The 51,187-nt window shown below is 66.9% G+C and carries 44 protein-coding genes and 1 pseudogene; 18 read left to right on the top strand and 27 right to left on the bottom strand.

The genetic code is table 11. The annotated features are described in order from the left end of the window. Positions 1 to 61: 61 nt before the first annotated feature. A complete protein-coding gene (locus ACODS9_RS23165) occupies positions 62 to 1,642 on the top strand; it encodes an aldehyde dehydrogenase (NADP(+)) (RefSeq protein ID WP_489094846.1) in 1,581 nt (526 codons plus the stop codon). A gap of 77 nt (positions 1,643 to 1,719) precedes the next feature. Here the strand turns inward: ACODS9_RS23165 and ACODS9_RS23160 are convergent, their stop codons facing one another. Together ACODS9_RS23160 and ACODS9_RS23155 are read right to left on the bottom strand one after the other, a co-directional pair. After that, on the bottom strand, positions 1,720 to 2,469 hold the full coding sequence (locus ACODS9_RS23160) for a FadR/GntR family transcriptional regulator (RefSeq protein WP_023632887.1): 750 nt from the start codon (positions 2,467 to 2,469) through the stop codon (positions 1,720 to 1,722). 79 nt (positions 2,470 to 2,548) lie between these two features. Beyond that, a complete protein-coding gene (locus tag ACODS9_RS23155; protein WP_489094845.1) occupies positions 2,549 to 3,316 on the bottom strand; it encodes an AraC family transcriptional regulator in 768 nt (255 codons plus the stop codon). Positions 3,317 to 3,425: 109 nt separating this feature from the next. On the opposite strand from ACODS9_RS23155, the gene ACODS9_RS23150 reads away from it, so the two are divergent. The 3 genes from ACODS9_RS23150 to ACODS9_RS23140 all read left to right on the top strand — a co-directional run bounded on the left by ACODS9_RS23150 (position 3,426) and on the right by ACODS9_RS23140 (position 5,360). Beyond that, positions 3,426 to 4,241, top strand: coding sequence for a sulfite exporter TauE/SafE family protein (locus ACODS9_RS23150; protein ID WP_489094844.1), 816 nt, complete (start codon positions 3,426 to 3,428; stop codon positions 4,239 to 4,241). Between the two features lie 64 nt (positions 4,242 to 4,305). Further along, positions 4,306 to 4,956 (top strand): DUF998 domain-containing protein, encoded by a 651-nt coding sequence (locus tag ACODS9_RS23145; protein ID WP_489094843.1) that lies wholly within the window; start codon positions 4,306 to 4,308, stop codon positions 4,954 to 4,956. Positions 4,957 to 5,030: 74 nt separating this feature from the next. Beyond that, positions 5,031 to 5,360, top strand: coding sequence for a hypothetical protein (locus ACODS9_RS23140; RefSeq protein ID WP_401112053.1), 330 nt, complete (start codon positions 5,031 to 5,033; stop codon positions 5,358 to 5,360). A gap of 187 nt (positions 5,361 to 5,547) precedes the next feature. Here ACODS9_RS23140 and ACODS9_RS23135 read toward each other — a convergent pair whose 3' ends face one another. The 8 genes from ACODS9_RS23135 to ACODS9_RS23100 all read right to left on the bottom strand — a co-directional run bounded on the left by ACODS9_RS23135 (position 5,548) and on the right by ACODS9_RS23100 (position 14,766). Next, positions 5,548 to 6,867, bottom strand: coding sequence for a c-type cytochrome (locus ACODS9_RS23135; protein ID WP_489094842.1), 1,320 nt, complete (start codon positions 6,865 to 6,867; stop codon positions 5,548 to 5,550). Between the two features lie 11 nt (positions 6,868 to 6,878). Continuing rightward, complete coding sequence (locus ACODS9_RS23130; RefSeq protein WP_430944926.1) at positions 6,879 to 8,654, bottom strand: GMC family oxidoreductase; 1,776 nt, start codon at positions 8,652 to 8,654, stop codon at positions 6,879 to 6,881. A 12-nt stretch (positions 8,655 to 8,666) separates the two neighbouring features. After that, entirely contained in the window at positions 8,667 to 9,413 is a 747-nt protein-coding gene (locus ACODS9_RS23125; protein ID WP_489094841.1) for a gluconate 2-dehydrogenase subunit 3 family protein, read from the bottom strand. Between the two features lie 203 nt (positions 9,414 to 9,616). Continuing rightward, positions 9,617 to 10,603, bottom strand: coding sequence for a 2-hydroxyacid dehydrogenase (locus tag ACODS9_RS23120; RefSeq protein ID WP_489094840.1), 987 nt, complete (start codon positions 10,601 to 10,603; stop codon positions 9,617 to 9,619). A gap of 10 nt (positions 10,604 to 10,613) precedes the next feature. Then, a complete protein-coding gene (locus ACODS9_RS23115) occupies positions 10,614 to 11,891 on the bottom strand; it encodes an MFS transporter (protein ID WP_046855376.1) in 1,278 nt (425 codons plus the stop codon). A 57-nt stretch (positions 11,892 to 11,948) separates the two neighbouring features. Continuing rightward, positions 11,949 to 12,908 carry a sugar kinase gene (locus ACODS9_RS23110; protein WP_489094839.1) on the bottom strand — a complete coding sequence of 320 codons (960 nt, stop codon included), beginning with the start codon at positions 12,906 to 12,908 and terminating at the stop codon, positions 11,949 to 11,951. Further along, a complete protein-coding gene (locus ACODS9_RS23105) occupies positions 12,901 to 13,671 on the bottom strand; it encodes a sugar phosphate isomerase/epimerase family protein (RefSeq protein ID WP_110605639.1) in 771 nt (256 codons plus the stop codon). The genes ACODS9_RS23110 and ACODS9_RS23105 overlap by 8 nt, the downstream gene beginning before the upstream one ends. 72 nt (positions 13,672 to 13,743) lie before the next feature. After that, positions 13,744 to 14,766: a LacI family DNA-binding transcriptional regulator gene (locus ACODS9_RS23100; RefSeq protein ID WP_489094838.1), complete on the bottom strand. Its 1,023-nt coding sequence runs from the start codon at positions 14,764 to 14,766 to the stop codon at positions 13,744 to 13,746. Between the two features lie 203 nt (positions 14,767 to 14,969). Between ACODS9_RS23100 and ACODS9_RS23095 the strand changes: the two genes are divergently transcribed. Beyond that, the gene (locus ACODS9_RS23095; RefSeq protein ID WP_489094837.1) at positions 14,970 to 15,140 is read left to right on the top strand and encodes a hypothetical protein; all 171 of its coding nucleotides are present in this window, start codon (positions 14,970 to 14,972) and stop codon (positions 15,138 to 15,140) included. A 155-nt stretch (positions 15,141 to 15,295) separates the two neighbouring features. Further along, on the top strand, positions 15,296 to 17,188 hold the full coding sequence (gene mrdA, locus ACODS9_RS23090; RefSeq protein WP_489094836.1) for a penicillin-binding protein 2: 1,893 nt from the start codon (positions 15,296 to 15,298) through the stop codon (positions 17,186 to 17,188). 174 nt (positions 17,189 to 17,362) lie between these two features. On the opposite strand, the gene ACODS9_RS23085 is transcribed toward mrdA, so the two are convergent. Further along, on the bottom strand, positions 17,363 to 17,989 hold the full coding sequence (locus ACODS9_RS23085) for a glutathione S-transferase family protein (protein WP_401112077.1): 627 nt from the start codon (positions 17,987 to 17,989) through the stop codon (positions 17,363 to 17,365). A 153-nt stretch (positions 17,990 to 18,142) separates the two neighbouring features. Here ACODS9_RS23085 and ACODS9_RS23080 point away from each other — a divergent pair, with 153 nt between their 5' ends. Further along, on the top strand, positions 18,143 to 18,460 hold the full coding sequence (locus tag ACODS9_RS23080) for a DUF2388 domain-containing protein (protein WP_111533246.1): 318 nt from the start codon (positions 18,143 to 18,145) through the stop codon (positions 18,458 to 18,460). A 38-nt stretch (positions 18,461 to 18,498) separates the two neighbouring features. Here the strand turns inward: ACODS9_RS23080 and ACODS9_RS23075 are convergent, their stop codons facing one another. From ACODS9_RS23075 to ACODS9_RS23060, 4 genes are all read right to left on the bottom strand, one after another. Continuing rightward, positions 18,499 to 19,434 carry a 5'-nucleotidase gene (locus tag ACODS9_RS23075; protein WP_401112080.1) on the bottom strand — a complete coding sequence of 312 codons (936 nt, stop codon included), beginning with the start codon at positions 19,432 to 19,434 and terminating at the stop codon, positions 18,499 to 18,501. Positions 19,435 to 19,475: 41 nt separating this feature from the next. Continuing rightward, positions 19,476 to 20,174, bottom strand: a complete 699-nt coding sequence (locus ACODS9_RS23070; protein ID WP_489094835.1) for an MOSC domain-containing protein — start codon at positions 20,172 to 20,174, stop codon at positions 19,476 to 19,478. A gap of 135 nt (positions 20,175 to 20,309) precedes the next feature. Next, positions 20,310 to 20,579 carry a hypothetical protein gene (locus ACODS9_RS23065; protein WP_023631057.1) on the bottom strand — a complete coding sequence of 90 codons (270 nt, stop codon included), beginning with the start codon at positions 20,577 to 20,579 and terminating at the stop codon, positions 20,310 to 20,312. Between the two features lie 101 nt (positions 20,580 to 20,680). After that, positions 20,681 to 21,601, bottom strand: coding sequence for a LysR family transcriptional regulator (locus ACODS9_RS23060; RefSeq protein WP_401112084.1), 921 nt, complete (start codon positions 21,599 to 21,601; stop codon positions 20,681 to 20,683). Positions 21,602 to 21,726: 125 nt separating this feature from the next. Here ACODS9_RS23060 and ACODS9_RS23055 point away from each other — a divergent pair, with 125 nt between their 5' ends. Next, the gene (locus ACODS9_RS23055) at positions 21,727 to 22,461 is read left to right on the top strand and encodes an SDR family NAD(P)-dependent oxidoreductase (RefSeq protein ID WP_401112087.1); all 735 of its coding nucleotides are present in this window, start codon (positions 21,727 to 21,729) and stop codon (positions 22,459 to 22,461) included. A gap of 16 nt (positions 22,462 to 22,477) precedes the next feature. Further along, positions 22,478 to 22,684, top strand: a complete 207-nt coding sequence (locus tag ACODS9_RS23050) for a tautomerase family protein (protein WP_046855364.1) — start codon at positions 22,478 to 22,480, stop codon at positions 22,682 to 22,684. A 38-nt stretch (positions 22,685 to 22,722) separates the two neighbouring features. Here the strand turns inward: ACODS9_RS23050 and ACODS9_RS23045 are convergent, their stop codons facing one another. The 3 genes from ACODS9_RS23045 to ACODS9_RS23035 form a co-directional block, all read right to left on the bottom strand. Then, entirely contained in the window at positions 22,723 to 24,114 is a 1,392-nt protein-coding gene (locus ACODS9_RS23045) for an aspartate aminotransferase family protein (RefSeq protein ID WP_489094834.1), read from the bottom strand. 22 nt (positions 24,115 to 24,136) lie between these two features. Then, positions 24,137 to 25,627 (bottom strand): aldehyde dehydrogenase, encoded by a 1,491-nt coding sequence (locus ACODS9_RS23040; RefSeq protein ID WP_489094833.1) that lies wholly within the window; start codon positions 25,625 to 25,627, stop codon positions 24,137 to 24,139. A 67-nt stretch (positions 25,628 to 25,694) separates the two neighbouring features. After that, positions 25,695 to 26,543, bottom strand: a complete 849-nt coding sequence (locus ACODS9_RS23035) for a helix-turn-helix transcriptional regulator (protein WP_038706257.1) — start codon at positions 26,541 to 26,543, stop codon at positions 25,695 to 25,697. Between the two features lie 318 nt (positions 26,544 to 26,861). Between ACODS9_RS23035 and ACODS9_RS23030 the strand changes: the two genes are divergently transcribed. From ACODS9_RS23030 to ACODS9_RS23020, 3 genes are all read left to right on the top strand, one after another. Further along, complete coding sequence (locus ACODS9_RS23030; protein WP_367858635.1) at positions 26,862 to 27,932, top strand: enoyl-CoA hydratase/isomerase family protein; 1,071 nt, start codon at positions 26,862 to 26,864, stop codon at positions 27,930 to 27,932. 16 nt (positions 27,933 to 27,948) lie between these two features. Continuing rightward, positions 27,949 to 29,100 (top strand): acyl-CoA dehydrogenase family protein, encoded by a 1,152-nt coding sequence (locus ACODS9_RS23025; protein ID WP_489094832.1) that lies wholly within the window; start codon positions 27,949 to 27,951, stop codon positions 29,098 to 29,100. Positions 29,101 to 29,258: 158 nt separating this feature from the next. Then, positions 29,259 to 29,816: a TetR/AcrR family transcriptional regulator gene (locus tag ACODS9_RS23020; protein ID WP_110703995.1), complete on the top strand. Its 558-nt coding sequence runs from the start codon at positions 29,259 to 29,261 to the stop codon at positions 29,814 to 29,816. 12 nt (positions 29,817 to 29,828) lie between these two features. Here ACODS9_RS23020 and ACODS9_RS23015 read toward each other — a convergent pair whose 3' ends face one another. The 5 genes from ACODS9_RS23015 to peaA form a co-directional block, all read right to left on the bottom strand. Then, entirely contained in the window at positions 29,829 to 31,511 is a 1,683-nt protein-coding gene (locus tag ACODS9_RS23015; RefSeq protein WP_489094831.1) for an AMP-binding protein, read from the bottom strand. A 76-nt stretch (positions 31,512 to 31,587) separates the two neighbouring features. Beyond that, positions 31,588 to 32,709 carry a quinohemoprotein amine dehydrogenase subunit beta gene (peaD, locus tag ACODS9_RS23010; RefSeq protein WP_489094830.1) on the bottom strand — a complete coding sequence of 374 codons (1,122 nt, stop codon included), beginning with the start codon at positions 32,707 to 32,709 and terminating at the stop codon, positions 31,588 to 31,590. Positions 32,710 to 32,728: 19 nt separating this feature from the next. After that, a complete protein-coding gene (qhpC, locus tag ACODS9_RS23005) occupies positions 32,729 to 33,052 on the bottom strand; it encodes a quinohemoprotein amine dehydrogenase subunit gamma (protein WP_046855356.1) in 324 nt (107 codons plus the stop codon). A 1-nt stretch (position 33,053) separates the two neighbouring features. Beyond that, the gene (peaB, locus tag ACODS9_RS23000; RefSeq protein WP_489094829.1) at positions 33,054 to 34,484 is read right to left on the bottom strand and encodes a quinohemoprotein amine dehydrogenase maturation protein; all 1,431 of its coding nucleotides are present in this window, start codon (positions 34,482 to 34,484) and stop codon (positions 33,054 to 33,056) included. Positions 34,485 to 34,520: 36 nt separating this feature from the next. Further along, positions 34,521 to 36,086 carry a quinohemoprotein amine dehydrogenase subunit alpha gene (peaA, locus tag ACODS9_RS22995; RefSeq protein WP_489094828.1) on the bottom strand — a complete coding sequence of 522 codons (1,566 nt, stop codon included), beginning with the start codon at positions 36,084 to 36,086 and terminating at the stop codon, positions 34,521 to 34,523. Between the two features lie 482 nt (positions 36,087 to 36,568). Between peaA and ACODS9_RS22990 the strand changes: the two genes are divergently transcribed. Continuing rightward, positions 36,569 to 38,062: an aldehyde dehydrogenase family protein gene (locus tag ACODS9_RS22990; RefSeq protein ID WP_489094827.1), complete on the top strand. Its 1,494-nt coding sequence runs from the start codon at positions 36,569 to 36,571 to the stop codon at positions 38,060 to 38,062. A 91-nt stretch (positions 38,063 to 38,153) separates the two neighbouring features. Continuing rightward, positions 38,154 to 39,467 (top strand): annotated as a pseudogene (locus ACODS9_RS22985) (alginate export family protein). 1 nt (position 39,468) lies between these two features. On the opposite strand, the gene qhpG reads toward ACODS9_RS22985, so the two are convergent. From qhpG to ACODS9_RS22965, 4 genes are read right to left on the bottom strand one after another with little or no spacing between them, the layout of a single operon-like run. Then, positions 39,469 to 40,755, bottom strand: a complete 1,287-nt coding sequence (gene qhpG / locus ACODS9_RS22980) for a flavin-dependent monooxygenase QhpG (protein WP_489094826.1) — start codon at positions 40,753 to 40,755, stop codon at positions 39,469 to 39,471. Continuing rightward, a complete protein-coding gene (gene qhpE / locus ACODS9_RS22975; RefSeq protein ID WP_489094825.1) occupies positions 40,748 to 41,425 on the bottom strand; it encodes a subtilisin-like serine protease QhpE in 678 nt (225 codons plus the stop codon). The genes qhpG and qhpE overlap by 8 nt, the downstream gene beginning before the upstream one ends. Beyond that, positions 41,415 to 43,142: an ABC transporter ATP-binding protein gene (locus ACODS9_RS22970; RefSeq protein WP_489094824.1), complete on the bottom strand. Its 1,728-nt coding sequence runs from the start codon at positions 43,140 to 43,142 to the stop codon at positions 41,415 to 41,417. The genes qhpE and ACODS9_RS22970 overlap by 11 nt, the downstream gene beginning before the upstream one ends. A gap of 3 nt (positions 43,143 to 43,145) precedes the next feature. Further along, complete coding sequence (locus ACODS9_RS22965; RefSeq protein ID WP_489094823.1) at positions 43,146 to 45,056, bottom strand: sigma-54-dependent Fis family transcriptional regulator; 1,911 nt, start codon at positions 45,054 to 45,056, stop codon at positions 43,146 to 43,148. 290 nt (positions 45,057 to 45,346) lie between these two features. On the opposite strand from ACODS9_RS22965, the gene ACODS9_RS22960 reads away from it, so the two are divergent. The 4 genes from ACODS9_RS22960 to ACODS9_RS22945 are packed head-to-tail and all read left to right on the top strand — an operon-like array spanning position 45,347 to position 50,916. Beyond that, entirely contained in the window at positions 45,347 to 46,693 is a 1,347-nt protein-coding gene (locus tag ACODS9_RS22960; protein ID WP_489094822.1) for a hypothetical protein, read from the top strand. Positions 46,694 to 46,719: 26 nt separating this feature from the next. Continuing rightward, a complete protein-coding gene (locus ACODS9_RS22955) occupies positions 46,720 to 48,954 on the top strand; it encodes an Ig-like domain-containing protein (RefSeq protein WP_401112132.1) in 2,235 nt (744 codons plus the stop codon). Between the two features lie 15 nt (positions 48,955 to 48,969). Beyond that, positions 48,970 to 49,440 (top strand): curlin, encoded by a 471-nt coding sequence (locus ACODS9_RS22950; protein ID WP_038706268.1) that lies wholly within the window; start codon positions 48,970 to 48,972, stop codon positions 49,438 to 49,440. A 30-nt stretch (positions 49,441 to 49,470) separates the two neighbouring features. After that, a complete protein-coding gene (locus tag ACODS9_RS22945; RefSeq protein ID WP_489094821.1) occupies positions 49,471 to 50,916 on the top strand; it encodes a curlin in 1,446 nt (481 codons plus the stop codon). Positions 50,917 to 51,187: the final 271 nt, after the last annotated feature.

Raw genomic sequence — 51,187 nt, 5'->3', positions numbered from 1 at the left:
GATGCAAGCGCGGGACAAGCCCGCTCCCACGCACTGGCTCATCACTCATCCTGGAGTTTCCATGCCCAATATCCTCGGCCACAACTTCATCGCCGGCCAGCGCAGCGCCCTTGGCCCGCAACGCCTGCACAGCCTCGACGCCACCAGCGGCGAAGCCCTGCCCTACAGCTTCGCCCAGGCCACCGAGGGCGAAGTCGACCGTGCCGCCCGCGCCGCCGCCGAAGCCTTCAGCGCGTTCCGCCAACTTCCCCCGGCCCGCCGCGCCGAGTTCCTCGAAGCCATCGCCGCCGAACTGGACGAACTCGACGACCACTTCGTCGCCATCGTCTGCCGTGAAACCGCCCTGCCCGCCGCGCGCATCCAGGGCGAGCGCGGCCGCACCAGCGGCCAGATGCGCCTGTTCGCCCAGGTGCTGCGTCGCGGCGACTACCTCGGCGCGCGCATCGACCTGGCGCTGCCCGAGCGTCAGCCGCTGCCACGGGTGGACATCCGCCAGATGCGCATCGGGGTCGGCCCGGTGGCGGTGTTCGGTGCCAGCAACTTCCCGCTGGCCTTCTCCACCGCCGGTGGCGACACCGCCGCGGCCCTGGCCGCCGGCTGCCCGGTGGTGTTCAAGGCCCACAGCGGCCATATGGCCACCGCCGACCTGGTGGCCTGCGCCATCCTGCGCGCCGCCGACCGCACCGGCATGCCCAAGGGCGTGTTCAACATGGTGTTCGGCGGTGGTGTCGGCGAATGGCTGGTCAAGCACCCGGCCATCCAGGCCGTCGGTTTCACCGGCTCGCTGAAAGGCGGCGACGCGCTGTGCCGCATGGCCGCCGAGCGGCCGCAACCGATTCCGGTGTTCGCCGAAATGTCCAGCATCAACCCGGTGATAATCCTGCCCGGCGCCCTGGCCAAGCGCGGCGAGACCATCGCCCGCGAACTGGCAGGCTCGGTGTGCCTGGGCGCCGGCCAGTTCTGCACCAATCCCGGGATGGTGATCGGCTTGCAGTCCCCAGGCTTCAGCCAACTGCTGGGCGAGTTGGGCCAGCACCTGGATCAGCAGGCCGGGCAGACGTTGCTCAATGCCGGCGGCCTGCGCAGTTATGTCGGCGGCCTGGAGCATCTGCAGGCCCACGCCGGCATCCAGCATCTGGCGGGGCAGCCGCAGCAAGGCGAGCAGGCCCGCGCCCAGCTGTTCAAGGCCGATGCCCGCCTGCTGGCAGAGGCCGACCCGCTGCTGCAGGAGGAGGTGTTCGGCCCGGCCACGGTGGCCGTGGAGGTCGCCGACGAGGCGCAGTTGCGCGCCGCCCTGCTCGGCCTGCGCGGCCAGCTCACCGCCACGCTGATCGGCGAGCCGGACGACTTCGAGGCCTTTGCCTGGCTGGTGCCGCTGCTCGAAGAGAAGGTCGGGCGCATCCTGGTCAATGGCTACCCGACCGGGGTCGAGGTGTGCGACGCCATGGTCCATGGCGGGCCTTACCCGGCGACCTCGGATGCCCGTGGCACTTCGGTGGGAACGCTGGCGATCGATCGCTTCCTGCGGCCGGTGTGTTACCAGAACTACCCGCAGGCTTTGCTGCCGGAGGCGTTGCGCGATGGCAACCCGTTGGGGCTGCGGCGGCTGGTGAATGGACAGTGGAGCGAAGGGGCAGTCTGACTACCTGGAAACGCGATTGGAAACGACGTGGGAGCAGGCCTGATACCGGGCTCCCACGCGTTTGACCACCTCGGACGTCAGCCCCGCTGCGCCTCGGCCTCTTCATGGGCCTGGCGCAGGCGTTCGCGGCTGTTGCTCAGGTGCATGCGCATGGCCATCTTGGCGCCTTCGCTGTCGCGTCGGGCGATAGCCTCGTAGATCGCTTCGTGCTCGTGCATCAACCGGCTCATGTAATGCGCCTGGTCGTCATGGGCCAGGCGCGCCGAGTTGAGCCGGGTACGCGGGATGATGCTGGTGCCCAGGTGATTGATGATGTCGGCGAAGTAGTGATTGCCGCTGGCCTGGGCGATGCGCAGGTGGAACTGGAAGTCCGCCGACACCGCATCCGAGGCATGGGCCGCGCCCTCGTTGAGCTCATCCAGCGCGGCGCGCATGCCGGCCAGTTGCTCGTCGCTGCGACGCTCGGCCGCGAGGCCCGCCGACTCGATCTCCAGGGCAATGCGCAACTCCAGCACCGCCAACACCTCGCGCAGGGTGACGATGGTCGCCGGGTCGATACGAAAACCCCCGGTGCTTGGGGTGTCCAGCACGAAGGTGCCGATACCGTGGCGGGTCTCGACCTGGCCTGCGGCCTGCAGCCGCGAGATGGCCTCACGCACCACGGTGCGGCTGACCCCTTCCTCGGCCATGATCTGCGATTCGGTGGGCAGCTTGTCGCCGCGCTTGAGCTGGCCGCTGCGAATGCGCTCGGTCAGCACCGTGACCAGTTCCTGGGCCAGACTGCGTGGCTTGCGCCGGGTCCGTGCCTGTACCTGCTGCTCTGTCATGCCCTGTCTGTCTGGTTGTGGAAGACAGGCGCGATGATAGCGCAAGCAGTTGTACGATCACATACGTCCGGGCGGGTTTTCATGCGCCCTGGCGCGCCGCCGAGGGCGTGTGGCCCATGACTTTGCGGTACAGGCTGGAAAATGCGCTGGGGCTCTCGTAGCCCAGGTCCAGGGCGATGGCCGTCACCGCCTCGCCCGCCGCCAGGCGTGTCACCGCCGCCATCAGGCAGGCCTGCTGGCGCCATTGGCCGAACGACAACCCGGTCTGCTCGCGAAAACGCCGGCTGAAGGTACGCGGGCTGCAGTTGAGTTGACGCGCCCAGGCCTCGGCGCGGGCATGGATCAACGGCTGCGCCAGGAACGCCTGGCACAGGGCCGCCAAACGTGGCTCCGTTGGCATCGGCGCGAACAGCGGCAGGCGCTCGGCCTGGCCCAGCTCATGCAGCAGCAGCCCCAGCAGCAGGCCGTCGCGCCCCGCCTCGTCATGCAGGGCCGGCACTTCGGCGCTGGCCAGCAACAGCTGGTGCAGCAGCGGTTCGACACGCAATGCCTCGCATAGCGGGCCCGGGCGAGGCAGCACTGTCGGCTCGATGTACAGGCTGCGGGTACTCACGCCGCGCATGCGCACCTGGTGTGGCTTGCCGGGAGGAATCCACACGCCGCTGCCGGGTGGAATGACCCAGGCGCCATCGTCGGTCAGCACCTCCATCAGCCCGCTCATCCCATACAGAAATTGCGCCCGGCGATGGACATGCCTGGGCAACAGGGTGTCGGGCGGGTAATCGGTGGCGATGGCCAGTACCGCACGGGGGGTGGCATCGATCTGGGACAGGGGAACATTGCGCATGACAACAGGCTCTGGCCGTGATGCGATTATTATTGGCCAATTGGCGCAAGCCGGCCAAGGGGCAGGTGCCTACGCTGAGAGCCCCTGTCCTGGCCCTGAGGCTGTTCCCATGCTCTACCCCCTGCTTGGCCTGTTCGGCTTGTGTGCCGGCGTCACCACGTTGCTGTTCGGCTTCGGCGGCGGGTTCTTCGCCGTGCCGCTGCTCTATGCCCTGCTGCTGACCAGCCACGGCGCCGGCACGGCCGTGGCGGAGCATGCCATGCAGATCGCCGTGGCCACCTCGGCCACGGTGATGATCTTCAGCAGCGCCCTGGCCACCTGGCGCCACCACCGCGCCGGCAGCCTGCGCTGGGACCTGGTGCGGCCCCTGGCGCCGGCCATTGCCGTCGGCGCCCTGCTCGGCGCCTGGGCCGCCCTGTACGTGACCAGCGCCTGGCTGCGCGGGTTGTTCATCGGCTATCTCCTGCTCAGCCTGCTCGATGCCTGGCTGCGCCCGGGCTTCGTCCGCACAGACGGGCAGGCACTGGCTGAAATGAGCCGTACCGGCGCAACCCTGGCCGGCCTGCCCATCGGCGCGCTGGCGGCGCTGCTTGGCGTCGGTGGCAGCGTGATGACCGTGCCGCTGATGCGCCGCCGCGGCGCCAGCATGCGCACCGCCACCGCCATGGCCAATCCGCTGTCGCTGCCCATGGCCCTGGCGGCCACGCTGGTCTACGCCCTGGTGCCGAGCAGTCAGGCTGACCTGGGTGTCGGCGTGCTCGGGCTGATCGACCTGCGCGCCGCGCTGGTGATGACAGCTGGCGCATGGTTGGGCATGCACCTGGCCGCCCCCTTGCTGGGGCGAATCCCCGACCACGTGCATGCCCGGGCCTACCTGGCGCTGCTCGCCTGCGTACTGTTGGTGATGCTGCTCGTTGGCGATTGAGCCTGGCCATCGGTCATGCCCGCGCTGTAGGCTGCGACCTGCTCTCTCCAAGGAAGGAAACCGCATGAAGACGTTCGATCGCTTGCTGCTCACCACTGGCCTGCTCATCCCGCTCTGGCTGCTGGCGGGCGTTGGCCTGACCGCCCTGGCCTATCCCGGCTACGACCATCTGCAACAGGCCATGAGCCAGCTCGGCGCGGTCGGCGCGCCGACCCATGGCTTCTCGCCCTGGGTCAACAACTTCCCCCTGGCGTTGCTCTTCGGCCTGTTCGCCTGGGGCCTGGCGCGGCGCTGGCGGTACTCGGGGCTGGCTCGGTTGAGCGCGGGGCTGGTGCTGCTGCACGCTGTCGGCAGCCTGGGTACCGGCTGGTTCCCCTGCGACCAGGGCTGCGCGCCGCTGGAGCCGTCGTTCTCGCAACAGATGCATAACCTCAGCGGCCTGCTGATGTTCCTCTCGCTGACCCTGGCCAGCGTGTTGTGGATCTGGCTGGGCAAGCGCGTGGCAGGCTCCCCGTGGCTGGGAAGGTGGTCACTGCTGTGCTCGGTGCTGGCGATGATCACCGTGGTGCTGATGGCCAAGGCCGCGCAAGGCGGTGAACTGTTCGGCCTGTACCAGCGCCTCAACTACGGCATCAGCGTGTTGTGGGTTGCCGCCCTGTCCCTGCAATCGTTGCGCTGGCGTTCCCACGATGGCCTGCAAATGGCCATCGCCTGACGGCAAACTGCTGGCCCCCAGGTGTCGAAAGCGCGGGCAAACTTCGTTTTCCTTCAGATGCTTAGGACAGCAACATGCGCGTAATTCTAGCAACCGTGGCTGGCTGCCTGCTGGCCACGACCGCCTTCGGCGCCCAGGCCCGGGCCCTGAGCCAGAACGATCGCCAGGTGTGCGGCTGGGGCGCGCAGATCGCCGCCGAGGCGCAACAGGCCAAGCTTTCCGGGGTGACCCTGTATGCCACGCGCAAGAAGCTGCAGGTACGCAAGTTCGCCAAGCCATGGATGCGCATGACGGCGTTCGGGATCACCGAGCAGACGTACAACAGCCGCTCGCGGCTGAAGCCGGCTGCGATCAAACAGACGTATTACGAGCAATGTGCCCAGCACGCAGTTTCTAAAAAATAATTCATATAATTCAAATAGTTATGAGTTATATGAAATGTAATTTATTAGCACATGTTGAAGTGATTTCGAGGTATTCAGCGGCGTAATCGGCAACCGGTGGGAGCGGGCTTGCCCCGCGATCTGGCCAAGCGGCCATCGCGGGACAAGCCCGCTCCCACAACACCTCCCTGTCAATCGAGCCTGCCGATCAAGGCTCCGCAATCCCCGTGGTATCGCCGATCAGCGTCTGCGCCTTGAGCGGCACCGGTGCCGCCTTGCGCAGCGCCGCCACCTGCCCCGCGGTCACCGCCACGGCCTGGTTACCCCAGCTGCTGCGAATGAAGTTGACCACATCGGCCACTTGCTGGTCCGACAGCCGCCAGCCGAAGCCGGGCATGCTGAACGTCGACGGCGCGCTCGCCGTGGCCGGTAGGGTCGCGCCTTCCAGCACGATGTGGATCAGCGAGGTGGCATCCTGCCCCTGCACCACCGGATTGCCTGCCAGCGCCGGGAATACCCGGGCATAGCCCTGGCCGTCGGTACGGTGGCAAGCCCCGCAGTTGTCCACGTACAACGCCGCGCCCGTCTTGCCGTCATTGCCTTGCCACAGCGCCTGGGCCACGCTGGGGTCCGCCTGGAACGGCTGGTCATCAGGGTTGCTCGGCGGCAAGGTCTTCAGGTAGCGGGCAATGGCCGTCAGGTCGGCATCGCTCATGTACTGCATGCTGTGCTCGACCACGTCGCTCATGCCGCCGAACACCGCGGTGCGGTCGTTGCGGCCGGTCTTGAGGAAGGCGACGATCTGCGCCTCGTTCCAACTGCCCAGGCCGTCCTTGTGGTCGCCGCGCAGGCTCTTGGCGATCCAGCCCTCGAGCGGTGCGCTGCCGGCCAGGAAGGCGTCGCCGTCGGCGGTATCCAATGCCTTTTCCTGCATGGTGATCGCCCGTGGCGTATGACAGGCGCCACAATGGCCCAGCCCTTCGACCAGATAGGCACCCCGCGCCACCACCGGATCGCGCCCTGCGGCTTCGAACGGCTTGACCTCGGGCGCGAACAACCCACGCCAGAACGCCAGCGGCCAGCGCATGCTCAATGGCCAAGGGATGTCGCTGGCCTTGTTCTGCTGCGCCACAGGCTGCACGCCGTGCATGAAGTAGGCATACAGCGCCTGCATGTCCTGATCGCTGACCCGGGCATAGGACGGGTATGGCATTGCCGGATACAGCGTACTGCCATCCTTGCCGATGCCCTGGCGCACGGCGCGCTCGAAGTCTTCGTAGCGGTACTGGCCGATGCCGCTGGCGTGCGGGGTGATATTGGTCGAATACAGGGTGCCGATCGGCGTCTCCATCGGCAGCCCGCCGGCGAAGGGCTTGCCGCCCTTGGCGGTGTGGCAGGCCACGCAGTCGCCGGCACGGGCCAGGTACTCGCCCTGCTTGACCAAGGCTGGATCGACGCCGTCGGCGGCGTGCAGCAAGGTGCTCGCACCCAGGCCGAGCATGGCGATGAACAGTGTCTTGAGTTTCATGACCGGCCTCCTCATGCCTGCACCAGTGGGCCGGGGTTCTTCAGGTAGCGCTCGCGGATCGCCCGTGCCGACCAGTAGGTCAACGCCGCCACCAGGCCGGTGGGGTTGTAGCCCAGGCCCTGGGGGAAGGCCGAGGCGCCGGGCACGAACACGTTGTGCACGTCCCAGCATTGCAGGTAGCGGTTGAGCGCGCTGGTCTTCGGGTCGGTGCCCATGATTGCGCCGCCATTGAGGTGGGTGGTCTGGTAGGTGGAGGCATCGAAGTGCTGGCCGAAGGCCTTTTTCCCCGCGCTGATCGCCTTGGGCCCCATGGCTTCGGCGATCTTGCCCATGCGCTCGACCATGAAACGGTTCATCTTCACGTCGTTGTCCTTCCAGTCGAAGGTCATGCGCAGCAACGGCTGGCCGTAGGCGTCCTTGTACACCGGGTCCAGGTCGAGGTAGTTGTCGCGGTAGGACTGGTGCGCGCCGTGGGCGTCCATCGACAGCATGTGCCGGTAGCTGTCGGCCACCGCGGCCTTCCAGCCACTGCCCCATTTCGGCGTGCCCGGCGGCACCTTGGTACCGGAGATCGGCTTGGCGCCCGCCTGGTTGACCCAGAACGGCGAGCCACCGACGAAACCGTGGGGCCCATGGTCGAAGTTGTCGGCGTTGAAATCGTCCACTGCCACACCGTTGCCGCCGGCACCGATGAAGGGGTTGGTATGGTGGCTGTCGCGGTCGAAGAACGCGGTCACGGTGGAGATGTTCTGGTAGGCAAAGTTGCGCCCCACCACGCCTTGGTTGCTGACCGGATCGTAGGGTTTGCCAATGCCCGAGAGCAGCATCAGGCGCACGTTGTTGTACTGGAAGGCGCCGAGGATCACCAGGTCGGCCGGTTGCTCGACCTCTCGCCCCTGGCTGTCGACATAGGTCACGCCGGTGGCCAGGCGCTTGTCCTCGGTCAGGTTGACCCGCAGCACATGGGCATTGTTGCGCAACTCGAAGTTGGGCACCTGGCGCAGGGCCGGCAGGATGTTCACGTTGGGCGAGGCCTTGGAGTACATGTAGCAGGCATAGCCGCTGCAGTAACCACAGAAGTTGCACGGTCCCATCTGCGCGCCGTACGGGTTGGTGTAAGGCCCGGAGGTGTTGGCCGACGGCAGGTTGTAGGGGTGATAGCCGACTTCACGGGCGGCCTTCTCGAACAGTTGCGCCGACACGGTGTTCTTCTGCGCCACCAGCGGGAAGTCGCTGGAGCGGTCGGCGGCGAACGGGTTGCCGCCCTTGTCGCGGCCCACCACCTGGCCCTTGATCGACCAGGCCGTGCCGGAGGTGCCGAACACCTTCTCGGCGAAATCGAAGTACGGCTCCAGCTCTTCGTAGCTCACGCCGAAGTCCTGGATGGTCATGCCTTCGGGGATGAAGGCCTTGCCGTAGCGCTCCTCGTAGTGGCTGCGCAGGCGCAGCTCCACCGGGTCGACGCGAAAATGCACGCCGGACCAGTGCAGCCCCGCCCCACCCGTGCCGGTGCCGGGCAGGAAGGCGCCGAACTGGCGATACGGCACGGCCACGTCGTTGACGCTGTGGCGCAGGGTCACGGTCTCGCGGGAGATGTCCATGAACAGCTTCTTGCGCGAGTTGTAGGTCAGCTCGTCCATGGTCTGCGGGTAGACGCCATCCGGGTAGGTGTCCCGGGCCGGGCCTCGCTCCAGGGCAACCACCTGCAGGCCGGCCTCTGTCAGCTCCTTGGCCATGATCGCCCCGGCCCAGCCGAACCCGACGATGACTACATCGACTTTTTTCATCTGGCTCATGCTTCAACCCCGCTCGCCGCTGATGGAGACCGGCGGGAACGGATAACGCTCGTCGCGCTCCACCCAGTCCATGAAATCGGCGCGGGCGCCTGGGAAGCCCACCAGCTTCCAGCCGACCAACCCCTGGTTGCCGCCGTGCAGCGGATCACTGAAAAAGCCTTCGCGGGTGTTGAGCCAGAGCATGTTGAAGAAGGTGGCCGCCGGCAACGAGGCAAACGTCGCCGTACCGCCGTCCAGGGCCTCCAGTACCCGCTGCTGGCGCGCAAGATCGAGCTGGGCGAACGCCTTGCCGAACTGCGCCTTGCACCAGGCGTCGGTCTCGGCGATGCCCAGCCGGTAGATCTCCTGGGGGTTGAGCTTGAGCTGGTAGCCCAGCTCGCTGGGGGCGTCGGGGTGGAATGGCCCCTGCATGTACCACAGCCCGCCACTGCCGTAGCGGGTGTTGAGCTGGCGGTCGATGAACTCGGGCACGCCGGCATCGGCCGCGCCCGCGCCGAGGGCATCAGTGGGGATGAGCACGGCCACGGCGGCGCTGACGAAGGCCCACTCCTCCTGGGTGAAGAAGGTCGGCTGGTAGGCGCGCGCGGTAGCCGGCCGGGCCGGTTCGGCAGGTGCCGGGGTGGCGCTGTCGGCGAGCACTGCACCGCCCAGTCCCGTGCTGGCGAGGGTCGCCACCGGGATCAGGGTCAGGGATTGGCGCAGGAACGCCCGGCGCGCCGGTTGCACGGAGGCGGGTTGGTCCTTGGACATGAGGATGTCTCTCTGTTGATCAGGTCATACGGGAATCGTCGCCCTTTTCGCCAATCGATATCCCGGCGCCGGTCGCCCAAGACAGCGCTGTCTTGCGCGGCCAGCCTTGAATTGTCAAGGGGTCGCAGAGCGACCCCGGGATCTCGAACCAGACAAAGGCTGTTGTTTTGGTAGACATGAGGCAAGCGCGACGCTCACCAGGTTCAGTTGTTTCGCCGCTCCCAGGCCACAGGGTTGACCAGGTTCGCCGGCCGCTCGCCGGCCAGCGCGGTCAGCAGGTTGTCCACTGCGCAGCGGGCCATGGCTTCGCGGGTCTCCAGCGTGGCCGAGCCGATATGCGGGGTGACCACCAGGTTGTCCAGTTGCAGCAGCGGCGAATCGGCCACCAGCGGCTCCTGCACGAACACGTCCAGCCCGGCGCCGCGAATGCGCCGCTCGGCCAGGGCCTGGAGCAAAGCCGCCTCGTCCAGCACTCGGCCACGGGAGATGTTCACCAGGATCGCCGATGGCTTCATCAGCGCCAGCTGTGGCGCGCCGATCAGGTTCTCGGTCGCGGCGGTCAACGGCAGGCACAGGCAGACGAAATCGGACTCGGCCAGCAACGCATCAAGGCTGCGATAGCCGGCGTCGAACCGCGCCTCCACTTCGGGCCGCGGCTGACGGGTGTGGTACAGCACGCGCATGCCGAAACCGGCATGCGCGCGTCGGGCCAGGGCCTCGCCGATACGGCCCATGCCGACGATGCCCAGGGTCTTGCCCTGCACGTCGCAGCCGAACTGCGCCGGCCCGATCCCGGCCCGCCAGTGGCCGGCGCGAATCCAGCCGTCAAGCTCGACCACGCGCCGGGCACAGGCCAGGATCAGCGCGAAACCGGTGTCGGCGGTGGTTTCAGTGAGCACGTCGGGGGTGTTGGTCAGCAGCACCCCGCGCTGATCCAGCGCCTCGATATCGTAGTTGTCCACGCCCACCGACACGCTGGAGATCACCTCCAACTGCGGCGCCAGGTCAAGCAGCGCGCGGTCCAGGCGTAGACTGGCGCCCAGCAGGCCATGGGCGCCCGGCAGCGCCGCGCGCAAGCGCGCCAGGCCATCGGCGGCCGGCGCTTCCACCAGGGTCACCTCTGCCTGCGCGTGCAGGCGCGCCATCAGTTCATCGGACAGGCGTTTGTAGGCGACGATGCGCTTTTTCATGCTGAGGCTCCTATCGGCTCGGCGCCAGGCTGTGCCGGCGCGCCTGTTGCAAGGGGTTGAGGACGGCGGTCAGGGCCACGGCCAGCAGCAGTGCACCGCACATGAACAGGTACGAGGCGCCGGGGCCGCCGGTGACACCATTGAGGTAGCCGACCAGGTACGAGCCCGAGAACGAGCCCAGCGCGCCCATGCTGTTGATCAGCGCCATGGCGCCGCCGGCGACGTTGGCCGGCAACAGTTCGGGAACGATCGCGAAAAACGGCCCGTAGGGCGCGTACATGCAGGCGCCGGCGATCACCAGCAAGGCGTATGACCACCAGAAGTGCTCGGTACCCAGGGCATAGGAGCCGTAGAACGCCAGCGCGGCGATCAGTAGCGGGGGCCAGACGAAGCGCTTGCGCTTCTGCAGGCGGTCCGAGGCCCACGACACCCCGAGCATGGCCAGCACCGCCCCCAGGTAGGGCACCGCCGACAGCCAGCCGGCGGTGACGATGTCCAGCGCGGCGGCCTGCTTGAGGATCGACGGCAGCCAGAGGACGAAGCCATACACGCCGATGCTCCAGCAGAAGTACTGCAACGACAGGATAATCACCGTGGGCGAGCGGAATGCCTCGGCATAGTTCTTCACCGGCTTGATGCCCTGCTGCTCGGCGTCCAGCGCTTGGCGCAGCGCAGCCTTCTCCCGGGCATCGAGCCACTTGGCCTGCTCCGGTCGGTCATCGACCAGGCGCCACCAGATGAACGCCCAGAGAATGGCCGGCGCGCCCTCGATGATGAACATCCAGCGCCAGTCGAACTGCTGCACCAGGTAACCCGAGACCACCGACATCCACAGGATGGTCACCGGGTTGCCGAGGATCAGGAAGGTGTTGGCCCGCGAGCGCTCGGCACGGGTGAACCAGTGACACAGGTAGATGAGCATGGCCGGCATCACCGCCGCCTCGACCACGCCCAGGAGAAAGCGGATGGCGATCAGCCAATAGACGTCGTGGACGATCCCGGTCAGCGTGGCCAGCCCGCCCCAGAGGATCAGGCTGGCGAAGATCAGCTTCTTCACGCTGCGCTTCTGCGCGTACAGGGCGCCCGGCACCTGGAAGAAGAAGTAGCCGAGGAAGAACAGCGCGCCGAGCAGCGACGACAGCGCCGGGGTGATCTTCAGGTCGTCGGCCATGCCCGAGGCCGCGGCGAAGCCGTAGTTGGCCCGGTCGAGGTAGGCCAGGCTGTAGGTGATGAAGACGATGGGCATGATGTACCACCAGCGTCTGGGTGCGAGTCGATCGATCTGCATGGGTGTTCTCCTGGTCTTGTTGTTCTTGTCACATCAGGTTGCGCACAGGTCGGCGCTTCAGCGTGCTTCGCGCGCAGGGTTTTCGTGGTGGTCCAGTTCATGACGTTGTGGCAGGCCTTCCATGTCGCCGCGGCTCTGCACCGCGCGGCTGCCGCACCAGTTGCCGCGGGCCACGGCGCGGCGCAGCGGCAAGCCTTCGAGCAAGGCGCTGATCACCCCGACGGCGAAGGCATCGCCCGCGCCCACGGTGTCCACTACCCGGGCGACCGGCTGGCCGGGCACCACGCCATGGGCACCCTGGGCATCGCGCCAGTAGGCGCCTTCGGCCCCCAGCTTGATCGCCACGTATTGCACGCCCTGCTCAAGGTAGAACTCGGCGATGGCCTGCGGCGACTGCCGGCCGGTGAGCAGGCGCCCCTCCTCCAGCCCTGGCAGCACCCAGTCGGCCTTGGCCGCCAGGGCGTTGACCTCGCGCACCATGGTCTGCCGGTCGGGCCACAGCGAGGGACGCAGGTTGGGGTCGAAGGAAATGCTGCGGCCATTGGCTCGCATGCCATCCAGCAACTGGTGGCAAAGTTCGCGGCAACTGCCTGAAAGCGCCGCCGGAATGCCCGTGGCATGCAGGTGCCGGGCCTGCAACAACGCCGGCCGCACCAGCGCGGGCGACAGCCGACTGGCCGCCGAGCCACGGCGGAAATACTCGACTTTCGGATCGCTGCCATCGTCGCAGCGCTCCTTGAGCTGGAACCCCGTGGGGTGCCCGGCATCGACCTCGACACTGGAACAGTCCAGGCCTTCGCGGCGCAGGCTGTCGAGCACGAAGGCACCGAGCGAGTCGTCACCGACCCGGCTCAGCCATTGCACCCGCAGGCCCAGGCGTGACAGGCCGATGGCCACGTTGCTGTCGGCACCGGCGATGCGTTTGCCGAAGCCCTCGACCTGGGCCAGGTCGCCCGGCTGCGCCGCCACGAACATGGCCATGGTTTCACCGAAGCACAGCACGTCATGCTCAGCCATGGCACACCTGCCCTTCCAGCTCGGCCAGTTGCGCGACCTGGCGCGCAGTCAGTGCCAGCAGGTCCTCGCCGGCCAGGGGGTACTCGATGGCACGCGGCAGGCCAGGGGCGAAATGCGTCATCAATTCGCGCCACTGGGCCAGGTCGAGGTCCTCGGGCACCACGGCCACCAAGCGCCCGTCGGCGCGGCGCGCTACCGCCTTGCAGTGCACGTAGCGCACCCAACGCCCCAGCAATTGCGCGGCCAGCAGCGGCGACTCGTCGTGCCAGTACCAGTTGCCGATGTCGAAGGTCATGCCCGGCGCCACGCCTTGCGCCTGGGCCTCGCGAAAAAACTTCACCAAGGTCTGCAGGCGCCCACCGTAGGGCGTCTGGTCGTTTTCCACGTACAGCGCCGTCTTGTGTTGCAACAGTGGCGCCAGCGCCGGCAAATCGCAGCCATCCTGGTAATGACCCAGCGACACCTTGAGCGCCACCGCGCCGATCTCACTCGCCAGCTGCAGACGCTGGGCAATCGCGGGCTCCAGGCTGCCGTCCTCGCGCCACAGTTCCAGTGGCGTGGAGTAGAGACTCTGCAGGCCATGCTCGGCGGCCAGGTTGGCCAGGGTAGCGGCATCAGGCGCGGCGTCGAACAGCTCCTCGCGCCACTCCACCCGCCGCGCACCCGCCGCAGCGAGCAACGGCAGGTAGCTGGCCTGGCCCAACCGCCTCACGGCGTCGGCCCCGAAACTCGACAAGCTGATGGAAACAGTGTGCGTGCGCATCGTGGTAGTCCTTGTTCTTGTGGATGAAACCGGTTTCATTTTTCCCCGGCAACAACGGCGCCCGCGACGCCGTCAGTGTTGTGATCGGGTAGAGCCTCGCGCAATGAGCTGCGCGCGCAAATCCAGGCGCCGGGCCGGCAGAGGGCTGCCTTGCAGGCGCTCCAGCAGGCACTGGAACGCCGCCGCGCCAATGCGCCCGGTGGGTTGCGCCAATGCGCTGATGCCGTCGCCCACCAGCGGATACCAGTCCAGGTCATCCAGCGCCAGCAGGCCCAGGTCCTGGAACAGCGGCCCGCCCCTGGCGTGCAGCACCCGCACCAGCTCCAGGGTGGCGACACCATTGCAACTGAACAGCGCCTGCGGGCCATGCCCTGCCCCGGCGATGAACGCGCCCAGCTGCTCGGCAAGGCCCGGCCCCACCTCCAGCACCTGCCCGCGCAACCCACGGCGCCGGGCGATGGAGGCCTGGAAGGCATCCACGCGCTCCTGCCGCGAGCTGGTGCCATCGAGTGGCTCGGTGACGGCGAGGATGTCGCGATAACCGTTGTGTTCAAGGTGATCGAGCGCCTGCTCGACGGCGTCACTGTTGTCCAGGCCCACCAGATCGACCGGCAGGCCCGCCAGTTGCCGGTCGACCAGCACCATGGGCAGGTCGCGGGCCAGACTGGCCAGCTCCCCGGCACGGTGGCCCAGGGTGTTCACGATCAGGCCGTCGACGTTGTACGCCTGCAGGGCCTGCAGCTGGCTGCGCTCCTGGGCGTCGTCACAGTCGGTGTTGCACACCACCAGGCTGTAGCCGTGCTGGCGACAGGCCGTCTCGACAGCGTGCATCACCGCCACGGAATAGGGGTTGCGGATATCCGCCAGGAGCATGCCGATCAGCCCGGTGCGGCCGCGCTTGAGGGCACTGGCCATGCGGTTGGGGCGATAGCCCAGGCGCTCGACGACGGCTTCGATCCGCTGCGCGGTGGCCGCGGCGAGCAGTTGCCGATCCTCGCCCATATAGCGCGAGACGGTTGCCTTGGAGACGCCGGCCGCCTTGGCGACCTCGCTGATAGTGACCCGCCCGCGGACGGGAACTGCGTCTTTATCCACCCCTGAGCCCTTCTTGTAGGTGTTTGTGCAGGGTTGATGAAACCGGTTTCAATGAAATCAGGGATGGCCCATGCCGTCAAGTGGCGGGCTTTGTGCCAAAGCAGGCGCATACACTGCCAAACCCTCCCTCCTGCCCTGTACCTCGGCCTTCGGAGCGGTATGGTGACACTTCGGACTTCGCTCGCCCTGCCCTGGAGATCGCCATGACCGCAGTGTTTCGTATCAGCCTGGTGCTAATGCTCGCCGGCATGGGGATGGGGGATATCGTGGTGGCCAGTGTCGGGCTGCTGGGCCTGTGCGCAGGGGCCGTGGTGCTCAGCATTCGCCAGGATGCGGTTGTTCAGCCGACAAGAGAATCGGAGTTCATTGCCTAGGCCTGTGCCCACATGAAAGAAGCTTCATGATTGCCGCAGAGCCCCTGCCTGCGGGCCAGAGCAATGCCTGGCCAGCAGTGCGCGGGGCGCTGCGCCTTGAGCCTCACCGCCTGCCCGCGTAGCATCGCCGCCCCACCCGCCGCTCCCCTGTGCTCATGCCGCAACCCATTCCCCTAAAGGACCACGAAAAGGAAAAGCACCTGGTCAACCGCCGGCTGCTGGCCTGCGCCCTGCTGGTGCTCGGCCTGGTGGCGGTACTGGTAGGCCGGCTCTACGTGCTCCAGGTGTTGCAGCACGACCAGCAGTCGGCGGTGTCGGAAAACAACCGCGTGCACGTGCTGCCGATCCCGCCCGAACGCGGCCTGATCTACGATCGCAATGGTGTGGTACTGGCCGACAACAAGCCCAGCTTCAACCTGACCATGACCCGCGAGCGGGCCGGCGATTCGAAGAAGGTGCTCGACAACCTGGCGCAAGTCCTGGGATTGTCCGAGGACGACCGCCAGCAGTTCGACAAGGACCTGCGCCGCGGCCGCAAGCCGTTCGAGCCGGTGACCCTGCTGGTCGGTCTGAGCGAGGAGCAGATCGCCCTTATCGCGGTCAACCAGTTCCGCCTGCCGGGGCTGGAGGTGGAGCCGCAATTCATTCGCGAGTACCCCTTGGCCGAACACTTCGCCCATTCGGTCGGCTACGTCGGACGCATCAACGAGAAGGAAGCCAAGAGCCTCGACAGCACCGCCTACCGTGGCACCCAGTCCATCGGCAAGACCGGCATCGAGCGTTTCTACGAGGACCAGCTGCACGGCCAGGTAGGCTACGAGGAAGTCGAGACCAACGCCCAGGGCCAGGTTATGCGCGTGCTCAATCATCACGACCCGGTGCCCGGCAAGGACATCGTGCTGAGCCTCGACGCCCACCTGCAGCAAGCCGCCGAGAAGGCCCTGGGCGATCGCCGCGGCGCGGTGGTGGTGCTCGACCCGGCCAACGGCGACGTGCTGGCGATGGTCAGCAACCCGGCGTTCGACCCCAACCTGTTCGTCAAGGGCATCAGCTTCAAGCAGTACGCCGCCCTGCGCGACTCCATCGACCGGCCGCTGTTCAACCGCGTGCTGCGCGGGCTGTACGCCCCAGGCTCGACGGTCAAGCCCGAGGTGGCTATCGCCGGCCTCGACAGCGGCGTGATCACCCCCGGCAGCCGGGTGTTCGACCCTGGCTACTACGAGCTGCCCAACTACGAGCACAAGTACCGCAACTGGAACCGCACGGGCGATGGCTGGGTGGACCTGTACAGCGCGATCATGCGCTCCAACGACACCTACTTCTACGACCTGGCGCACAAGCTGGGCATCGACCGCCTGCACGACTACATGGCCGAGTTCGGCCTCGGCCAGAAGGTCTCGCTGGACATGTTCGAGGAAGCCGCGGGGCTGATGCCGTCCCAGGCGTGGAAACGCGCCACCCGGCGCCAGGCCTGGTTCCCCGGCGAAACGCTGATTCTCGGCATTGGCCAGGGCTACATGCAGGTGACCCCGCTGCAGCTGGCCCAGGCCACCAGCCTGCTGGCCAGCAAGGGCGTGTGGCACCGCCCGCACCTGGCCCTGACCATCGGTGGCCAGGCGCCGGTCGACCCGCATCCGATGGCGGATATCGTACTGCACGACAGGCATGCCTGGGACCAGGTCAGCCAGGGCATGCAGATGGTCATGCACGACCCGCGCGGCATCGCCCGCGCATCCGCCGCCGGCGCCCAGTACCGCATCGCCGGCAAGAGCGGCACCGCGCAGGTGGTGGCGATCAAGCAGGGTGAGCGCTACAACCGCAACAAGACCCTCGAGCGCCACCGCGATAACGCCCTGTTCGTCGGTTTTGCCCCGGCCGATCACCCCGCGCTGGTGGTGGCGGTGATGATCGAGAACGGTGAAGCCGGTGGCCGGGTGGCGGGGCCGGTGGTGCGGGAGGTGATGGATGCGTATCTGCTGGATGAGCAGGGGCATTTGAAAGAGCGGTATGCCGGAGTGCAGCAGCCCAGGAACATCCCGCACAGCTAGTGTCCTGTCGCGGAAATAAGCTGTTCACTTTTGGCGGCGTCTTGGGCGCCCGGCCCGCGTTGCCACTCCTCGCCATAGCCCTGCTATGACTCGTCGCGGCGCCTTGGCCGAACACCCAAGCCACTCGCCAAAAGAGAACGTATTTCCGAGACAGGACACTAGGGTCGCGTTGCCTCAACCAGCGGCTTTCGGCATCAGGTCATAGGGGTGCTTCCACCCTGGCACATCCTGGATTCGCTGCTTCCAGGCCTCGATATGCCCGAACTCGGCAACCGCCAGGCCGGTATCCTCGGGCATGTACACATAGCCCGCCAGGGAAAGATCGGCGATGGTCAGCCGCCCACCCACCATGAACGGCGTCTTCGCCAGGTGCGCATCGACGATCTGGTACGCCGCCCTGGCCCGCTCGCGCAGGAAGCGGGTGACATCCGACTCGCCCATCTGCTTCAGGCAGTAGATGAAGCGCAATGCCGCGTAGTAGCTGGTGAACTTGTGGTTGTCGAACAGCATCCAGCGCCAGATCTCGCGCTTCTCGTGATCGTCACGCGGGCCGAACTGGCCGGTGCGCTCGGCCAGGTAGTCGAGGATCAGCGCCGATTGGGTAAGCTTCTCGCCGGCATGTTCCAGCACCGGCACCTCCCCTTGCTCGTTGACCGCGTCACGCCAGTCTTGCCCACGGGTCTGGCCATGGAAGAAATCGACGAACACCGGCGCCCAATCCTGGCCGGTGAGTTCCAGCATCAGCGCGGCCTTGTAGGCGTTTCCCGACTCGGCAAAGCAGTGGAGCGTGTATTCGGCCATGGCATCCGGTTCCTTTGATTGGCAGGCTGCAGGACAGCGAGCAAATCATGTGCACAGGCCGGGGTCAATGTGGCAAGGAACTCCTGACACCCGGCGTCGCTCTTATGAACATGCAGTAACACCCTTGGGCATCACCTTTCCGGAGGACTCGCCATGCGCCACTTACTGCTCGTTCCCTCGCTGCTGCTCCTGCTCCCTGCCGGTGCCGCCCTGGCCCGCGTCGATGCCGGGGACGTCGCCACCTCGGCGGGGGTATCCGCCTCGCTGTACTCGACCTTCAAGGACGACAAACGGATCATCCCGGCCCGCGACGAGCTGTCGGCCTTTGTCGCCAGCGGCGGTGCCATACGCGGGGCCTATCTGGAAGCGGCGCTGGCCCAGGTGCGCCAGGCTAATCCGGGGCTGCAGGCCAGTGACGAAGAGCTGGCCCAGGCGCTGCTGTCGCAGGATGACAGGTTGGCGGATCACTGATGGACGAGGGCGACCTGGCGCCGCTTGCGCGGCGCCGGTCAGCCCGGGCGGTTGGTCACACCGAACGGGATATGCACCGACGGCACCACCGTGCTGGTGCTCTTCAGGTGCCCGGACTGGTCATCGAAGAAGATGTGCGGCTTGAGCACCTTCAATACCCTGCGCTTCTCGATGCCGCCCAGGAAAAACGCGTCGTTGGCCATAACCCCCCAGCTTTTCAGGGTATTGAGCGCCCGCTCGTGTGAAGGTGCGTTGCGCGCAGTGACGATCGATACTCGCAGGCGGTTCTCGTAAGTGGGATTGGCCAGCTTGTGCTGTTCCTCGGCCGCCTGGATGCGGGCAATGCGCACGAAGAACTCCTTGAGCGGGCCGGGGTTGTGCGGCTGGGCGACATTGATCACTTCATGGGCATGGAAGCTGCCCAGGCCGCCCGACTGCATCACCGCTTCCGACTCATCGCCAGCCAGCACGCCGTCGAAGTCGAAGGCGATGCGCAGGTTGTCGTCGCTTTCATCGTCGTCGAACTTCGAATCCAGCACCTGCCCCGCCGGGTAGCCGGCCTTGATCGCGGCGTCCACGTGCTGCTTGTCGGCGGACAGGAACAGCGCGATGTTCAACGCCGGGATGTACTCATACGGCGAGCGACCCTGGGTGAAGATCGCCCGGGTCATGTTCAAGCCGTAGTGTCCGATGGTCTTCATCACCCGCATGCCGGTGTCCGGGTCGTTCTGCGACAGCAACACCACCTCCACCAGCGGGTCCTCTGGATCACCGCGCAGGTCGTTGAGCGCCAGCAGGCGCTTGATGAAGGGATAGGCAATGCCCTTGCCCAGCGGCACGTCCAGGTGCTGCTCCTGGTACTTGCGGTATTGCGCCTCGCCGTCGCGGCGAAACACGGCGTCCGACTCGCTCAGGTCGAACACGGCGCTGGAAGCGACACCGATGACCAGGCGATCATCCAGTTCGAAGGCCATGGGGCATTCCTTGTGTGGGTAAATGTTGTGCGCGATGCCGTTCAGCTTTCGCTGCGACCTTGCAGGCGCGAAGTCCAGTCCTCGACCTGGCGTTGCTCCAGGCGTTTTTCCAGGGTGCGACGCCAGTTCGGCACCAGCGGCAGTTCCAGGCATTCCCGCAACAGACCGGGCTCCAGCTGCTTGTCGAACAGCACCGCCGAAAGCCGCGCCACCGACCACTGGCCATAGGGCCGCTCTACCAGTTGCAGGGCATCGCCCACCTGTACCTCGCCCTCCTCCAGCACCCGGTAGTACCAGCCGGTGCGTCCGCTCTGCTGCACCCGCAGCGCCATCTGCGCCACGTCGAAACGGTCGTTGAGCTTCCAGCACGGCATGCGCCCCTGGGAGATCTCCAGCAACGCCGTGCCGACGCGGATACGGTCGCCCAGGCACACATCGGTCTCGCGCCAGCCGCTGCTGCTGAAGTTTTCGCCGAAGGCACCGGGCCGGGTCAGCAAGGGGTGTTCGCCAAGCTCAGCGACCCAGTCGGGGTAGTGATCGCGGGGATAATGGTGGATGGCCTTCTCGACGCCGCCGTGCACGCGCAGATCGCCCTGTTCGTCACCGACGATACCGAGCAAGGTCACCCGCAAGGGGCCTTGGCGGGGTTGCTTGTCGATGGCGCTGAGGGAACCGGGGCGGGTGAATGGCCGGGCGCTGCCGGTGAGCAGGCTGTCCAGGCGCGGGCTGGGCGAGGTCATGCGGCGGGTCTCGTGGGAAGGACCGGGAGAGCTTACACCAGAGCCCGCGAGAGGCCCAACCAGCCGCGTGCCGGGGCTGACCTCCAAGCCCGCCCCTGCTGGAGCGGACTTGTCCCCGAGAGGTCTCGACAGCGCCTACTTGCCCCGCGCCTTGTTGTAGATCGTCTTGGCACGGTCCGCCGAGGCCTGGCAAGTGGTCATGTCGCCTTTGGCCTGGGCGGCCTTGGCCTGCTCGAGCAGCTTGTGGTAATCGGCGGCCATGCCGCCATGCAAGGCCTGGCCATCGCTCTTGCTGATGTATTCCAGGTCCTTGATCTTGGCATCGCAGTTGGTCGCCGGGCCATCCTCGGCATGGGCGGCGAAGCTCAGTACGCAAGTGATCACTAGCAGTGTCATGGATTTCATGGAGTGTTCTCCTGGGAAACAACCTGACTGCCGGAATATCCGCCGGCCAGTTGGCCGACGCAGCTCAGAGCATAGTCCGCCAAGGTCGGCGCCACAGGGCTTCAGCCCAACGGTACAGCCACCTCGGCCACCAGAAAGTCGATGAACACGCGGACCTTCAGCGGCATGTGCCGGGTCTGGGGATACACCAGCATGAACGGCCGCGACGTGCCGCCATATCCGGCCAGCACCTCCACCAGCTCGCCGCTGTCCAGGGCGTCCTGCACGGTGAACCGGTAGGCCTGCATCAGACCGCCGCCGTGACGCACCAGGGTAGTGGTGGCGAGAAAGTCGCCCAGACAGGTGAAGTCACCCTGGGTTTCCAGCTCAACCCATTGCCCCTCGCGACGAAAACTCCAGGGAGGACGCCGGCCATTGCTGGGCAGTTCGAACTGGATGCATTCGTGCCCCGCCAGGTCCTCGAGGGTCTGTGGCACACCGGCCCGGGCCAGGTAGTCCGGGGTGGCGACCACCACCAGTTCGGCATCCTCCAGGCGCCGGGCCACCAGCCGCGAGTCGGCCGGTGCGCGGCCGCGAATCGCCAGGTCGAAATGCTCCTCGGCGAAATCGACGTTGCGGTTGCTCACGTGCACATCCACCTGCACCCGCGGATAGCGTTGGCGAAAGCGCGGCAGCAGCGGCAACAGGCGGTGATGGGCGTAAGGCGTCGGCGCACTGATGCGCAGGCAGCCTGCGGGCTCGAGCTGGCCACCGGTGACCTGGCGCTCGGCCTCGACCAATTGACCCAATGCCTGACGGCAATGCTGGTAGTAGGCCTGGCCGGCCTCGCTCAAGCGCATCTGCCGGGTGGTACGCACGAACAGGCGCACGCCCAGGCGTTCCTCCAGGCGCGCCACCGAGCGGCTCACCGCTGCAGGGGTGACACTGGCGAGGGTCGCGGCCTCGGTAAAGCTACCGGCATCGGCGGCAAGACAGAACAGCTCCAGGCTGCCCAGTTGCAGGTCATCGAAGTGGCGGGTCATGGGCGGCTCGATTGATTACATGATGTATCGATTGAAATGCCCCACGCCTCATTTTTCAAGTCGGCGTTGCAGCCTAGAGTGGCTGCACACCCGAGCACTGGCTCGAACCACCGGAGACTTTCCCCATGAGCACCGCAAGAACCGTCATCATCACCGGCGCCTCCAGCGGCCTGGGCTTCGCCCTGGCCCAGGCCTTCCTCGAGCGTGGCGACAACGTGGTCGGCAACGCCCGCACCCAGGCTCGCCTGGACCAGGCCGCCGCCCGCCTGGGCAACCCGCCTGGCTTTATCGGCGTGGCCGGCGACATCGCCGAGAAAGCCACCGCCGAGCGGCTGTTCGTCGCCGCCCAGGAAGCTTTTGGCCGGGTCGATATCCTGGTCAACAACGCCGGCATCTTCATCCCGAAACCGGTGACCGACTATACCGAGGCCGATGTCGACGCGCTGGTCGGCACCAACCTCAAGGGCTTCTTCTATCCCGCCCAGGCCGCCGCCCGGGTGATGAAGGCGCAAGGGCACGGGCATATCGTCGCGATCACCGCTTCGGTGGCGCTGCAACCGGACACCCGTGTGCCGGCACTGTTGCCGGTGCTGGTCAAGGGCGGGCTGAACCAGGCGGTCAAGGGCCTGGCGCTGGAACTCGCTGCCAGCGGCGTGCAGGTCAACGCCGTGGCCCCGGGGATCATCGACACCCCGCTGCATAGCGGCAACACCGAAGGCCTCGGCGCACTGTCGCCGAGCGGACGCACCGGCCAGCCCGAGGACGTGGTGAACGCCGTGCTGTACCTGACCGACGCACGCTTCGTCAGCGGCGCCATCCTGCCCGTCGACGGTGGCAGCACCGCCGGCACCTGGCACTGAAACAGGAGCCACGCACATGCCTTATGTCCATATCCGCGTCACCGAAGAAGGCGTCACCGCCGAACACAAACGCCAACTGATCGAAGGTACCACGCGCTTGCTGGAACAGGTGCTGAACAAGCCACCGGCGAGCACCTTCGTGGTCATCGAGGAGGTGCCCACCGACAACTGGGGTGTCGCTGGCGAGACGGTGACGGCGCTGCGCCAGCGCGAACGTCGCTGACGCTTCACCGTCGAAGGGGCGCCTGCGCGCCCCGGGTTTCAGCCTCGGCCCACCGACCGCGCCACACGGTCCACCGCGATACGCGTCTTTTCCACCAGTTCGTCCAGCTCGCCACGGCTGGCCACCAGGGCCGGCGCCATGATCATCCGCCCCAGGGTCGAGCGGATGATCACCCCTTCCTCGAAACCGAAGGTGCGGCACTGCCAGGCCAGGTCGTTCTCGTTGGCGAAGCGCTTGCGCGTGGCCTTGTCCTCGGCGAACTGCAAGGCTGCCACCAGTCCGGTGCCCTGTACTTCACCGATCAACGGGTGATCGGCGAACACCTCGCGCAGGATGCGCTGCAGGTACGGGCCGGTGTCGTCCTTGACCCGGCGCACGATACCCTCGTCGCGCAAGGCCTTGAGGTTGGCGATGGCTACCGCCGCCGCCACCGGGTGGCCGGAATAGGTCAGGCCGTGGGCGAACACCCCGCCCCTCTCCACCAAAGCCTCGGCGATACGCTTGCTCAGCACCAGGCCGCCCATGGGCACGTAGCCGCTGGTCAGGCCCTTGGCGATGGACAGGGTGTCCGGCTCGAAGCCGAAGTGCTGGTGGGCGAACCATTCGCCGGTGCGGCCGAAACCACCGATCACCTCGTCGGCGCACAGCAGCACGTCGTACTGGCGGCAGATGCGCTGAATCTCGGGCCAGTAGCTCTCGGGCGGGAAGATCATGCCGCCGGCGCCCTGGAACGGCTCGGCGATGAAGCCTGCGACATTCTCGGCGCCCAGTTCGAGGATCTTCTCTTCCAGTTGCAGGGCGCAACGGTGGCCGAACTCCGCCGGGGTCAGCTCGCCACCGGCGGCGAACCAGTACGGTTCGTCGATATGCGCCACATCCGGGATCAACCCGCCCATCTCGTGCATGAATTTCATGCCGCCCAGCGCCGTGGCCGCCAGGGTCGAGCCGTGGTAGCCGTTCCAGCGGCCGATCATGATCTTCTTGCGCGGCTGGCCGACCACCTGCCAGTAGCGGCGCACGGTGCGGATCAGCACCTCGTTGGCCTCGGAGCCGGAGTTGGTATAGATGGCGTGGCTGTAGTGGCCGGGCAGCAGGCTGAACAGCAGCTCGGACAACTCGATCACCGCCGGGTGGGTGGTGTGGAAGAACATGTTGTAGTACGGCAGTTGGTCCATCTGTGCGGCCGCGGCCGCGGTCAGGTCCTTGCGGCCATAGCCGAGCTGGGTGCACCACAGGCCGGACATGCCGTCCAGGTAGCGGCGGCCGTCGTTGTCCCACAGGTACAGGCCCTCGCCGCGGGTGATGACCCGCGGTCCCTCGGCGTTGAGCGCCTTCTGGTCGAGGAAGGCGTGGATGTGGTGGGCGGCGTCGCCAGCCTGGTAGTCGCGGGTATCGCGTTTGCCGGTCGCCGGGGTGATGGGTGCGTTCATTGTTGTTCTCCTCGGGTGAATGTCAGCGCAGCTGGATCCAGGTGGTCTTGAGCTGGGTGTACTTGTCGAACGAATGCAGCGAGAGGTCGCGGCCAAAACCGGACTGGCGCCCGCCGCCGAAGGGCACGGTCACGTCCAGGGCGTCGACGGTGTTGACCGACACCGTGCCGGCCCTGAGCCGCCTGGCCACGCGGTGGGCGCGGTTGAGATCGTCGCTCCACACCGACGCAGCCAGGCCATAGACGCTGTCGTTGGCCAGGGCGATGGCCTGCTCCTCGTCGTCGAAGGCGCTGACCGCCAGCACCGGGCCGAAGACCTCGTCGCGGGCCAGGGCCATGTCCTGGCGTACGTCGGTGAAGATCGTCGGCGTGATGAAGTTGCGCGAGCCATTCACGCTCAGGCGCTCACCGCCGCAGCGCAGACGCGCGCCCTGCTCCCGGGCCTGGCCGATGGCGGCCTCGATTCGCGCGGTCTGCGTGGCATCGACGATGGCGCCGGCACGGCTGGCGGGGTCCAGCGGGTCGCCGGGCAGCCATTCGCGTGCCAGGCGCAGCAGACGCTCGACGAATTCGTCGTGGATCGAGCGCTGCACATACAGCCGCGAATTGGCCGAGCACACCTCGCCCTGGTTGAAGAAGATGCCGAACGCGGCCTTCTGCGCCGCCAGGTCGAGGTCGCGGCAGTCGTCGAACACCAGGTTCGGGCTCTTGCCGCCGCATTCCAGCCACACCTGCTTGAGGTTCGACTGCGCCGAATACTGCATGAAGTACTTGCCCACCTGGGTGGAGCCGGTGAATACCAGGCAGTCCACGTCCGGGTGCAGGCCCAAAGCCCGGCCAGCGGTTTCGCCCAGGCCCGGTACCACGTTGAGCACCCCCTCCGGCAGCCCGGCCTCCAGGGCCAGCTCGGCCAGGCGCAGGGCCGAGAACGGCGACTGCTCGGCGGGCTTGAGCACCACGCTGTTGCCTGCGGCCAGCGCCGGGGCGACCTTCCAGGCGGCCATGTCCAGCGGGAAGTTCCACGGCACCACCGCACCGATCACGCCCAACGCCTCGCGGCTGATCATCGCCACCGCGCTGGCGGCGGTCGGGGCGACCTGGTCGTAGAGCTTGTCCAGCGCCTCGCCATACCAGGCGAACACCTGGGCCGCGCCAGGCACATCGATGCTGTAGGCGTCCATCACCGGCTTGCCCATGTTCAGCGAGTCGAGCAGCGCCAGCTCCTCGCGGTGGGCCAGCATCAACTCCGCCAGGCGCAGCAGCACGCGCTTGCGCTCGGCCGGCGCCATGCGCGCCCAGGGTCCATGCTCGAAGGCACGGCGGGCGGCGCGCACCGCCTGGTCGATCTCGCTGTCGGCGCAGGCGGCGACCTGGGCCAGGCACTGCTCGGTCGCCGGGTTGATGGCGGCGAAGGTGGCGCCGTCGCGGGCCGCTACCGGGCGTCCGTCGATCAACGCGGTGGTGATGAAGCTTTGCCGCGCGGCGCGCTGCAGCCAATCGCTTTTCGTATGCACGCAGGTCTCCCCTCCGGCCACACGCGGGCCGGTGATTGTCGTTGTCTGGATGAGGTGAAGCGGTGGGTCAGCGCCGTCGCAGGTAGCTTTCCAGCGGGTCCTTGCTCAAGCCTTCCTGGGCCTGGGCCAGCGAAGCGATGAACAGCGAGAACAGCTCGGCCTGGGTGGCGATATCGAGCTTGGCGTAGAGGTTCTTGCGGTGGGTCTTGACCGTGTCTTCACTGATGCCCAGGCGCTCGGCCAGCGAACGCGTGGAATGGCCGCGCAGCAGGTACTGGGCAATATGGCACTCACGCTCGGTGAGCAAGGACGAGCCGAAGTTGTTCAGCGCGGCGTTGATCTGCCGCCCCAGCGCGCTTTCGAAGCGCCCACCCAAGGCCTCGGCATCCAGCTGCCCCCAGTGGCGGCGCACCACCGCCACCACCCAGGCGGCGACGCACTTGAGCTCGGCCACCTGACGGCTGCCCAGGCGCCGGGTGCTGCCCAGGGCCACGGCGATGGTCAGCTGGGCGTCCAGCGGCACCAGGTAGTTGAGTTCGTCCTCCAGGTGCGCGTGCTGGTAGAACGAGGTGTAGTACTCGCTGCGCTTGAAGTGATCGGGGGCGACGTCGCTCAGGCGATAGCAACCGGCGGGCACGCCGTCCATGCAGGCGCGATAGAACGGGCACAGCAGGTAGTAGCCTTCGAGGTACTTCTGCACGTTGCCCTCGGGCAGCCAGGGCCCCTCGTCGTCCTTGGCAAACAGCGCCGACGGCAGGCCCTTGCGCGGATACAAGAACACGGTGATGGCCTGGCACGCTGCCAGTTGGTTAAGCGCGGCGAACAGTGCCTCGACGAAGCCTGGGGTGCCGATGGCGTCGACCACGCGGGCCATCTGCGCATACCAGTCGGGCGAATTCAGCTGGGCATTGCTCATTATTGTCTTCCCCGCCAGGGTGAGTGCTGGCCGGGATTGTTTCATGGGGGGGACGGGGCGGCTATCACCCTTCGGGGTGAGAGGCGACCGTCGTTCAGCCTGTAGCGAAGCCATCGCGGGGCAAGCTCCGCTCCTACAGGTAACCGGTAGTTGCTACAGTGGCTGCCTCGGCCAAGAGCGCGCGTGACGACAAAAATGCAGGGCAGCCCTGCAGATTTGCCAATTGTGCAAGGTAATTTTGCATGACAGGATCGACCGATCCGCTCGCGCACTCCAGGACTTCACTTGGAAAATCAATAACAAAGCAGGGAGACCGCGATGACCGCGCACGCTCAACCCTCGGCAACGGATCAGGTACTGGCCGAGGTCCGCAACCACATTGGCCACCTCACCCTCAACCGCCCAGCCGGCCTCAACGCTCTGACCCTGGACATGGTGCGCAGCCTGCAGCACCACCTCGACCAATGGGCGCAGGACCCGCAGGTGCAGGCCGTGATGCTGCGTGGCGAGGGGCCCAAGGGTTTCTGCGCCGGCGGCGACATCCGCTCGCTGCACGATAGCTTCAAGGCGGGCGAAAAGCTGCACGAGGATTTCTTCGTCGAGGAATATGCGCTGGACCTGTGCCTGCACCGCTACCGCAAGCCGGTGCTGGTATTGATGGACGGCTTCACCCTCGGCGGCGGCATGGGCCTGGCCCAGGGCTGCGACCTGCGCATCGTCACCGAGCGCAGCCGCCTGGGAATGCCCGAGGTGGGTATCGGCTACTTCCCGGACGTCGGCGGCAGCTACTTCCTGTCCCGCGTGCCCGGCGAGCTGGGCATCTACCTGGGTGTCAGCGGCACCCAGGTCAAGGCCGCCGACGCCCTTTACTGCGGCCTCGCCGACTGGTACCTGGACAGCGCCAGGCTGGCTGCGCTGGATGAAGGCCTGGACCGCCTGGTATTCGGCGAACATCCGCTCAAGGACCTGCAGGGCCTGCTGGCCAAGCTCGGCACCCAGGTGCTCGAAGACGCCCCGCTGGCGCGCCTGCGCCCGGTGATCGACCACTTCTTCGCCCTGCCCGACCTGCCCAGCATCATCGAACAGCTGCGCGCCGTGACCATCGGCGACAGCCACCCGTGGGCGCTGGAGACTGCCGCCCTGCTGGAAACCCGCTCGCCGCTGGCCATGGCCGTGACCCTGGAGCTGCTGCGCCGTGGCCGCCACCTGAGCCTGGAAGACTGTTTCGCCATGGAACTGCACATCGACCGCCAGTGGTTCGAGTACGGCGACATCATCGAGGGCGTGCGCGCCCTGATCATCGACAAGGACAAGCAGCCGCGCTGGAACCCGCCGACCCTGGGCGAACTCACCGCGCAGCGCGTCGACCAATTCTTCGAAGGCCTGTGAGCCCGGGAGTACACAGATGCAAGACCTGGAACTGAGCGAAGAACAGATCATGATCCGCGACATGGCGCGCGATTTCGCCCGCGGCGAGATCGCCCCCCATGCCCAGGCCTGGGACAAGGCCGCCTGGATCGATGACGACGTGGTACGCAAGATGGGCGAGCTGGGCCTGCTCGGCATGGTGGTGCCGGAGGACTTCGGCGGCAGCTACACCGACTACGTCGCCTATGCCCTGGCGGTCGAGGAGATTGCCGCCGGCGACGGCGCCATCGGGGCGCTGATGAGCATTCACAACTCGGTGGGCTGTGGCCCGTTGCTGGCCTACGGCACGCCTGAACAACAGCAAGCCTGGTTGCCGCCACTTGCCAGCGGCGAGGTGATCGGCTGCTTCTGCCTGACCGAGCCCCAGGCCGGCTCCGAGGCCCACAACCTGCGCACCCGCGCCGAACTGGTCGATGGCCAGTGGGTGATCAATGGCGCCAAGCAGTTCGTCAGCAATGCCCGCCGCGCCAAGCTGGCCATCGTCTTCGCCGTGACCGACCCGGAGCTGGGCAAGAAAGGCCTCTCGGCGTTCCTGGTGCCCACCGATAACCCTGGGTTCAAGGTCGACCGCAGCGAACACAAGATGGGTATCCGCGCCTCCGACACCTGCGCGGTGACCCTGGACAACTGCCGCATCCCGGCCGCCAACCTGCTCGGCGAACGCGGCAAGGGCCTGGCCATCGCCCTGTCCAACCTCGAAGGCGGGCGCATCGGCATCGCCGCCCAGGCCCTGGGCATCGCCCGCGCGGCCTTCGAGGCGGCACTGACCTACTCCCGCGAGCGCATCCAGTTCGGCAAACCGATCAACGAGCACCAGAGCATCGCCAACCTGCTGGCCGACATGCAGGTGCAGATCAACGCCAGCCGCCTGCTGATCCTGCACGCCGCGCGTCTGCGCAGCGCGGGCAAGCCTTGCCTGTCGGAGGCCTCCCAGGCCAAGCTGTTTGCCTCCGAGATGGCCGAGCGGGTCTGCTCGATGGCGATCCAGGTGCATGGCGGCTACGGCTACCTGGAAGACTACCCGGTGGAGAAGTACTATCGGGATGCGCGGATCACCCAGATCTACGAGGGCTCCAGCGAGATCCAGCGCATGCTGATCGCCCGTGAGCTGAAGCATTATCCGATCTGACGTACCCATCGCGGGTCAAGCCCGCTCCCAAGGTGGAGCAGCCTTGACCCGCGATGAATTGTTCAACCAATGAGATTTATTCGTCTCATATGATACAGTGATGGATCTTTCGTCTCTTTTCGCCTGCCCGACAGCCGAACCCCGACTCGAGGTCCCACATGCGCAGATCCCTCCAAGAAGAACGCCTGCTCAAGGCGCTGGCCCATGCCATTGTCGTCCATCCCCGCGCCACCTTGAAAGAGCTGGCGGAAACCGCCGGGGTCAGCAAGGCCACCCTGCACCGCTTCTGCGGCACCCGCGAGAACCTGGTGAACCTGCTCGAGGATCATGGCGAGCACGTGCTCAACCAGGTCATCCAGGAAGCCGACCTGGAACGCACCGAACCCTTGGTCGGCATTCGCCACCTGATCGCAGAACACCTCAAGCACCGCGAAATGCTGGTGTTCCTGATGTTCCAGTACCGCCCCGACACTCTGCTCAACAACGCCGAGGATCTGCGCTGGCAGGCCTACACCCAGGCCATGGACGCGTTCTTCCTGCGTGCCCAGCAACTGGGCGTGCTGCGCATCGACATCAGCGCGGCGGTGTTCACCGAAATGTTCATGACCATGATCTACGGCATGGTCGATGCCGAACGCCGGGGCCGCGCCGCCAGCGCCAACACCGCGCAGACCGTGGAACAGTTGTTCCTCAACGGCGCGCGGGCCCAGGCCTGACGCTGAGGGCGGCTACCGCCCCTGCCCGCCCGCCAGCGCCTCGATGCTGATCTCGCGCATCCTGAACTTCTGCACCTTGCCGGTCACCGTCATCGGGAATTCATCGACGAAGCGGAAATGGCGCGGCACCTTGAAATGCGCGATGCGTGCCCGCGCCCATTCACGCAGTTCTTCCTCGCCCAGGGTCTGCCCCGGGTGCAGGCGAATCCAGGCGACGATCTCCTCGCCATAGCGGCTGCAGGGGATGCCGATCACCTGCACGTCGGCCACCGCCGGGTGGGTGAAGAAGAACTCCTCCAGCTCCCGCGGATAGATGTTCTCGCCGCCGCGGATGATCATGTCCTTGCTGCGCCCGACGATACGCACGTAGCCCTGTTCGTCCATCACCGCCAGGTCGCCGGTGTGCATCCAGCCCTCGGTGTCGATGCTCTCGGCGGTGGCCTTGGGGTTGTCCCAGTAGCCGAGCATCACGCTGTAGCCGCGGGTGCACAGCTCGCCGATCTCGCCGCGTGCCAGGGTAGTGCCTGCGCTATCGATCACCTTGCTCTGCAGCCACGGCTGGGTGCGGCCGACGCTGGTCACCCGGCGCTCCAGGTCGTCGGCGGCGCCGGTCTGCAACGACACCGGGCTGGTCTCGGTCATGCCGTAGGCGATCTGCACCTCGCCCATGTGCATCTCGTCGATTACCCGGCGCATCACCTCGATCGGGCAGGTGGCGCCAGCCATGATCCCGGTGCGCAGGCTGGACAGGTCGAATTCATGGCGACGCGGGTGATCGAGCTCGGCGATGAACATGGTCGGCACGCCGTACAGGGCGGTGGCGCGTTCTTCGGCCACGGCCTGCAGGGTGAGCAGCGGATCGAAGGCGTCATTGGGGTAGATCAGGGTACTGCCGTGGGTCATGCAGCCGAGGTTGGCCATGACCATGCCGAAGCAGTGGTACAGCGGCACCGGCACCACCAACCGGTCATGCTCGGTCAATCCGAGGCTTTCGCCGACCATGTAGCCGTTGTTGAGGATGTTGTGGTGGCTGAGGGTCGCGCCCTTGGGAAACCCGGTAGTGCCGGAGGTGTACTGGATGTTGATCGGCGCGTGCCGGTGCAGGCTGGCCTGGCGCGCGGTCAGTTGCCCGGGGGCGGTTTCCCCGGCACGGGCCTGCAACGCCGACCAGGGTAGAAAGCCACCAGGTGGCGTCGCCGCCAGGCTGATGACCCCGCGCAACGCGGGCAGGCGCGCGCTTTGCAGCTCGCCCGCTCGGCAGGCGCGAAGTTCGGGTACCAGGTCCAGCAGCATGGCGTGGTAGTCGGAGGTCTTGAAGGCGTCGGCGCAGATCACCCACTGGCAGGCCGACTGGCCCAGGGCGTATTCCAGTTCGCTGGTGCGGTAGGCCGGGTTGATGTTGACCAGGATCGCGCCGATCTTGGCGCTGGCGAACTGGGTGATGCACCATTCGGCGCAGTTGGGCGCCCAGATCCCTAAGCGGTCGCCGACCTGCACGCCCAGGGCCATCAGAGCGCGGGCGTGCTGGTTGACCGCATCGGCCAGCTGCCGCCAGGTGTAGCGCAACTGCTGATGGCGGACAATCAGGGCCTCGCGGTCGGGGAAGCGGGCGACGGTGGCGTCGAAGGCGTCGCCGATGCACAAGTTGAGCAAGGGAATGGCGTTGCTGCCTACGGTGTGGCTGGGCTGGGTCATGGGGTGTCTCTTGTTGTTCTTGTAGGAATTGATCCGGCCCTATCGCCGGCAAGCCGGCGATAGGGCCAACACCGCTCTACCGAATGAACACCTGCGGCGTGGTGGTCGACATGTCGCCACCGGGCAGTTTGATGTTCCCCACCTTCTCCAGCGTATTGGGGTCGAACACCGCCAGGTCATTGAACGTCCCGCCCAGGTAGAGCTTGTCGCCGGCCTTGTCGAAGGTCACGCAGTAGTAGGTATGGTCCAGGTTGGCGGCCTTGACCAGCTTCTTCTGCGCGATGTCGTAGCGGGCCAGGCGATTGAGCACGCCGTACATCTGGTTCGGGTCCTTCGGCGAGCGCAGGCCGGTGAAGTACAGCTCGGTCAGCTCAGCGAACTCCTGGGTATGGGCCTTGCCGGTCTTCAGGTCGATGCTCAGGTAGCCGTAAAGCGGCTCGGCGGTGGCCGGGTCCTGCTTGGCGTCCTTGAACCTGGCGATGGTGTAGAGCATCGAGAACTCGTGCAACGAGCTCTGGTGCGGCCAGAAGTACAGCACGTCCGGCGCGCTGTAGCCCGGGCGGTTCCAGCTGCGCAGCGGCAGTGCGACGGTGTATTTTCCGGTGTTGACGTCCAGCTTGTAGATGTCTGGCCCGGCCACATAGAGACTGCCGTCGTCGGCGGTGCGCATCAGGTACACCTGGCGCGGCATCGGGAAGGTGCGCACGGGCTTGGCATCCAGGCCGTCGCCGGTGCGGAACACCTCCAGGCGCGGCGGCTTGACCACATAGTGGTCGTTCAGGCGCTGGCTGGGGTTGACCGTGGCGTACACCTCCTTGCCGTCGGGGCTGATGGCGAAGGAGTACATGGCCTTGCCGACCTCGCCCGGCACGCTGGACAGGTTGGCGTGGAAGGTGGTCTTGCAGCTGTCCAGATCGATGCCATAGATATCGGCGAAGTGGTTGTTGAGCACGTAGGCGGTGCGGTTGTCCGGCGCCATCATCGCCGTGCCGGGGCCGAACGAATCGGGCATGCGGCAGGTCTTGTACAGCGTGTCGCTGGCCACCTCGACCACGTGCAGGTTGTTCGGGTAGTTGGTGGCGATCAGGTATTCATGGCCGGCCTTCAGGGCCTTGCCTGCGTCGTCGGCCTGGGCCGCCCAGGCGCAGGCCGTGGCGGCGACGGTGAGCGCGAGTTGCGCGCAGAATCCAGGTTTCATGCGGTTTCCCCTTGTCGTTCTATTTGTCTTTCGGGAATACGGTGCCGAGGTTGCGCCAGTCTTCGGCGGAGTTGGTCGCCTGGGCGTTCCAGTCCTGGTAGGTGCTCATCATGTCCGGCACCTGGGCCGGCCACCAGCAAGGGTCGGAGCAACCGTACAGGTCGGCCTCCATCGGCTGGCACAACGAGCTGACGCCACCGAAGGCGTCCACTTCCCAGCCCGGGTCGGTGGTGGCGGTGCAGCCGGCCACGGCGCTCATCGCCAGCACTTCCTCGACGCGGTCTTCGGCGGCCGCCTGCTCGAGGATGCGCGCCTTGTTGTTCAGCGGTTTGAGGTGCTTCATGTCAGTGCGCCTTCCGGGGAGTGATGTAGCGATCGATGAAGGCCGGGTTGGCGGCCATGATGCGGCTGTAGACCTCGATGCCGAAGTCGACCCAGTCGCGCATCAGCTCGCAATAGTGGTAGGTCGGATGCTGCGGGTCGCCGTAGCGGGCGTAGCTTTCGTGGTAGCAACCGCCGGAACACAGGTTGCGGATGCGGCAGCTGTCGCAGCCGGTGCCGCTGCGGTCCAGGCGCTGCGAGAGAAAATCGTTGAGCTGCGCCTGCTTCACGCCCTGGTGCACATTGCCGAAGGTCGGCAGGCTGGAGCCGGTGAAGCGGTGGCACAGGTTCAGCTCGCCCTCGTGGTCCACCGCCAGCATCTTCAGCCCAGCACCGCATGGCAGGGCCTTCTTGTGGCCTTCGTGAATGTCGGTGATCAGCTGGTGCAGGTTGGAGAAGCCGATGTTGCGGTGCTCCAGCGCCGCCTCCAGGTAACGCCGGCCGAGGGCCTTCATGTTGGCGAACACCTGCACCAGCTCGTCGCCGGTGAGGTTGAAGTCGGCCATGTCACCGGAGGTTACCGGGGCAAACCCCACCTCGGCGAAGCCCATCTCGTTGAACAGGTGGTTCCAGATGGTCTCGATATCGGTGATGCCACGGGTCAGTGTCACCCGCGCCCCCACCGGCCGGCTGCGGTAGCGCGACAGCAGCATGTCAGCCTTGCGCCGCACCACGTCGTAGGTGCCCTGCCCGCCCACGGTGATGCGGTTGCGGTCGTGCACGGTCTTGGGCCCGTCGATGCTGATCGACAGGCCGAAGCGGTGGGCATCGAGCCAATCGACGATCTCTTCGGTGAGCAGCGTGGCATTGGTGGTCATGATGAACTCGACCTGCTTGCCCGCCTCGGCGAAGCGTCGCTCGCAGTACGCCACCATGTGCTCGATCAACGCCCGGTTGGACAGCGGCTCGCCGCCGAAGAACACCACGCTGTAGCGCTCCTCGTTCGGCGACTCCTTGAGCAGCATCTCCACCGAGGCTTCGGCGGTCGCGCTGTTCATCTTCTTGCCGGCGGAGGGCTTGTCGAGGTCCTCCTTGTAGCAGTACGTGCAGCTGAGGTTGCAGCCGGTGTTGACGTTGAGCACCACGGTGTTCAGCGCGGTGCGCTCGACCTGTTTCAGGGCGATTTCCGGGGTCAGCGGCGAGCCGTCGCTGACCACTTCCAGGGCGATCAGCTCGCGCAGGGTTTCCTCGATGTCCTGCCCGTCGAACTGCTGGCCGAGCTGCTGCAACAGCTCCTCGGCGGAACAGCCCTGGCGGCGCAGGGTGTCGATGATGCCGCCGGTCACCGCGTCGGTGGCGAACAGCGAACTGCTGGGGATATGGAACAGCATGCGGTCGGCATCGACCTGCACTTCGTGCAGGTTGCGTTCGACCAGGTTCAGTAGTGCGCCCATGGCGACCTCCCGATAAGCAATTGGTCAGGTTGATGCCTATGGCAGCGGCGGATTGTTCCAGCGCTGCACGGTGACGATCATGTGGCCCTCGCCCTGCTGGCCACCGTCGGCGAGGGTGGCGATCACCTTCAGGTTGCCGGCGTTGTTGGTCATCATCTTGCGCTCGGGGTTGGGCCCTGCCCCACCCGGCACGAACACGCCGTCGGCCTGCATCTGCCCGGCGAACCTGACGTCCTCGTCCTCGACCGCCCGTTCGTTGAACGGCTCGACTTTCCAGGTGGCCGGCAGGTAGCCGATGCGCAGCGGCTGGCCACTGGCGTCCTTGCCCCAGGCTTCAGCCTCGAAGCGACCTTGCACCTTCGGCACCGAGGCGCCGTTCTCGCCGATGCGGGCAATGGAGAACGCCGGCACCACCTTGACCTCATCGACCTTGTCGTACACCGCCAACTGCACGCCCTTGAGCGCGCCCACCGCCACCTCGCGGGGGCCGGCGGCGGCATCCTTGGCGGCCCGAGCCTTGACCCGGATCAGCGTCGGCGTCGACTCCAGCACTTCGGTCACCTGCACGCCCGCACCCAGGTCGGGCTTGCCGGAAAGGTCGCTGCCCACCAGGGTGATCTCGCTGTCGCTGCCGGTCTTGATGAACGCCGGCTGCACTGCCAGCAGGCGCCCCTGCCCGGCCTTCGCCGCACTGAAGTCCAGGCCGCGCTCGTCGTGCTCGGCCTCGAACATGCGGCCCTTCATCTGCCCGTCGATGGCGGCGAACACCTGGCGCAGGTTGGCCTCGCCGACCTTGACGTTGCCGCGCCATTCATAGCCGTTGTAGAGGATCGCCGAACCGCTGCCATTGAACGGCGTGCCGTCGGCGTAGGCGCCCTTGACCTCGACCTTGAAGGTATCGCCCTGCTCGGCGCTGACCGTCATCACTCCACGCACGTCACCCTTGGCCAGCATATGGCCGCTGAACGCCCATTGCCCGGCCAGGACCTTGGACTCGGGCCGGGCCTTGAGCCACTCGGCCCAGGCCGGGTTGTCGAGGGGGAAGCGCTTGGCCAGGTCGGGCACCATCTGCTTGAGGGCGATGTCCAGCCAGTCGCGGTCGCGGGCCTGGGCCTGGTATTCGAGGGACGGCCATTGGCCGAGGTGGAAGTTGACCAGGTGCTCCCACTCCTTGGCCGGGCGCCGTTGCAGGGCGACCCGGGCGCCGGAGTGGCAACGCCCGCACATCTGGCTGAGCGGGTCGTCGAAGTGTTCGACGGTATTGAGCCGGCGCTCCATGGCGTAGCGCACACCGTCGGTCTCGCTGGGCGCCAGGCCCTGCTTGTCGGCCAGGTACTTGACCAGGGTGCGACGGTCGTCGTCGCTGATCGAAAGGCCATGCATCACCTGCATGCGGGCGATGCTCATCAGCCAGCCCTCGGGGGTCTTGCGCTGGTGGCTGATGCGGCTGTAGCTGTCGTTGCCTTCGGGGATATGGCACCCCATGCACTTGCTCTGCAACAGGCTCGGGCCCTGCTCGGCCGCCATGGCCTGGGCGGACAGCAGTGCGGTGGCGGCCAGCGCCAGTGTGCCCGCCTGCCGCCGGAGTCGAGTCGTCTTCAAGGTCAGACCTCCACGGTATCGTTCTTATCGTTATTCGCACGCTGCGGTGTGCATCTGACAGTAGCGATACAGGAAGTGTGCCAATTGCGGTAAATATGTTTTGCATCAACGATTTGAGCGCAAAGCGGGGGCAAACCCCAGCAGCGCAGGCTGTGGCCGAACGTGCCATTTCGCGACGAGGTGTTTCACCTTGAGACACGGGGCCTGGCGCAGGCCATCGCTGGCAAGCCAGCTCCCACAGGGATCTAGCCACCTTCGAGAGCAACGCCGTACCTGTGGGAGCCGGCTTGCCGGCCATTGGCCCGCACAGCGGCCTGTTTCATCCCCGTCTCACTCAGTCTCAATGTGCAACAGCTCAAGCCTCCCTGACTGCATGCCATGTGAAGCGAAAACCACATGTATCAAGGGCTGTGAACGCGTTGAACGGCTTGGCACGCCCCTTGCCCTGCCATGGTCCCAACCATGACAAGAGGCACCGCCCCATGCATTCCGAACTGCCGATTCTGCCCGCCACCCGTGCCTTCCTCGCACGCCAGCTGAAGATGCGCATTGGCGCAGACTGGCAGGACGCAGCAAGCGGCCGCACCATGACCTTGCGCAACCCGGCCAGTGGCGAGGTCCTCGCCGAGGTGCCCGCGGCCGAGGCACAGGACGTGGACCGCGCCGTGCAGGCCGCCCGCCAGGCGTTCGACCACTCGGCCTGGAGCCGGATGCGTCCGCGTGAGCGGCAGAACCTGCTGTGGCGCCTGGCCGACCTGATGCAACGCGATGCCCAGGAGCTGGCCGAGCTGGAATGCCTGAACAATGGCAAAAGTGCCGCCGTGGCCCAAGTGATGGACGTGCAACTGGCCATCGACTTCCTGCGCTACATGGCCGGGTGGGCGACCAAGCTCGAAGGCAGCACGGTCGAGCCGTCGCTGCCGCTGATGCCCAATGACGACTTCCACGCGTTCGTGCGCCGCGAGGCGGTGGGCGTGGTCGGCGCCATCGTCGCCTGGAACTTCCCGCTGCTGCTGGCCTGTTGGAAGCTGGGCCCGGCCCTGGCCACCGGCTGCACGGTGGTGCTCAAGCCTGCCGATGAAACCCCGCTGACCGCGCTCAAGCTCGCCGAACTGGTAAGCGAGGCCGGCTATCCGGATGGAGTGTTCAACGTGATCACCGGCACCGGGCTGAACGCCGGTGCCGCGCTGAGCCGCCACCCGGGCGTGGACAAGCTGACCTTCACCGGCTCCACCGAAGTCGGCAAGCTGATCGGCAAGGCGGCCATGGACAACATGACCCGCGTCACCCTCGAACTGGGCGGCAAGTCGCCGACCATCGTCCTGCCCGACGCCAACCTGCAGGAGGCCGCCGCCGGGGCCGCCACGGCGATCTTCTTCAACCAGGGCCAGGTGTGCTGCGCCGGCTCCCGACTGTATGTGCACCGCAAGCACTTCGACAACGTGGTGGCCGATATCGCCGGCATCGCCAATGCCATGAAACTGGGCAACGGCCTGGACCCTAGCGTACAGATGGGCCCGCTGATCTCGGCCAGGCAGCAGGAGCGGGTCACCGGCTACATCGACCTGGGTCGCGAGTTGGGCGCGACCATCGCCTGCGGCGGCGAAGGCTTCGGCCCGGGCTACTTCGTCAAGCCGACGGTGATCGTCGATGTCGACCAGCGCCACCGCCTGGTGCAGGAGGAGATCTTCGGCCCGGTGCTGGTGGCTATGCCGTTCGACGACCTCGACGAGGTGGTGGGCCTGGCCAACGACAACCCCTACGGGCTGGGCGCGAGCATCTGGTCCAACGACCTGGCCGCGGTGCACCGGATGATCCCGCGGATCAAGTCCGGGTCGGTGTGGGTGAACTGTCACAGCGCGCTGGACCCGGCGCTGCCGTTCGGCGGCTACAAGCTCTCCGGCGTCGGCCGCGAGATGGGCGCGGCGGCAATCGAGCACTACACCGAGCTGAAGTCGGTGCTGATCAAGCTCTGATTCCACCTGTGCCGGCCTCATCGCCTGGCCGGCGATGAGGCCGGCACAGGCAATGAAAAAGCCAGAAAACAACAAAAACATGGAGCACACCATGACGCACAAGCTCGCCTGCACGTTGGCCCTGCTGCTGGCCTCTCCCCTCACCCAGGCCCACGAAATGTACAACCACGCCGGCACCACCCTGGACGCCAACCTCGAAGCGCTGTTCGGCGTGTTCCACAGCGACGAAAGCTTCGACCAGTTCGGCAACCGCCAGGCCGGCAGCAGCAACTGGCGCGAGGGCTACGTCAAGTACGGCCTGAGCGCCAGCCAGGCGCTGACCGGCAACGGCACGCTTTACGGCGCCTTCAGCCTGCTCAGTTAGGCCACCTGGGGCGATGGCGACGCCGCGGGTTTCACGCTCGGTGACGAACGTCGCACCGGCGTCGAGGACGCTTACCTTGGATGGCGCTCGGGCACCCTGTTTCCGGCGCTTGGCGAAGACGGCATCGATCTCTCCGGTGGGCGCCAGGTCATCACCCTCGGCGACGGTTTCCTGATCCAGGGCGACCCGGTCAATGCCGGCAACGTCGACCTGGGCGCCGATTTCGACCGTGGCGGCGCCTACTACCTGGCGGCGCGCAAGGCGTTCGACCGCACCGCCGTGTTGCGTCTGGGCGGCAAGCAGGGTTGGCGCGGCGACCTGATGTGGCTCAAGTCCGACAACCCGTTCCAGGCCGACACCTCCATGGCGGTGGCCAACCTCGAGCATGTCGCCGACGCGGGCACCCTGGGCCTGAGCTGGATCCGCGGCCTGGATGTCGACCGCCGCTATGCCGAGATCCTTGGCCTGGAACACCGCGACGGCATGGACACGGTGAGCCTGCGCGGGCGTGGCAACCTGGGAGTGAAAGACCTCGAACTGGCCGCCGAGTATGTCACCCAGGATCGCACCGACGGGCGCGAGAACGCCTGGTACCTGGAGGGCAACTGGACCTTCTCCGGGCTGCCCTGGTCGCCCACCGCCACCTACCGCTACAGCCGCTTCTCGGAGCACTTCGACCCGTTGTTCTATGGCCTGAGCCGGGGCTATGGCACCTGGTTCCAGGGCGAGGTGGCGGCCAACTACGCCGGGCCATTCAACAGCAATACCCAGGTGCACCATGTGGCGCTCAAGGCCACGCCACGGGAGGGGCTGACCCTGGGCGCGCTGTACTTCGACTTCGACCCGCTCAGCACCGACCAGGGCAACCTGGGTGGGCGCGAGGTGGACCTGTATGTGGAGTGGATGGTCAACGAGCATTGGCTGATCAGCCCGCTGGTGGGGTTCTACACCCCGCAACGCAGCGCGCAGGATGGCGGCGTGCAGTTGGGTGGCCGGGATAGCGGGGCCTACCTGCAACTGGTGGTGGGGACATTCTTCTAAATCAAAAGCCCTGTTCGCGTAACCAGCGCTCGACCATCGGCTGGTGCGCCTGTGTCACCAGGCGCTCCAGGCCGATGCCGGCCTGCACCCCGCGCACCACTGGCGCCAGCTCGACACCCTGCAGGTGCCACACCCCCAGCGGCTGGTCGGCCGTCACCACCACTTCGGCCTCCTCCACCCAACCATCGCGCAGCACCGGGCGGCGCTCGACCCGCACCGCCTGCCAGTTTGCCGCCGCGTGCAGCGGTTGCGCATCCGGCCAGCCTCGGCGGCGAGCCCAGAACGGCTGTGTGCCACGTTGCGCTTCCTGGGCGTAGAAGTCGCGCCCGATCCGGGCGAAACGCAGGAACAACTGTTCGATCCGCGTTTGATGGAAGCGCTGCGCCAGGTCCGCCTGCCCGGGCCGTTGCAGCAGGGTATTGATCACCACGGGCGCCTGCAGCGCCGAGGACAAGGACTGGAAGATGCCATTGCCCGACAACGGATCGACCGCCATCGCCGCATCGCCAACCCGTAGCCAATCACGGCCCGCGCAGTTGCCGACAAGAATCGCTGTGCTGCTGCGTGCATGCACCTGGGCAGGCGCGAAGGCCTGCTCGCCGAACAATTGCGCCACCAGCGCCGAGCCACGACGAAGCTCGGCACAGTACTCGGGCAACGCCGTCTTGCCCGGCAACCGCGCCGCCATCACGTCCAGCGTCACCTGCCAGTAGCAGCGGCCATCGGCCAGCCGCGCCATCCAGGCCCAGCCGTCGTCCAGGCTTTCCACTGCCGAAGCCGGCGTGCCGGGCTCGGCTTGCCAGAGGTTGAGCAGGCTGACGGTTTCCGGCCCGCGCAGGCGACCTTCGCTCAACGGGGCCTGACGACCACGGGCCTCGACCAGGAAATCGCCGTGCAGGGTACGCCCGTCGTCCAACCGGACCCGGTACCCCTGCCCCTGCTCCACCTCGCGCACACGCCCTTCGACGAGCTCGACACCGGCACGATTCAAGTCATCACGCAGTGCCTGATCGAAGCGCTGGCGATCCAGCAGCCACTCCTGGTTCGGTTGCAGCCGCTCACCGTTCCAGTGCACCTGCCGCGTGGCCGGCATGGTCGCCTCGGCCAGGGCAGCGCCCAGGCCCGCATGGCGCAAGCCCTCCAGCACACGTTGCGAAACACCTTCCACCGCGGCGAAACGGCGCCAGTCGGACACCACGGTGACGGGGTAGCCCATCCGCCGCAGCCCCAGGGCAGTAGTCGCCCCCGCAGGTCCGGCACCGAGTACCAGGATGCTCGGTTCAGGCATCGGTCGACTCCTTGCGCTCAGGGCCGACGAACGTCGCATGCTGCTCCAGCCAGTGCAACAGTGCCTGCCGCGTCATGCCGGGCTCTTCGCGCAGCAGGGCCGCCACCCGTCCAGTGAACGCGGCACAGGCCAGACTGGCGCCGGCCACCCCGGCGGCGCCAACCGCCGCGCCGAAGTCGGCCTGGGGAGTGTCCAGCCACGACCATTGCCCAGCGGCGCAGCGGGCATCGCCAGTGACGCGAATAACCCCGGGATAACTGGCCGGATACACCGCCTCGCCCCGCGCCGGACTGGAGGCGCACAGCAGCACGCCAGCGGCCACGGCCTCGGCGCAGGCCAGGCGCAGCACCGGGCGATCCTGGCGCAGGCCCAGGCTCAGGTTGACCACGGTCGCGCCCGCTTCCACCAGCCACAACAAGCCAGCGGCCACCTGCAAGGCGCTGGTGCTGCCCTGCCCGGCGAACACCTGGGCCAGCAGCACCGGCTGGCCGCCGGACTCGGCCCGCAGCCGCGCCAGCACCGCGCTGCCGTGGCCCAGGGCATCCGGCAGCGGCTCGCCCTCGCACAGCACGCCATCCTCAAGCCAGAAGCGCCGCGCGCCGCGCAGGCTATCCGCCTGCTGCGCCGAGCAGCCACTGTCGATCACGCCAATGCACAGGTCAGCGGCCATGGTCGGCGGGCTCCTTGCTGCGCAATTGCCCGTCACGCAGTTCCAGATGCAAGTCGGCATCGGCGAGGGTCGAGGCACGATGGCTGATCAGGATCCGTGTACGCCCGGCAAACAGCTGGTCGATGGCGGTAATCACTTCACGCTCGGTGGCTTCGTCCACCGCCGAGGTGGCCTCATCGAGCACCAGGATCGCCGGTTGCTGCAGCAGCGCCCGGGCGATGGCGATACGTTGTTTCTGGCCACCGGACAACTGCTGGCCGCGTTCGCCCAGCAGACCATCGAGCCCCAGCGGCAGGCTCTGCACCAGGCTGTCCAGGCGGGTAAGCCGCACCACCCGCTCGATCTCCTCACGGCTGGCCTGGGGCGTGCTGTAGGCCAGGTTCTGCGCCAGGGTGCCGCGAAACAGCACGATGTCCTGGCTGACCACCGCGATGCGCCGCCGCAGGGCCTGCAGGTCGAGCTCGCGCAGGTCGACGCCGTCGAGCAGGATGCGCCCGCCATCCGGGTCGTAGAAGCGTTGCAGCAGGTCGATCAGGGTCGACTTGCCGACGCCGGAAGCGCCACTGATGGCGATCTTGGCGCCGCCGGGCAGACAGGCCTGCACCTGGTCAAGCACCACACCCTGGCGCCCGTCGTGGGCGAACGAAACGCCGTCCAGTCGCAACTCCCCGGTCCCTTGTGGCATGGGCCGGGGATCGTCCGCCTCGCGCACCGCGAGCGCTTCCTGCTTGAGCTCCATCACCCGCCCCAGGCTCACGGCCATCCGTTGCACCGCCACGTACAGACCCAGCAGGCTCTGCACCGGACCGACGGCCATGCCCATGTAGGTGGAAAAGGCGATCAGCGCACCCAGTTGCCAGGTGCCCTGGATCACCCACCAGCCGCCGACCAGGAATGCGCAGGCCCGGCACCAGGAAGTCAGCGTGCCGGGCACCGCCTGGGTAAAGAACTCCGTGACCTGCACCCTGAGCAGCTGCCCCATGTAGCCCTGCCCCAACTGGTCGAGGCGCTCGGCCTCACGCCGCTGCTGGCCGGCGGCCTGGATGAACTTCATCGCCGGCAGCGTCTCGACCAGGAACGACGACACGTCCGCCGAGCGTTCGCGCAGGTTGCGCACCTCGCGCTCGACCTTGCGTCGCATCCAGCGCAGCCACAGCACTTCGAGCGGAATCAGCAACGCCAGCAGCAGCGACAGTTGCCAGGACAGCATCAGCATCAAGGCCACCGCGCCGACCAGGCCGATCAGCGCCGATACCGCCGAGAACAGCGAGTCCACGGCAAAGCGCTGGATCTCGGCGACATCGCCATCGAGCCGCGACAGGATGTCACCGGTGCGCCGCCGCCCGTAGAAGGTCGGCGAAAGTTGTTGCAGATGACGGTACAAGTCGTCGCGCAGGGCGAACAGGATGCGCCCGGACAGGCGCGTGTGCAGGTAGCGGTTGATCCCTGCCAGCAGCGTGCCGAGCAGGCCAGCGACGATCATGATCACCGCCATGTGCCAGAGGGTCTGGTAATCCTTGGCCAGCAGGCCCTCGTCGATCAGCGTCTTGACCAGCCAGGGTTGCGCCAGGGCCAGCAGCGAGGCGCCCAGGGACAACCCCAGGAGCACGCCGATGGCGCCACGTTGCGGGCGCACGAAGCCGTAGAGCCAGGCCAGGGCCTGGCGCATCAACTGCGGGTCGCTGGATTCGATCAATCGGGAAAACAGTTCGCGCATGGCTCAACCACGCAACTGCTTGAGCTTGCGGTACAGCGTCGCCCGGCTGATGCCCAGGGCCTCGGCCGCGGCCGAGACATTGCCCTGGTGCCGGGCCAGTGCGGCGCGGATCAGTTCCAGTTCGTTGTCGCGCAGGCTGCCGGACGGCGCGGCGCCGCTGGCCAGTTCATCGAGCAGGCAGTCGGTGAGGTGGTCGAGGGTCAGCACCTGCTCGCCCTCCTCGCGCATTGCCAGGGCGGTGCGCACCACCATTTCCAGCTGGCGGATGTTGCCCGGCCAGTCGAAGTTCTCCAGCAGCGCAACCAGTGCCGGGTCAAGGCTGACAGCGCGGGCCCCGGCCTTGTCCAGCAGGCCCTGGATGATCGTTGCCAGGTCGTCGCGCTCGCGCAGTGTCGGCAGGCGCAGGGACACGCCATTGACCCGGTAGTAGAGGTCTTCGCGGAAGTGCTGGTCGGCGACTCGGCGTTTGAGGTCGCGATGGGTGGCGCAGATCAGCGCCACGTCGATGTCCTGCTCGTCGCCGGCGCCAAGGGGCGCCACGCGGCGCTCCTGCAGCACACGCAGCAGGCGCGCCTGCAGGGCCAGCGGCATGTCGCCGATCTCGTCGAGGAACAGCGTGCCGCCATGGGCCTGCATCAGCCGCCCAACCATGCCGCCCCGGCGCGAGCCGGTGAAGGCGCCGTCGCGGTAGCCGAACAGCTCGGACTCGATCAGCCCCTCGGGAATCGCCGCGCAGTTGACCGCCACGAATGGCTTGTCGGCACGCGGACCGGCCTGGTGCAGGGCACGGGCAACCACCTCCTTGCCGGTGCCGGTTTCGCCCAGCAGCAGCACCGGCAGCCCGTTCGCCAGGCCTTGGCGGGCCATGCGCAAGGCACGCGCCAGGCGCGCATCGCCACCGGCCAGCGCTTCCAGTGCCTGGGCCCTCGGCGGTGCTGGTTTGGCGACCGGGGACGGGCCACTGATGCGCGCATGCCGTGGCAGTTGCAGCGCCCGGAAAAAGAACTCGCCCGCGGCCGTCTGCACGCTGCTGACACCGCCCTGCCACAGGCGCGCGATGAACGCCGGCGAGCGCTCGCCCAACAGGTCGCTGCTGCGCCGCCCGAGCAGCGCCTGGCGTGGCATCTGCAACAGTTGGCAGGCATTGTCGTTGGCTGCCAGCACCTCGCCCTCCAGGCTCAGCGCCAGCAGGCCCTGCCAGGCGCTGGCCAGGTATTGCGGGCGGCTGTGGAAGGCCAGCACCAGATGCTCGGGATGGTAGAGCCCGAACAACCGGCCTTCGATATTGCCGGCGGCGAGCAGCAACGTGGACAGGCTGTCCTGGGGCTGGGCCATGACCCCTTCACGGGTCACGTCGAGCACGCCGATCACTTCGCCACGCGGATCACGCAGCGGCACCGAGGTGCAGGAGAACGGGCTGAGCCGGTCCAGGTAATGCTCGCCGCAGTTGATCAGGGTCGGCTGGCCCTCGACCACTGCCGTGCCGATGGCATTGGTGCCGCGCAGGGCCTCGCTCCAGCAACTGCCAGGGTGCAGGTCGCGCAGGCCCTCGCGCTCGAGCACGTGTTTCTGGCCGTCGATCGTCAGCACGTTGGCCTGGGCGTCACCGAGGATGACGATGCCGTTCTTGCCCTGGCGCTTGATCAGGTAGTCCAGCTCGGGGGTGGCCGCGTCGATCAGCAGGCGGTTGTGTTCCAGCAGCGTGTTCAGGTCCAGGCCGTGGCGAATACCCAGGCCGACCTGCTCGCCCTGCAGGCAGTCCAGGCCATGGCCAAGGCTGCGCCGCCAGGAGGCGTCGATCTCGTCACGCAGCATGCCGCAGGGCAGTTCGCCTTCGCTGGCAAGCTTGAGGCGGACCAGGCGAGATTGCTGCAAGGGGTCATTGGCGGTTGTTGTTGGAAGTTGGCGCGCCATTGCGTGCTCCTGGTGTGCCTCGCTCAGGCGGGGCAACGGGCATCGGATTTTTCGGCAGTGTGCTTCAGAATTGGCTGGCAGTCATCAGCCACGACAGACACCGAGCCTCACCCCATTCCCCAATGCTGGGGCCACCCGCCCACCATGGCTACCTCGCCAGACCGTTGCCGGGGCGCTGAAACCCTCGTCGCAAAGGCCCTGGACGCACCTCTGCAAAACTTGGCACAACAGTTGCCGATCCCTCCCCAGACGCCCCAACCCATGGGCCCGTTTGCAGGAGGAAGCAACTCATGCACCGACCGACACCCCACCCGCTGGCCGTGGCGATCTTCGCCGGCCTGCTCCAGCTCCCGGCCCAGGCTGCGCTGTATGCGGTCGACACCGGCCCCTATACCCTGCCCACCGGTAAGTTCCCTGCCTGGTACCAGGACAGCCACGGCCGGGTGCTCGACCTGTGCCTGACCAAGGCGGTGAGCTCCAGGGTCGCCAGTGCTCCCGGCGCGCCCTCGTACATGTGTACGCTGCTGCCGACACCCGGCGTGTTCGACGACACCCAGCCAGTCGTCTTCCCCAGCAACTTCCCCGACGAAGCGTTCTGGTTCACCGCCGACGCCGCCATCGTCGATGCCGCCCGCGGCATCGACCTGACCTACGTATCGGCGATCGAGGCTGCCTTCAGCGCCGAGGAACCGGTGGATGGCGACCAGGTCAGCTTTGCCCGGGTGCGCATCCGCGTCGATGTGCCGGTGGCCGGTACCTACACCATCACCCACCCTTACGGTGTCGATGTGTTCGAGGTGGCGGCGGGCGGACGCCGGGCGATCAACATGACCCGCGACATCGGCATCGGCTCGCCAGGCGACTACAGCGGCGCGCTCAGGGGCGACGTCGGGCCGTTCCTGCGCAGCGTCAACGGCCCCTATACCGAAACCAACCCAGGCACCGGCGCCAGCGAACGCTTCATCGGCGACCCGAACCTGGAGGAGCCGGTCACCGGCAGCCCGTTCAACACCAACTTCGTGCGCATCGAAGGGCCCAATGGCATCGACCTGCGTACCGAGCTGTTCGCCATCTCCGGCAAGCTATCCACGGTCAACCGCCCGACGCCGCTGATCCCGCTGCGCAGCACCTATTCGCGACACACCGTGAATGGCGACCTGCGCGCCCAGCAGGATGTGTTCGTGATGGCGCCGCCGGCGCCCGCCACGGTCACCCTGACCAGCCAGACCCCCACCCTGCCCCTCGGCGAGGCCAACGGCACCGGTGCCTGGTACGCCCAGTCGCCGCTCAACCCGACCCTGCCGCTGACCTTGCAGGTGACCGCCGACAACAGCCTGGCCATCGCCACCAGCACCCCGACCAGCGCACCGATGCCGCTGACCGACCTGGTGACCATCAGCCGCGCCGAATACAGCCTGGGCAGCGGCCAGCTGACCCTGGTGGCCAGCAGCAGCGACGAGACCAGCCCGCCGGCCCTCACCGCCCGCACCGGCAACGGTGCGTTGATCGGCGGCCTGAGCGGCAACGGCGCGGTCAAGACCCTGACCACCGGGCTCTCGCCGATCCCGCCAGCGACGGTGCAGGTCACCAGCGCCCATGGCGGCAGCGACAGCGAAGACGTGGTGCTGGTGCCATGAACAGGACACGCCTTCAAGGAGGCAGCATGAATACTTGGTCGCGTCGCGCGCTCTGCGCCGCCGGTTTCACCCTCACCCTCAGCAGCGCGGCCTGGGCCGCGCTGTCGGAGGTCGACCCCGGCCCCTACACCTTCGCCACCGGGGGCTACCCCATGTGGTACAAGGACGCCAACAACCTCGCCCTGGAGCTGTGCCAGTCGCGCGCCACCAGCACCCGATCACCGGGTGGCCCGGGCGCTCCAGCCTACATGTGCACCCTGCTGCCCGAGCCCGGGGTCTATGACGATGCCCTGCCGCTGGTGTTCCCGGACAACTGGCCACCGGAGATGTTCTGGTTCCTGGCCGAGACCGAGATCCCCCAGGTAGGCAACAGTGGCTACGAGCTGGAGGTCTACGTTGCCGGCCTTGAGGCGGCCTTCGCTGCCGAGAATCCGGTCAATGGCGACCAGCAGAGCTTCGCCCGCATCCGCATCCGCGCCTCGGTGCCGCGCACCGGCACCTACACCATCACCCACCCCTATGGAGTCGAGACGGTCAACGTGACCACGGCGGGCCGGCGGGCGATCAACATCACCCGTGACATCGGCATCGGTGCCCCCGGCAACTTCAGCGGCGCGCTGAACGGCAACCTCGGCCCGTTCCTGCGCGGTGTCGGCGGCCCCTACACCGAGGTCAACCCGGACACCGGCGCCACCGAGACCTTCGTCGGCGACCCTAACATCACCGAGGCGGTGACCGGCAGCCCGAACAACACCAACTTCGTGCGCATCCAGGGCCCGGCGGGCACCATCCAGACCAACGTCTTCACCGTTTCCGGCAAGGTCCTCGACCAACGCCAGCAAACCCCGGCGACATTGGAACGCGCCACCTACCAGCGCAACGCCGCGGGCACCCGCGTCGAAGTCTTCGCCAAGGCGCCGAACAGCGCCAGCCTGTGCCTGCGCAACGGCCTGGCGCTGGTCGGCTCGCCGCCTTCGCCCTGCCAGTTCAGCATGCTCGCCGACAACAACGGGTTGTTCTTCAACCAGCAACTGAGCCAGGCAGTGCCTCCGTCAGTGGTGGTAGTCACCGCCAGCAGCCCGGCCGGCACCACGCGCCCGACATCGCTATCTAGCAAGCTCAGCGATGTGGTCAAGGTGGGCACGGCACGCTATGACTGGAGCGCCAAGCGGTTGCTGATCGAGGCCCGTTCCAGCGACGAAGTCGTGGTGCCGGACTTGCTGGTCCAGGGCTTCGGGCGGATGTCCAAGTCCGGTGTCCAGCAAAGCCTCACGGTCAACGACCTGGCCCAGCCGCCTGCCAGCATCACGGTCAAGTCGGCACATGGTGGTTTCGACGTGGAACCGGTGGTGGTGGTCGGCAGCGCCCCGGTGCAGGCCGAGAACCAAGCCCCCGTGGCCCAGGCCGACAGCGGCAGTACCAGTGTCGGCATACCGATCACCCTCAACCTGCTGGCCAACGACAACGACCCGGACGGCAACGTGCCGCTGAGCATCACCGACCTCACCCAACCGGGCACCGGCCTGGGCGGCGTGGTGATGAACGGCACCACGGCAGTGACCTACACCCCACCGGCCGGGGCCACCTCGCCGCTGGTGGCGACCTTCAGCTACCGCGCGCAAGACGCCAAGGGCCTGAAATCGCCGGTCACCAACGTGACCGTCAACGTCGCGCCGAACCGTCCACCGACCGCAGTGGCCGACAGCGCCGCCACCCTCGGCGTGCCACTGACCATCAACGTCCTGGCCAACGACACCGACCCGGAAGGCAACCTGCCACTGACCATCGCCAGCGTCACCCAGCCGACCCCGGCCGGGCGCGGCACGGTGAGCACCGACGGCAACGTGATCACCTACACGCCACCGGCGACGGTCACCACGGCGTTCACCACCAGCTTCACCTACGTCGCCCGTGACGCGATCGGCGCCACCTCGACGCCTGGTACGGTCACGGTGCAGGTATCGCCACGACCGGCCCAGGAGACCTTCGCGGTCACCGCGGCGACGGTCACGGCGCGCTCCAACAACCGCTTCAACTGGGACATCAGCGGTACGTCCTCGGTGACCACCGGTAACACCATCACGGTGCGGGTGACCACCACCAACGGCGTGCAGACCCTGGGTACCACCACCGTGCCGGTCACCGGCCGCTGGCGCCTGACGGTGAGCAACAGCACCACGCTGATCCCGACCGCTGCGCCAACCGCGACCGTGACCAGCAGCCAGGGCACCACTCGCACCACCAACGTGGTCGTGCAGTAGCGCCGGGAGGATGCCATGAACGCCCTGTTTCCACTGCTGCTGTGCCTGGCCCTCGGGGGCCAGGCCTGGGCCGACGACCTGATGGACAACGCCGACCTTGCCGCCGGCAGCGACCTGGGCGAGCCACTGGTGCTGCGCCTGCTGCCAAGCGGCGCCGGCCAGGTCGCGGTGATCGAGCAACTGGGCAGCGGCAACCGTGCCGCCCTCGACCAGAACGGCCAGGCCCTGCTGGGCCGGATCGTCCAGGCCGGGGGCGCGCAGGAGGCTTACATCCTGCAGGAAGGCAGCGACCTGACGGCCGCGATCAGCCAGCAGGGCCAGGGCAACGACGCGACGATCCGCCAGAGCGGCAGCGGCAACAGCGCCGCCATCGAGCAGATCGGCAACCACAACAGCGCCACCATCGACCAGCGCGGCACGGGGCTCAACAGCGCCGTGACCCAGGCCGGCAACGGCCAGCAGGTCCACATCACCCAGTACCGCTAGGCACTCATCGACAGATCTGGAGGCAACACCATGCACAAGCTCGCCCCCCTGAGCGCCGCCATCGTCCTGGCCCTTGCCGGCCAGGCCATGGCCGACGACAGCACTTCGACCCAGTCCCAACAGGGCAACCAGAACATCGCCGAGGTCAAGCAGACCCAGGCGTCGTTCGCCTCGGCCACGCAGAACCAGGCCGGCCACGACCACAACCACATGGCGCTGCAGGACAGTAGCACCAGCCATATCCAGCAGAGCGCCACTGGCTCGTTCAACGCCGGCTACGCCGAGCAGTTGTTCGAGAACGGCAGCCAGATCACCCAGCAGTCCGGCGGCAGCCTCAACGACGCCTTCGCCAGCCAGTCGGTGGGCGAGAACAACGAAGCCCTGCAGGTCCAGCAAGGCAGCGGCAACCGTTCGGTCATCTGGCAGGACACCCAGTACGGCAGCCAGGCCACCATCTTGCAGTCCGGCCATGGCAACGACGCCACGGTCGAGCAGCTGTTCGGCGGCAGCAACAACAAGAGCGTGATCATGCAGGGTGGCAGCGACAACCAGGCGGCCGCCGAGCATATGACCCACCAGGACGGCGATATCGCCATCTACCAGGAAGGCCGGCAGAACTGGGCCTACGGCGACCAGCGCGACGGCCTGGGCGGCACCATCGGCATCAACCAGTACGGCACCGGCAACTCGGTGGAGGTGTGGCAGGACAACCAGGCCGCGAGCCAGGCCAGTGTCTACCAGAACGGCCAGAGCAACGAAGGCTACATCGACCAGAGTTTCGGCCAGGCCAACAGCGCGGGCCTCAGCCAGACCGGCCGTGGCAACGCCAGCTGGTCGGACCAGTTCGAGACCAACCAGGCGGTGACCAGTATTTCCCAGGTGGGCAACAACAACCTGCACTTCACCTACCAGACCGGTGACAACCACAGCCTGACCATCAGCACGGTGGGCAACGCCAACAAGATCATGGCCAGCAACTGGAAGGGCGAGAAGTCCGGCGGGCAGTTCGGTGTCGGTCAGCAGGCGCAGATCAACCAGGCGGGCAATGGCAACGGGGTCAACCTCACCCAGGAGGGCAACAGCCAGATCGCCCGGCTGAACCAGGATGGCAACCGCAACCAGATGGAGACCCGCCAGGCCGACAGCAACAACGAGCTGTACTTCGAGCAGAACGGCAGCGACAACCTGCTCATCGCCGACCAGCGCGGCACCGCCAACTACGCCGAGGGCCTGGCTGCGGGCAATGGCGGCAGCATCACCCTCGAGCAGTCGGGCAGTGGCAACCAGAGCTACACCTATCAGCTGTATGGCAGTGGCAACGAGGCGACCATCAAGCAGACCGATGGGGTCAACCTTGCCTACGTGACCCAGGGGGGGAATGGGAACCAGGCGTTTGTCGACCAGAGTGGGGCTAGTCAGACGGCCACCATTACGCAGTTTGGGAATGCCAATATGGCGACTGTTACCCAGCAGTGACGGGGTTTCCCCTTGGACCGTGGCGTTGGTTCTCCCCTGGCGCTGCGGTTCCTTTTTTTCTTTGGGTTGGGTTGGGTCGGGGGCGGGGTCGGGGTCGGGGTCGGGGTCGGGGTCGGGGGCGATTGTTTTGTTTTTTGTAGACACATTCGTAGAAGATGTCGACATTTAGTCACCATTTCGCCTTTACGGCGACCTACTTTTGTCTTGACAAAAGTAGGCAAAACCGTTCGGCTCCGTTCATACGGCCCCTACGCTTCGCTCCGGGGTTCCC

Source organism: Pseudomonas sp. FG36 (genome assembly GCF_057809275.1).
Note: the sequence above shows the minus strand (reverse complement) of the source record. Positions and strands in the feature narration are given on the sequence as shown.

Excerpts from the sequence above, each read along its gene's own strand:
- ACODS9_RS23165 (WP_489094846.1), top strand. The coding sequence starts at position 62 with ATGCCCAATATCCTCGGCCACAACTTCATCGCCGGCCAGCGCAGCGCC.
- ACODS9_RS23160 (WP_023632887.1), bottom strand. The coding sequence starts at position 2,469 with ATGACAGAGCAGCAGGTACAGGCACGGACCCGGCGCAAGCCACGCAGT.
- ACODS9_RS23155 (WP_489094845.1), bottom strand. The coding sequence starts at position 3,316 with ATGCGCAATGTTCCCCTGTCCCAGATCGATGCCACCCCCCGTGCGGTA.
- ACODS9_RS23150 (WP_489094844.1), top strand. The coding sequence starts at position 3,426 with ATGCTCTACCCCCTGCTTGGCCTGTTCGGCTTGTGTGCCGGCGTCACC.
- ACODS9_RS23145 (WP_489094843.1), top strand. The coding sequence starts at position 4,306 with ATGAAGACGTTCGATCGCTTGCTGCTCACCACTGGCCTGCTCATCCCG.
- ACODS9_RS23140 (WP_401112053.1), top strand. The coding sequence starts at position 5,031 with ATGCGCGTAATTCTAGCAACCGTGGCTGGCTGCCTGCTGGCCACGACC.
- ACODS9_RS23135 (WP_489094842.1), bottom strand. The coding sequence starts at position 6,867 with ATGAAACTCAAGACACTGTTCATCGCCATGCTCGGCCTGGGTGCGAGC.
- ACODS9_RS23130 (WP_430944926.1), bottom strand. The coding sequence starts at position 8,654 with ATGAAAAAAGTCGATGTAGTCATCGTCGGGTTCGGCTGGGCCGGGGCG.
- ACODS9_RS23125 (WP_489094841.1), bottom strand. The coding sequence starts at position 9,413 with ATGTCCAAGGACCAACCCGCCTCCGTGCAACCGGCGCGCCGGGCGTTC.
- ACODS9_RS23120 (WP_489094840.1), bottom strand. The coding sequence starts at position 10,603 with ATGAAAAAGCGCATCGTCGCCTACAAACGCCTGTCCGATGAACTGATG.
- ACODS9_RS23115 (WP_046855376.1), bottom strand. The coding sequence starts at position 11,891 with ATGCAGATCGATCGACTCGCACCCAGACGCTGGTGGTACATCATGCCC.
- ACODS9_RS23110 (WP_489094839.1), bottom strand. The coding sequence starts at position 12,908 with ATGGCTGAGCATGACGTGCTGTGCTTCGGTGAAACCATGGCCATGTTC.
- ACODS9_RS23105 (WP_110605639.1), bottom strand. The coding sequence starts at position 13,671 with ATGCGCACGCACACTGTTTCCATCAGCTTGTCGAGTTTCGGGGCCGAC.
- ACODS9_RS23095 (WP_489094837.1), top strand. The coding sequence starts at position 14,970 with ATGACCGCAGTGTTTCGTATCAGCCTGGTGCTAATGCTCGCCGGCATG.
- mrdA (WP_489094836.1), top strand. The coding sequence starts at position 15,296 with ATGCCGCAACCCATTCCCCTAAAGGACCACGAAAAGGAAAAGCACCTG.
- ACODS9_RS23085 (WP_401112077.1), bottom strand. The coding sequence starts at position 17,989 with ATGGCCGAATACACGCTCCACTGCTTTGCCGAGTCGGGAAACGCCTAC.
- ACODS9_RS23080 (WP_111533246.1), top strand. The coding sequence starts at position 18,143 with ATGCGCCACTTACTGCTCGTTCCCTCGCTGCTGCTCCTGCTCCCTGCC.
- ACODS9_RS23075 (WP_401112080.1), bottom strand. The coding sequence starts at position 19,434 with ATGGCCTTCGAACTGGATGATCGCCTGGTCATCGGTGTCGCTTCCAGC.
- ACODS9_RS23070 (WP_489094835.1), bottom strand. The coding sequence starts at position 20,174 with ATGACCTCGCCCAGCCCGCGCCTGGACAGCCTGCTCACCGGCAGCGCC.
- ACODS9_RS23065 (WP_023631057.1), bottom strand. The coding sequence starts at position 20,579 with ATGAAATCCATGACACTGCTAGTGATCACTTGCGTACTGAGCTTCGCC.
- ACODS9_RS23060 (WP_401112084.1), bottom strand. The coding sequence starts at position 21,601 with ATGACCCGCCACTTCGATGACCTGCAACTGGGCAGCCTGGAGCTGTTC.
- ACODS9_RS23055 (WP_401112087.1), top strand. The coding sequence starts at position 21,727 with ATGAGCACCGCAAGAACCGTCATCATCACCGGCGCCTCCAGCGGCCTG.
- ACODS9_RS23050 (WP_046855364.1), top strand. The coding sequence starts at position 22,478 with ATGCCTTATGTCCATATCCGCGTCACCGAAGAAGGCGTCACCGCCGAA.
- ACODS9_RS23045 (WP_489094834.1), bottom strand. The coding sequence starts at position 24,114 with ATGAACGCACCCATCACCCCGGCGACCGGCAAACGCGATACCCGCGAC.
- ACODS9_RS23035 (WP_038706257.1), bottom strand. The coding sequence starts at position 26,543 with ATGAGCAATGCCCAGCTGAATTCGCCCGACTGGTATGCGCAGATGGCC.
- ACODS9_RS23030 (WP_367858635.1), top strand. The coding sequence starts at position 26,862 with ATGACCGCGCACGCTCAACCCTCGGCAACGGATCAGGTACTGGCCGAG.
- ACODS9_RS23025 (WP_489094832.1), top strand. The coding sequence starts at position 27,949 with ATGCAAGACCTGGAACTGAGCGAAGAACAGATCATGATCCGCGACATG.
- ACODS9_RS23020 (WP_110703995.1), top strand. The coding sequence starts at position 29,259 with ATGCGCAGATCCCTCCAAGAAGAACGCCTGCTCAAGGCGCTGGCCCAT.
- ACODS9_RS23015 (WP_489094831.1), bottom strand. The coding sequence starts at position 31,511 with ATGACCCAGCCCAGCCACACCGTAGGCAGCAACGCCATTCCCTTGCTC.
- peaD (WP_489094830.1), bottom strand. The coding sequence starts at position 32,709 with ATGAAACCTGGATTCTGCGCGCAACTCGCGCTCACCGTCGCCGCCACG.
- qhpC (WP_046855356.1), bottom strand. The coding sequence starts at position 33,052 with ATGAAGCACCTCAAACCGCTGAACAACAAGGCGCGCATCCTCGAGCAG.
- peaB (WP_489094829.1), bottom strand. The coding sequence starts at position 34,484 with ATGGGCGCACTACTGAACCTGGTCGAACGCAACCTGCACGAAGTGCAG.
- ACODS9_RS22990 (WP_489094827.1), top strand. The coding sequence starts at position 36,569 with ATGCATTCCGAACTGCCGATTCTGCCCGCCACCCGTGCCTTCCTCGCA.
- qhpG (WP_489094826.1), bottom strand. The coding sequence starts at position 40,755 with ATGCCTGAACCGAGCATCCTGGTACTCGGTGCCGGACCTGCGGGGGCG.
- qhpE (WP_489094825.1), bottom strand. The coding sequence starts at position 41,425 with ATGGCCGCTGACCTGTGCATTGGCGTGATCGACAGTGGCTGCTCGGCG.
- ACODS9_RS22970 (WP_489094824.1), bottom strand. The coding sequence starts at position 43,142 with ATGCGCGAACTGTTTTCCCGATTGATCGAATCCAGCGACCCGCAGTTG.
- ACODS9_RS22965 (WP_489094823.1), bottom strand. The coding sequence starts at position 45,056 with ATGGCGCGCCAACTTCCAACAACAACCGCCAATGACCCCTTGCAGCAA.
- ACODS9_RS22960 (WP_489094822.1), top strand. The coding sequence starts at position 45,347 with ATGCACCGACCGACACCCCACCCGCTGGCCGTGGCGATCTTCGCCGGC.
- ACODS9_RS22955 (WP_401112132.1), top strand. The coding sequence starts at position 46,720 with ATGAATACTTGGTCGCGTCGCGCGCTCTGCGCCGCCGGTTTCACCCTC.
- ACODS9_RS22950 (WP_038706268.1), top strand. The coding sequence starts at position 48,970 with ATGAACGCCCTGTTTCCACTGCTGCTGTGCCTGGCCCTCGGGGGCCAG.
- ACODS9_RS22945 (WP_489094821.1), top strand. The coding sequence starts at position 49,471 with ATGCACAAGCTCGCCCCCCTGAGCGCCGCCATCGTCCTGGCCCTTGCC.